Source organism: Prevotella communis (genome assembly GCF_022024115.1).
GTDB lineage: Bacteria > Bacteroidota > Bacteroidia > Bacteroidales > Bacteroidaceae > Prevotella > Prevotella communis.
The window spans coordinates 2,707,973-2,765,643 of the sequence record NZ_CP091792.1; the positions used below are offsets into that span (position 1 = coordinate 2,707,973).

Annotated in this window: 54 protein-coding genes and 1 pseudogene (2 of these 55 running past the window's edge); 9 read left to right on the plus strand and 46 right to left on the minus strand. The window is 49.9% G+C overall.

All coding sequences use genetic code 11. The annotated features are described in order from the left end of the window. Positions 1 to 93 carry the beginning of a GTPase HflX gene (hflX, locus tag L6468_RS11325; protein WP_237793316.1) on the minus strand. Its footprint begins 1,242 nt before the window's first position, so the window shows 93 of its 1,335 coding nt (coding positions 1-93); it begins with the start codon at positions 91 to 93; the stop codon falls past the left edge of the window. Between the two features lie 108 nt (positions 94 to 201). On the opposite strand from hflX, the gene L6468_RS11330 reads away from it, so the two are divergent. Then, positions 202 to 2,166: a rhamnogalacturonan lyase gene (locus L6468_RS11330; RefSeq protein WP_237793317.1), complete on the plus strand. Its 1,965-nt coding sequence runs from the start codon at positions 202 to 204 to the stop codon at positions 2,164 to 2,166. Between the two features lie 29 nt (positions 2,167 to 2,195). Here the strand turns inward: L6468_RS11330 and L6468_RS11335 are convergent, their stop codons facing one another. Next, positions 2,196 to 2,498, minus strand: coding sequence for a TIGR04076 family protein (locus L6468_RS11335; protein WP_091817177.1), 303 nt, complete (start codon positions 2,496 to 2,498; stop codon positions 2,196 to 2,198). Between the two features lie 128 nt (positions 2,499 to 2,626). Here L6468_RS11335 and L6468_RS11340 point away from each other — a divergent pair, with 128 nt between their 5' ends. Then, the gene (locus L6468_RS11340; RefSeq protein ID WP_237793318.1) at positions 2,627 to 3,124 is read left to right on the plus strand and encodes a nitroreductase family protein; all 498 of its coding nucleotides are present in this window, start codon (positions 2,627 to 2,629) and stop codon (positions 3,122 to 3,124) included. 279 nt (positions 3,125 to 3,403) lie between these two features. Here L6468_RS11340 and fldA read toward each other — a convergent pair whose 3' ends face one another. The 4 genes from fldA to L6468_RS11360 form a co-directional block, all read right to left on the minus strand. Next, positions 3,404 to 3,898 carry a flavodoxin FldA gene (fldA, locus tag L6468_RS11345; RefSeq protein WP_237793319.1) on the minus strand — a complete coding sequence of 165 codons (495 nt, stop codon included), beginning with the start codon at positions 3,896 to 3,898 and terminating at the stop codon, positions 3,404 to 3,406. A gap of 22 nt (positions 3,899 to 3,920) precedes the next feature. Continuing rightward, on the minus strand, positions 3,921 to 4,310 hold the full coding sequence (locus L6468_RS11350) for a DUF2023 family protein (protein ID WP_237793320.1): 390 nt from the start codon (positions 4,308 to 4,310) through the stop codon (positions 3,921 to 3,923). 126 nt (positions 4,311 to 4,436) lie between these two features. Next, positions 4,437 to 6,632, minus strand: a complete 2,196-nt coding sequence (locus L6468_RS11355) for a TonB-dependent receptor (RefSeq protein ID WP_237793321.1) — start codon at positions 6,630 to 6,632, stop codon at positions 4,437 to 4,439. A gap of 59 nt (positions 6,633 to 6,691) precedes the next feature. Then, on the minus strand, positions 6,692 to 7,024 hold the full coding sequence (locus tag L6468_RS11360) for a hypothetical protein (RefSeq protein WP_237793322.1): 333 nt from the start codon (positions 7,022 to 7,024) through the stop codon (positions 6,692 to 6,694). A gap of 404 nt (positions 7,025 to 7,428) precedes the next feature. Between L6468_RS11360 and L6468_RS11365 the strand changes: the two genes are divergently transcribed. After that, positions 7,429 to 8,634: an ATP-binding protein gene (locus L6468_RS11365; protein WP_237793323.1), complete on the plus strand. Its 1,206-nt coding sequence runs from the start codon at positions 7,429 to 7,431 to the stop codon at positions 8,632 to 8,634. A 111-nt stretch (positions 8,635 to 8,745) separates the two neighbouring features. Here L6468_RS11365 and L6468_RS11370 read toward each other — a convergent pair whose 3' ends face one another. Continuing rightward, complete coding sequence (locus L6468_RS11370; protein WP_237793324.1) at positions 8,746 to 9,822, minus strand: TlpA disulfide reductase family protein; 1,077 nt, start codon at positions 9,820 to 9,822, stop codon at positions 8,746 to 8,748. Positions 9,823 to 10,193: 371 nt separating this feature from the next. On the opposite strand from L6468_RS11370, the gene L6468_RS11375 reads away from it, so the two are divergent. Then, on the plus strand, positions 10,194 to 11,174 hold the full coding sequence (locus tag L6468_RS11375) for a leucine-rich repeat domain-containing protein (protein WP_237793325.1): 981 nt from the start codon (positions 10,194 to 10,196) through the stop codon (positions 11,172 to 11,174). A 634-nt stretch (positions 11,175 to 11,808) separates the two neighbouring features. Here L6468_RS11375 and L6468_RS11380 read toward each other — a convergent pair. From L6468_RS11380 to L6468_RS11430, 11 genes are all read right to left on the minus strand, one after another. Beyond that, entirely contained in the window at positions 11,809 to 12,225 is a 417-nt protein-coding gene (locus L6468_RS11380; RefSeq protein WP_237793326.1) for a hypothetical protein, read from the minus strand. A 34-nt stretch (positions 12,226 to 12,259) separates the two neighbouring features. Beyond that, positions 12,260 to 14,656, minus strand: coding sequence for a BT4734/BF3469 family protein (locus tag L6468_RS11385; RefSeq protein WP_237793327.1), 2,397 nt, complete (start codon positions 14,654 to 14,656; stop codon positions 12,260 to 12,262). A gap of 1 nt (position 14,657) precedes the next feature. Next, positions 14,658 to 14,999 carry a hypothetical protein gene (locus L6468_RS11390; RefSeq protein WP_237793328.1) on the minus strand — a complete coding sequence of 114 codons (342 nt, stop codon included), beginning with the start codon at positions 14,997 to 14,999 and terminating at the stop codon, positions 14,658 to 14,660. 107 nt (positions 15,000 to 15,106) lie between these two features. After that, the gene (locus L6468_RS11395; protein WP_237793329.1) at positions 15,107 to 15,388 is read right to left on the minus strand and encodes a hypothetical protein; all 282 of its coding nucleotides are present in this window, start codon (positions 15,386 to 15,388) and stop codon (positions 15,107 to 15,109) included. 90 nt (positions 15,389 to 15,478) lie between these two features. Beyond that, on the minus strand, positions 15,479 to 16,036 hold the full coding sequence (locus L6468_RS11400; protein ID WP_237793330.1) for a hypothetical protein: 558 nt from the start codon (positions 16,034 to 16,036) through the stop codon (positions 15,479 to 15,481). A gap of 248 nt (positions 16,037 to 16,284) precedes the next feature. Then, positions 16,285 to 17,220, minus strand: coding sequence for a hypothetical protein (locus tag L6468_RS11405; RefSeq protein WP_237793331.1), 936 nt, complete (start codon positions 17,218 to 17,220; stop codon positions 16,285 to 16,287). Between the two features lie 325 nt (positions 17,221 to 17,545). After that, complete coding sequence (locus L6468_RS11410; protein ID WP_143005831.1) at positions 17,546 to 17,800, minus strand: hypothetical protein; 255 nt, start codon at positions 17,798 to 17,800, stop codon at positions 17,546 to 17,548. Positions 17,801 to 18,018: 218 nt separating this feature from the next. After that, positions 18,019 to 20,337, minus strand: a complete 2,319-nt coding sequence (hsdR, locus tag L6468_RS11415; RefSeq protein ID WP_237793332.1) for an EcoAI/FtnUII family type I restriction enzme subunit R — start codon at positions 20,335 to 20,337, stop codon at positions 18,019 to 18,021. Next, the gene (locus L6468_RS11420) at positions 20,334 to 20,972 is read right to left on the minus strand and encodes a putative polyvalent protein kinase domain-containing protein (protein WP_237793333.1); all 639 of its coding nucleotides are present in this window, start codon (positions 20,970 to 20,972) and stop codon (positions 20,334 to 20,336) included. The genes hsdR and L6468_RS11420 overlap by 4 nt, the downstream gene beginning before the upstream one ends. Before the next feature lie 99 nt (positions 20,973 to 21,071). After that, positions 21,072 to 22,229: a restriction endonuclease subunit S gene (locus tag L6468_RS11425; RefSeq protein ID WP_237793334.1), complete on the minus strand. Its 1,158-nt coding sequence runs from the start codon at positions 22,227 to 22,229 to the stop codon at positions 21,072 to 21,074. Next, positions 22,226 to 23,944 (minus strand): class I SAM-dependent DNA methyltransferase, encoded by a 1,719-nt coding sequence (locus L6468_RS11430; protein ID WP_237793335.1) that lies wholly within the window; start codon positions 23,942 to 23,944, stop codon positions 22,226 to 22,228. Before L6468_RS11430 ends, L6468_RS11425 begins: the two co-directional genes overlap by 4 nt. 566 nt (positions 23,945 to 24,510) lie before the next feature. Between L6468_RS11430 and L6468_RS11435 the strand changes: the two genes are divergently transcribed. Both L6468_RS11435 and L6468_RS11440 read left to right on the plus strand, forming a co-directional pair. Continuing rightward, complete coding sequence (locus L6468_RS11435; protein WP_237793336.1) at positions 24,511 to 25,059, plus strand: HU family DNA-binding protein; 549 nt, start codon at positions 24,511 to 24,513, stop codon at positions 25,057 to 25,059. A gap of 211 nt (positions 25,060 to 25,270) precedes the next feature. Next, entirely contained in the window at positions 25,271 to 25,369 is a 99-nt protein-coding gene (locus L6468_RS11440; RefSeq protein ID WP_176756895.1) for a smalltalk protein, read from the plus strand. Between the two features lie 60 nt (positions 25,370 to 25,429). On the opposite strand, the gene L6468_RS11445 is transcribed toward L6468_RS11440, so the two are convergent. The 15 genes from L6468_RS11445 to L6468_RS11515 form a co-directional block, all read right to left on the minus strand. After that, entirely contained in the window at positions 25,430 to 25,768 is a 339-nt protein-coding gene (locus L6468_RS11445; protein WP_091818846.1) for a DUF2149 domain-containing protein, read from the minus strand. Between the two features lie 19 nt (positions 25,769 to 25,787). After that, the gene (locus tag L6468_RS11450) at positions 25,788 to 26,390 is read right to left on the minus strand and encodes a MotA/TolQ/ExbB proton channel family protein (RefSeq protein ID WP_237793337.1); all 603 of its coding nucleotides are present in this window, start codon (positions 26,388 to 26,390) and stop codon (positions 25,788 to 25,790) included. A 20-nt stretch (positions 26,391 to 26,410) separates the two neighbouring features. Then, entirely contained in the window at positions 26,411 to 26,977 is a 567-nt protein-coding gene (locus L6468_RS11455) for a hypothetical protein (RefSeq protein ID WP_237793338.1), read from the minus strand. Positions 26,978 to 26,979: 2 nt separating this feature from the next. Continuing rightward, complete coding sequence (locus L6468_RS11460) at positions 26,980 to 31,263, minus strand: cobaltochelatase subunit CobN (protein ID WP_431356700.1); 4,284 nt, start codon at positions 31,261 to 31,263, stop codon at positions 26,980 to 26,982. Between the two features lie 11 nt (positions 31,264 to 31,274). Then, positions 31,275 to 33,215 (minus strand): TonB-dependent receptor plug domain-containing protein, encoded by a 1,941-nt coding sequence (locus L6468_RS11465; protein WP_237793340.1) that lies wholly within the window; start codon positions 33,213 to 33,215, stop codon positions 31,275 to 31,277. 58 nt (positions 33,216 to 33,273) lie between these two features. Further along, positions 33,274 to 33,939, minus strand: coding sequence for an HmuY family protein (locus tag L6468_RS11470; RefSeq protein WP_237793341.1), 666 nt, complete (start codon positions 33,937 to 33,939; stop codon positions 33,274 to 33,276). Next, positions 33,939 to 34,445 carry a calycin-like domain-containing protein gene (locus tag L6468_RS11475; RefSeq protein ID WP_237793342.1) on the minus strand — a complete coding sequence of 169 codons (507 nt, stop codon included), beginning with the start codon at positions 34,443 to 34,445 and terminating at the stop codon, positions 33,939 to 33,941. Before L6468_RS11475 ends, L6468_RS11470 begins: the two co-directional genes overlap by 1 nt. A 186-nt stretch (positions 34,446 to 34,631) precedes the next feature. Next, positions 34,632 to 35,192 (minus strand): MptD family putative ECF transporter S component, encoded by a 561-nt coding sequence (locus L6468_RS11480; protein WP_237793343.1) that lies wholly within the window; start codon positions 35,190 to 35,192, stop codon positions 34,632 to 34,634. A 1-nt stretch (position 35,193) separates the two neighbouring features. Next, positions 35,194 to 36,342 (minus strand): DUF1302 family protein, encoded by a 1,149-nt coding sequence (locus L6468_RS11485; RefSeq protein ID WP_237793344.1) that lies wholly within the window; start codon positions 36,340 to 36,342, stop codon positions 35,194 to 35,196. Then, a complete protein-coding gene (locus L6468_RS11490) occupies positions 36,339 to 37,124 on the minus strand; it encodes an outer membrane lipoprotein-sorting protein (protein ID WP_237793345.1) in 786 nt (261 codons plus the stop codon). Before L6468_RS11490 ends, L6468_RS11485 begins: the two co-directional genes overlap by 4 nt. Positions 37,125 to 37,215: 91 nt before the next feature. Further along, complete coding sequence (locus L6468_RS11495; RefSeq protein WP_237793346.1) at positions 37,216 to 39,597, minus strand: efflux RND transporter permease subunit; 2,382 nt, start codon at positions 39,595 to 39,597, stop codon at positions 37,216 to 37,218. Positions 39,598 to 39,709: 112 nt separating this feature from the next. Then, positions 39,710 to 40,942, minus strand: coding sequence for a DUF4374 domain-containing protein (locus tag L6468_RS11500; RefSeq protein ID WP_237793347.1), 1,233 nt, complete (start codon positions 40,940 to 40,942; stop codon positions 39,710 to 39,712). A 29-nt stretch (positions 40,943 to 40,971) separates the two neighbouring features. Then, positions 40,972 to 43,137: a TonB-dependent receptor gene (locus tag L6468_RS11505; RefSeq protein ID WP_237793348.1), complete on the minus strand. Its 2,166-nt coding sequence runs from the start codon at positions 43,135 to 43,137 to the stop codon at positions 40,972 to 40,974. A gap of 258 nt (positions 43,138 to 43,395) precedes the next feature. Beyond that, on the minus strand, positions 43,396 to 44,022 hold the full coding sequence (locus L6468_RS11510; RefSeq protein WP_091818859.1) for a TetR/AcrR family transcriptional regulator: 627 nt from the start codon (positions 44,020 to 44,022) through the stop codon (positions 43,396 to 43,398). 92 nt (positions 44,023 to 44,114) lie between these two features. Further along, the gene (locus L6468_RS11515) at positions 44,115 to 45,551 is read right to left on the minus strand and encodes a M6 family metalloprotease domain-containing protein (RefSeq protein ID WP_237793349.1); all 1,437 of its coding nucleotides are present in this window, start codon (positions 45,549 to 45,551) and stop codon (positions 44,115 to 44,117) included. 417 nt (positions 45,552 to 45,968) lie between these two features. On the opposite strand from L6468_RS11515, the gene L6468_RS11520 reads away from it, so the two are divergent. Genes L6468_RS11520 through L6468_RS11530 form a run of 3 tightly spaced genes read left to right on the plus strand, consistent with a single transcriptional unit; the run spans position 45,969 to position 47,699 of the window. Continuing rightward, entirely contained in the window at positions 45,969 to 46,514 is a 546-nt protein-coding gene (locus tag L6468_RS11520; protein WP_237793350.1) for a glutathione peroxidase, read from the plus strand. Between the two features lie 30 nt (positions 46,515 to 46,544). Beyond that, positions 46,545 to 46,994, plus strand: a complete 450-nt coding sequence (locus L6468_RS11525; protein ID WP_431356505.1) for a MarR family winged helix-turn-helix transcriptional regulator — start codon at positions 46,545 to 46,547, stop codon at positions 46,992 to 46,994. A gap of 3 nt (positions 46,995 to 46,997) precedes the next feature. Next, positions 46,998 to 47,699 (plus strand): 4Fe-4S binding protein, encoded by a 702-nt coding sequence (locus L6468_RS11530; protein WP_237793351.1) that lies wholly within the window; start codon positions 46,998 to 47,000, stop codon positions 47,697 to 47,699. Here L6468_RS11530 and L6468_RS11535 read toward each other — a convergent pair. The 13 genes and pseudogenes from L6468_RS11535 to L6468_RS11595 all read right to left on the minus strand — a co-directional run. Next, positions 47,688 to 48,146, minus strand: a complete 459-nt coding sequence (locus L6468_RS11535) for a low molecular weight protein-tyrosine-phosphatase (RefSeq protein WP_237793352.1) — start codon at positions 48,144 to 48,146, stop codon at positions 47,688 to 47,690. The genes L6468_RS11530 and L6468_RS11535 overlap by 12 nt on opposite strands. 23 nt (positions 48,147 to 48,169) lie before the next feature. After that, the gene (locus tag L6468_RS11540) at positions 48,170 to 48,961 is read right to left on the minus strand and encodes an SDR family NAD(P)-dependent oxidoreductase (RefSeq protein WP_091853815.1); all 792 of its coding nucleotides are present in this window, start codon (positions 48,959 to 48,961) and stop codon (positions 48,170 to 48,172) included. A gap of 90 nt (positions 48,962 to 49,051) precedes the next feature. Further along, entirely contained in the window at positions 49,052 to 49,906 is an 855-nt protein-coding gene (locus tag L6468_RS11545) for a DUF4249 family protein (RefSeq protein ID WP_237793353.1), read from the minus strand. A gap of 3 nt (positions 49,907 to 49,909) precedes the next feature. Then, positions 49,910 to 52,003, minus strand: a complete 2,094-nt coding sequence (locus L6468_RS11550; RefSeq protein ID WP_237793354.1) for a TonB-dependent receptor plug domain-containing protein — start codon at positions 52,001 to 52,003, stop codon at positions 49,910 to 49,912. A 1-nt stretch (position 52,004) separates the two neighbouring features. Beyond that, the gene (locus L6468_RS11555; RefSeq protein ID WP_237793355.1) at positions 52,005 to 52,541 is read right to left on the minus strand and encodes a flavodoxin family protein; all 537 of its coding nucleotides are present in this window, start codon (positions 52,539 to 52,541) and stop codon (positions 52,005 to 52,007) included. Between the two features lie 931 nt (positions 52,542 to 53,472). Then, positions 53,473 to 54,183: an alpha/beta hydrolase gene (locus tag L6468_RS11560; RefSeq protein WP_237793356.1), complete on the minus strand. Its 711-nt coding sequence runs from the start codon at positions 54,181 to 54,183 to the stop codon at positions 53,473 to 53,475. Next, positions 54,176 to 54,460 carry a putative quinol monooxygenase gene (locus L6468_RS11565; protein ID WP_237793357.1) on the minus strand — a complete coding sequence of 95 codons (285 nt, stop codon included), beginning with the start codon at positions 54,458 to 54,460 and terminating at the stop codon, positions 54,176 to 54,178. The genes L6468_RS11560 and L6468_RS11565 overlap by 8 nt, the downstream gene beginning before the upstream one ends. A gap of 119 nt (positions 54,461 to 54,579) precedes the next feature. After that, positions 54,580 to 55,152, minus strand: a complete 573-nt coding sequence (locus tag L6468_RS11570) for a flavodoxin family protein (RefSeq protein WP_237793358.1) — start codon at positions 55,150 to 55,152, stop codon at positions 54,580 to 54,582. Beyond that, positions 55,149 to 55,637, minus strand: a complete 489-nt coding sequence (locus L6468_RS11575) for a cysteine hydrolase family protein (RefSeq protein ID WP_237793359.1) — start codon at positions 55,635 to 55,637, stop codon at positions 55,149 to 55,151. The genes L6468_RS11570 and L6468_RS11575 overlap by 4 nt, the downstream gene beginning before the upstream one ends. 319 nt (positions 55,638 to 55,956) lie before the next feature. After that, positions 55,957 to 56,556 (minus strand): alpha/beta hydrolase family protein, encoded by a 600-nt coding sequence (locus L6468_RS11580; RefSeq protein WP_237793360.1) that lies wholly within the window; start codon positions 56,554 to 56,556, stop codon positions 55,957 to 55,959. Further along, positions 56,557 to 56,994, minus strand: a complete 438-nt coding sequence (locus tag L6468_RS11585) for a pyridoxamine 5'-phosphate oxidase family protein (protein ID WP_255779520.1) — start codon at positions 56,992 to 56,994, stop codon at positions 56,557 to 56,559. 90 nt (positions 56,995 to 57,084) lie between these two features. Then, positions 57,085 to 57,288, minus strand: a pseudogene (locus L6468_RS11590) (zinc ribbon domain-containing protein); the annotation flags it as partial. A 104-nt stretch (positions 57,289 to 57,392) separates the two neighbouring features. Beyond that, positions 57,393 to 57,671: the 3' portion of a hypothetical protein gene (locus tag L6468_RS11595; protein ID WP_237793361.1), read on the minus strand. 237 nt of this gene lie beyond the right edge of the window; only the last 279 of its 516 coding nucleotides appear in the window; the start codon falls outside the window, past its right edge — the gene reads right to left on this strand; the stop codon is at positions 57,393 to 57,395.

Sequence of the window (57,671 nt, forward strand, 5' to 3'; positions counted from 1 at the left end):
TTCGTTTGTCTTAGCTTCGTCCTGTTGTCCTGTAATCAGTCCTACTAATATGGCCGTCTCGGCCTTTGCTTCGGAGATGACAAATTCTTTCATTCAGTAAAATTATTATCGATAATCGCCGACAAAAGTAATAAATCTGTATGAAATATGCAAGGATTGAAATATTTTTCTTACCTTTGCAACCACAAAAACAACTACGATATGAAACGAATCCTACTATCTATCGCATCTGCAGCGCTATGTTTAGGCCTTACGGCACAACCCAAATATGATTATTCCAAGCTCAGTACGGAGCGTCTGGACCGCGGCGTGGTGGCCGTGCGTCAGGCGGACGGAAGTGCCTTCGTGTCGTGGCGCATCCTGCGTGACGACCGGAAAGGTGAGTCTTTCGATATTTATCGAAATGGCGTGAAGCTCAACCAAGCGCCTCTCACCAATGGCGGCTCTTTCTTCATTGACGAGAATCCCCTGGACGAGGATGCCACCTACGAGATTAAGGGAGGCACAGCCAAGGGACAGTTCACGCTTTGCCAGGATGCTCCCGTGGGCTATATCCCCATCAAGCTCAACAAGCCCGAGGGTGGCAAGGTGCCTACCATCCAACCTCAGCAGCGCCCAGGCAATAATGGCTGGCGATGGCGCGACACGGGCGAGTATGCCTATACCGCCAACGATGCCACCGTGGCCGATGTTGATGGCGACGGACAGTATGAGATTATCCTGAAATGGGACCCTACGAATGCACACGACAACAGTCACGACGGTTACACGGGGCCTACCCTCCTCGACTGCTACCGGCTGAACGGTGAACAGCTCTGGCGTATTGACTTAGGCCGTAATATCCGCTCTGGTGCCCACTATACGCCCTTCATCGTCTACGACTTTGATGGCGACGGGCGTGCCGAACTGATGGTAAAGACTGCCGACGGCACCCGCGATAGCGAGGGCCGCGTGATCGGCGATTCCGTCGTCGATCATAGAAACAAGGCAGGCCGCATCCTCTCTGGTCCTGAGTATATCAGCGTCTTCGACGGTCTCACGGGTCGCCTCCTCGACACCAAGCCCTATATCCCTGAGCGCGGCGAACTGAAAGCCTGGGGCGATGAAAAAGGCAACCGCTCCGAGCGCTATTTAGCAGGTCTCGCCTACCTTGGAGCGGTAGCCGCTCGGCCTTTGGACGCTTGCACGGCAAGAAATTCTTCACTTTTCACTATTCACTCTTCCCTTCCCTCCGCTGTTTTTTGTCGCGGCTACTACACCCGTTCCGTCATCGTGGCATGGGACTGGGACGGCAAGTCCCTGAAGGAGCGCTGGGTGTTTGACACCAATAATCCTGAGTGGCGCTCGTATGCCGGACAGGGTAATCACAACCTGCGCATTGCCGATGTCGACGGCGACGGCTACGACGAGATAACCTATGGCTCTATGGCCGTAGATCATGATGGCAAGGGACTCTACAATACCCGCATGGGCCACGGCGACGCCATCCATCTCATTGCCGACCCGAAGGACGACCGTCTCTACATCTGGGACTGCCACGAGAACAAGCGCGATGGTTCCGATCTGCGCGATGCCGCCACGGGCAAGGTCCTTTTCCAGATTAAGAGTACTGCTGACGTAGGCCGTTGTATGGCTGCCGACATCGACCCAACGAATCCCGGGGTGGAGATGTGGAGTGCAGATAGTCATGGTATCAGGAATATGAAGGGCGAGGTGGTCAACGCCGCCAAAGATTCCGACGACCCTCAACATAATAATTATCTGGTGATGGGAGGCCGCTGGCTCTCCATGAACTTCGGCATCTGGTGGGACGGCGACCTGCTGCGCGAGTTGCTCGACCGCGAGACGGTGTCGAAATACGACTGGCAGAACCGCAGGATTGTGGACCTGCAACGCTTTGACGGCCAGTTCAATAACGGCACGAAGTCCAACCCCTGTCTGGCCGCCGACATCCTGGGCGACTGGCGCGAAGAGGTACTGATTCGCAATCGTGAGAGCACAGAGCTGCGCCTCTACGTCTCCACGATTCCCACGTCCTACCGCATCAACTGTCTGATGCAGGACATCCCCTACCGTCTCTCCGTAGCCTATCAGAACGTGGGCTACAACCAGCCCTCAGAACCCGGCTACTACATTGGTCCTGATAAAACGGATTATCTGAAATAAAAGGAACAGGAATAAAAGAGTAAGAACCCCTACTCTACCACCTCGATATAGAAGGAAAAAGGACGGAACCCGTCGTTGCAACTGATCATCGCGCTCATCGGGTTCTTCATCCATCCGTCGTAAAAGTTGCCCTCACCACGAGCCAGCGACTCCACGAACTCACGCATAGAGTACCATGCCGACGGACACATGCCCTCAGGCTGCTGCCCATCGACGGAAATCCATTGCTGTCCCTCCCTGACATCGCAGGTATGCTCTATCGGGTTCTCGTATTTCGCCATCAGGTCCTCATAGACGGTTTGGCGCAGGGCTGTGATTCTTACCTTTTTCATCATTGTTGTCGTATCTGCTTGAAATGCAACTTCTGGGCTGCAAAGATAGCACTATTTTTCCATTTTATAGTCCATAATTCAGCTTTTATTTGTATATTTGCAACCAAAAGGTTAAATATTGAACTGCTATGACTTTTTTAGATTTAGTAAAACAGAGGTATAGCTGCAGAAGCTATCAGGAGAAGAGTGTGGAACAGGAAAAGCTGGACTACGTGATGGAGTGCGTCCGCCTGGCACCATCGGCCGTCAACAAGCAGCCGTGGATGTTCCGCGTAGTGAAGGACGAGGCCGAGAAGGCAAAACTGCGCGAGTGCTATAACCGCGACTGGTTCAATTCGGCACCGATGTATATCATCTGCAGCATCCTGCACGATCAGGAATGGGTGCGCAAGGACGGCAAGCATCATGGCGACATCGACATAGCCATTGCCGTGGAGCATCTGTGTCTGGCTGCTACGGAACAGGGCCTTGCCACCTGCTGGGTGTGCAACTTCAACGCAGAGAAATGCAAGGAGTTTTTCACCTTTGCCGACAACGAGGAGCCTGCCGTCTTAATCCCCATCGGCTATGCCGCCGACGAGCGTAAAGAGAAGATTCGCAAGGCAATAGAGGAAATTTACAAATAGAAAAAAGAATGAGACAAATCAATAAGCAAAGAAAGTTTTTGAAAAAAAATGATAAAATCCTTGGAGATATCAACAAGATTATGTATCTTTGCAATTGATTTTTAATGGTTAAGGTTTATGGTTGATTAACTTAGTATTCGAGGCCAGCAGTGATGCTCGCCTCGTTTTTTGTTTTTGAGTTTTCTAAAATCAGCATAGAAATGGTGACCGGTCATCACGATCAGTCACCATTTTTTCATACTAAACAAATACTATTTATGAATAAAAAATACCAGTTATTTAAAGTTCTGGACTGATGGCTGCTATCCAGGCGTCGATACGCACATCGGTCTTATCGTCCTCGTTGACATTATCGAGAGGCAGACCAATAAACTTACCGTCAATCACGGCCTCTGAGTCGTCGAAGGTATAGCCGTCGGTCTCTACGCTACCAATAAACTTGGCGCCGCTGCCCTTGATACCGTTGTAGAGTTCACCGATACCACCCACGAAGGTATCGCTATAGCATGAGCAGTCGCCACAGCCGAAAAGGGCGATAGTCTTGCCGCTCAGGTCACATGCCTTAAGCGTGTTCAGACCGTCGTACCAGTCGTCCTGCAGTTCGCCGGCACCCCACGTAGAAGTACCAAGAATCAGGTTCTGGTTGGCATTGACGATATCGGCCGTCAGGTCCTGTACATTCAGAGCCTCGCAGCCCAGTTTCGAGGCAATCTTCTCGGCGATAGCCTCGCATGTTCCTGTGGAGGAACCATAGATTACAATAGTTGCATTCATTTTTTTCATTCAATTTATATGGCTAATTATTCTTGATACACTTGCCGTCGCAATCTCCCTTGCATCCGTTCTTGCGTTTGCAGTAGCGCTCGCATTGGGCGCAAAGGTCGTAGCCCAACATCGTGCCAAGGATGAAATCCTCCTCAGGTGTCAGTTGGTTAAGCGGACGGGTGACGATGAGACGGATAGCCTCCAGGCACTCGCGGCGTCCGAAGTACACGTTGAGGTTTTTCTGACCGGCAGGCTGAAGCACATAAGGGATGCCCTGACTCTCCAGTCGCTCTATGGTCTGATCACCATATCTTTTATCGCAGGTAAACAGCACCATCTGGCGCACGCCCTTCTGCAGTTCGTAGATGTGGTTCATCAGTACTTTAATTTCCGTAGGAATAGTTGCCGTTCTCATCGTCATATTGCTTGTTATTTTCTGGGTGCAAAGTTACGGCGAAATATGAAAGTACGCAATACCTAAAAACGAGTGTTTTAAGCATTGCGCACTTATAAAGACCTGCAAAAGCAGATTAATCAAAAGTAGGTATTACAGCGTGATAGGTATCACCACCTTGAATGTGATATTGCGCCCCATGTTATATACGCCACGACGACCTGTAACCGCGTTCTCATCGGCATACTTCAAGCGACTCAGGTGGTTCTGATAGGCTTTGTCCAACAGGTTATCGGCTGTAAAATAGAATTCAGCCACCTTCTTTCCATGCAACTGAAGGTCTGTACCTGCCGAGAGCGAGAGCAAGGCATAGCCTGGCGTCTCCGTCTCAGTATCATCGGCACCATAGATGTGCGACTGCTTCAGGAAACAGTCTAGTCCGACTGCTACATAAAGATTGTTGAGGAGCGAACGATGAGCCGCATCCGTTGTATGATGATGGGCAATCGTTGGGTGTGAATGGTGCGACAGTTCCCACTTCAACTCCGACGACCATTTTGGAGCAGGCGTAAAAGGCAGATACTTGGTACCTGGCGCCGCATGCATCTGTTGTGCATCAACATACGAGAATGCGTTTGAGAAATGCAGGGAGTGGATGGGGTGAAAGTCCACACCAGCCTCGAAGCCCAGCAGTCGGGCATCGCCCTGGGTGTAGGCATAGACAGGGTATGTTGGCGCGTATACACTATAACCATATCCCGTTCCCTCAGTATAATCCCCCACATGGTGCAGAAAGACATAATTGTCAATACGGTTGGCAAAGAGGGCCAACTGGGCCGATACATAACGCGAGGTAAAATCAAGTCCCAGGTCGGCCTGCAGACTGTATTCCGGTTTGAGGCCTTTGTCGCCGATTTCATAGCGCAGCGACCCCTCATGTTTACCATTAGAGCCCAGTTCACTCAGATTAGGCGCACGGAACCCACGGGCAAGATTCATGCGCAGGTTAAAGTGCTCGTTGATGTTGCAGACAGCACCTACACTACCTGTGAAAGCGCCGAAATTGCGTGAGAAGTTATCCTCCTGTCCGTTCAACATAGAGAAACCAGGAAAGGCTTTCAGATGCCTATGATCATAACGCACACCACCATTCAGCGTCCAGCGATCGTCTAGCTGCTTCGTGGCTGTGGCATAGAGACCAAAGTCAAACAGACGATAGTCAGGTATCAGATACTCCTCACCCTCATTGCCTGATTTCTGATACATACCACCAATACCCGTAGAGAGTTTCCAGCCGTCAAACTCGTTGGTCACGTAGCGCAGGTCGTAGGTCAACGTATGCAGTTTAAAGAATGTCTCATACTCGTCTGGCGACTCCTCGAACTCCTGCCTACGGTTCTGCTGATAGCCTATGATAGCCTTTAGGTAGCCCGAAGAGAGATTCAGCGAGTTATCCCATACCAGTTTATAATGTTTCACCTGTTGGAAAGGCAGCGACCTGCCATAGGTTTTGAGGTCGTTTGACAAAGGCTCCAGTTCGCCTGTTTTTGGGTCGCGCTCGCCCTCGATGATGCTTGGCGTCAGGTGATAGATTGCCCACACAAGTCGTGAGTGTCCCCATCCTTTGTTCACCCCCAGCATCAGACGTCCTGCCCTTTCACGAAACTGCGAACCGGGCACGTAGCCATCATATTTATTCTTATAGGCATGAGCCATTTTGTCGCTGAAGCTGGCGTCCCATACAAAGCCTTTCTGATTGCCTGCCATCTGCAAATGATAGGCAAACAGTCCGTTATTGGTCTGATATTCTGAGGTTACGTTAGCCTTCATCTCGCCCTCGGCCAGCGTAGGCTGCTGGTGCAGAATCACCACACCCGCCATCGCGTCCGAGCCGTACATCAGCGAGGCCGGACCCTTCAGTATCTCCACACTGTTCACGCTGTTGCCGTCCACCTCTACGCCATGCTCGTCGCCCCATTGCTGACCCTCCTGGCGCACGCCATCACTCATCACCACCACGCGGTTGTATCCCAATCCGCGGATGATGGGTTTTGAGATGCTGCCGCCCGTGGTCAACTGACTCACGCCTGGCTGATGACTGATAGCATCGATCACGTTGGTCGAGGCCGTGGCCCTGAGAACCTGTGGCGACACGATGCTCACGGGTGCCGTCACGTGTTTCAGTTTCGTATCGCCCGTCACGCCCGTCACCGTCAGCTCGTTCAGTTGCAAATGGCGATAGAACACGTCCGTCGAGTCCTCTGCATGTTGATGTTTATTGTTATGATTCTGTGCTGCCATTGCCATACTTACACACAGCAATGGCAGAATGATGTATTTCGATTTCATTCTGTCTTTATGATAATAATGTATATAAAAAAATGTGCAAAACGGTCCTCCTTACTGCATCAGAAAGCAGGCGGCCCACGTGTCACGATGGCGCCACAGCAGGCAGCATCATGGCCGCACAAAAGCTGGGCGTAACATTTCTTATATACATGAATCAACAGCGTGACAGCCATCGCCGCAGCTGTCAGCATCGTCAGCGTGAGGAACTGGCACAGCACACAGTCGTCCATGTGTACCGTGGTCTGCGTCAGGTGACCGCCGCAATGGTTGTGCAGACAGTCCACGCATGTCACCTCGGCACTCTCGGCCGACTCGTGTACGTGAATCGACGACAACAGCAGTATTGGCAGAAATACCGCCAACATCACAAAAGCTGCTATCTGTCTCTTCATCACTTTCACGCCTGCAAAAGTACAAAGATTTCCGCAAACGCACCTATGCCGCCGCGGAAATCTCGTTCAATTTAACATTCTGTAAGAGAGTTGACAATACCTTAACAAGCTCATACAAAGCCTGTTTATTTAAAGAATTGCGTAAACGCCTTTACCGTATAAAGGTGTATTCTTAGCTGCCAGGAAGTCACCTTTAGCTTTGCATGTCTATTGCTAAAAACTATTAAATTTCCTACAGAAAAGGGAGAATTATTTCTTTATCTGTACGGTAATTTGTATATTTGCGCCCAGAATGTGTTTATCATGATTAACACATTACGGCAGTATGTGTTTGTTATGGTTAACATATCTACGTAAAAAGTGTTTATTAAAATCAACAAGGAAACTGTAAAATTGAAATAAAAATGGAGAGTCTGTTTAAACGTCATGATGCTTATCTATCAAAAGTACCGATGGAGTACGTCCGTGATTTCATGCAACACATCAACTGGAATTCGCGGCTTCTGGTAATCCGTGGGCCCAAAGGCGTGGGGAAGTCAACACTGATGCAACAATACATCAAGCAGCATTTTCCTGCAGGCGACCGTCATGTACTCTATTGTTCTGCTGATACAAACTATTTTTCTACCCATACCTTGCTCGATCTGGCAGAAAACTTCGTCATGATGGGTGGACAATGGCTTTTCATTGACGAGGTACACAAATACCCAGGATGGAGTCGGGAGATTAAAGAAATCTATGATCTCTATCATGAGTTACACATCGTATTGAGTGGCTCGTCCCTCATCCAGATAAACGACGGACAGGCCGATCTCTCACGCCGTCTCATGCCATATGACATGCCTGGTTTGTCGCTACGCGAATTCATACATCTTGACACGGGACTCGACATTAAGCCCGTTTCACTGGATCAATTGATAGACAACCCTTCAAAGGTCTGTATGGATATCATATCCAAGTGCCATCCTCTGGAACATTTTGCGCGCTACCGCCAGTTTGGGTATTATCCTTTCTATTTCGAAGAGAAGCAGGATTATTACGACAAATTGGAAAACACGGTCAACTACATCGTTGATGTGGAACTGACAAAATATCGCAGTCTGGATGTAGGGTACACCCGTCAAGTCAAGGCACTGCTTCATGTGATATCTCAAATGACACCATACGAGGTGGACATCTCAAAACTTTCAAAGGCATCAGGTATCAGCAGACAATCTACTCTCAAATACCTCACAAATATGGAGGAGGCCAATCTTATTCGTAGAGTCTTTACCAACTTGATGACTGTCACAGACTTACAGAAGCCAGACAAGATATACCTTGACAATCCTAATCTGCTTTACACACTCAGTCTGGAGAAGCCAGAGATAGGAACTGTGCGTGAGACATTCTTTGCCAACCAGTTGGCATCTGCTGGTCACAAAGTGGAATATGCAGGCTATAAGAAGGGCGACTTCCGTATTGATGGTGACATCGTCATTGAGGTTGGCGGACAAGATAAAGGCTTCAGCCAAGTAGCCGATCAAGAGAATGCCTATGTCGCAGCCGATGATATAGAATCTGCCTACATGAGGAAGATTCCTCTCTGGGCCTTTGGTTTTCTTTATTAACGCAAAGATATCACTTTCGGCAAGGATTATTCTTTTGCCACCAGCAATCATTTTACCAGTGCAATAGATGCCAGGGGACAGGCACCTGCCATCCATTATCAAGAATTTGTCTTATTCTGCAAAAATCTCTGCGAGTTTCTGCTCAATATCTTCGCCTCTTAAATCACGGGCAAGGATAGTTCCGTCTGGTGAGAAAAGCATAATTTGAGGAATACCACTAATACCATAAACATCGGTATCGGTCTTTTTGAAGTTTATAATCGAAGGGTATGGAATGTTTTCCTCCTTGATGGCCTTCATTGTTTTTATGGGGTCATCCCATGTAGCAATACCAAGAACAACCAGTCCCTTGTCTTTGTACTTGTTATAGATGGCGATGAGGTTGGGAATCTCACGGCGACAGGGTAAACACCAGGAAGCCCAGAAATCTGCAAGTACATATTTACCACGACCTACATAATCGGAAAGGCGTTGCTGCTTGCCGTTGTACTCAGTAACGATATCGATAAACTTCATACCCTCGCCAGTACTTACCTTTGCTTGCAAATCTCTTCGCAACATTTGCAGCCTCGGCTCCTTTTCCACCCAAGAGGGAACAAGCATGTTGATGAGTTCCAAACCTCGACGGGGAGAAAGAGCACTGACATCGGATGCGTAATCATTGGCAACAAGGCTACCAATGGGGTCGCTGGGGTGCGCCGATATTACACTTACAACAAAGCTGTCCTCAAGGGCAATCAACCCCATCGTGTCTATAGGCTCACCGCTACTGAAAGCACGTCGGAATTCATTCATTAGCAACTGATGCTCTTCCTCCATCTGGTTCATAGCATCAACGAGCGGAGTGCCCGACTGGCGGACTATAGAGCCATCGATGGTACCATCAATTTTCGTTGTACCATTATCCAAGATAATGTGCAGTAGCAATATCTGTTTACCTTTTGCCCTTGCCATCATCGGCTCAGACAGACGGCCTTCTATCGGCTGGATTTCGCCTTTCACGATGTATAGAGTATCGAGGACTCCTGTAGCGATGAAGCCATCCACGATTTCTCCTCGCTCTTCTTTCAAAATGAGCGTGTCGGTTATTTCCGGTCTGCCAATGTTTCCTTCCAACCGATAATTGATTTGTCCCTGAATGGTTACTGTTAAGAAGACAAATAGTAGGGTTGTGATTATTTTCTTCATATTTGGTTTATCTAAGTTGTAGTACCTTTATTTGTATATACGCTCAAATTGGGTAAAAGATTGCACCTATGGTTGTTAATTGTTGCAAAAACAAAAATAAAGGCACAAAGAATTGACCAATCAGAGGGCACCTGCCATCTCGACTCTTCCTTACCCATAAGGTAATGATTCAGAAGCAAGACACTCGTCTGTCCCTGTTGTCCTCCAAGGTTAGACCCTATTGTGTTAGACAATTTAGGTTATGGTACCCAAGGACTCCAGTTCCAGTCATATAAAAACGCTAAAAAAAGGGTGATTTCTTGTAGATGTAGAGAAATTTATATATCTTTGCCACACATTACTATAAACCCCACGCTTATGACGCACGGAATATGAAAAAACAATTACTTTTACTTGCAATGATTTTGCTACCATTGGTAGCAAGTGCCCACGACATTGAAGTTAAGAATGCCGATGGTGTTACCATTTATTACAACTACATTAATGATGGCACGGAACTGCAGGTTACTTTCTGTGGTGGCAATTATCAATATCAAGGCAATGTCGCTATACCTGAGGAAGTAACCTACATGAACAGGACACGCAAGGTGACGAGCATTGAAAGTAGTGCGTTCGCTGGTTGCTCTGGCCTTACCTCCGTCACCATCGGCAATAGTGTGACGAGCATTGGAGATTATGCGTTCGAGGGTTGCTATGGCCTTACCTCCATCACCATCCCCAATAGCGTGACGAGCATTGGAGGTTTTGCGTTCTCTGGTTGCTTTGGCCTTACCTCCGTCACCATAGGCAGTGGTGTGACGAGCATTGGAGATAATGCGTTCGATGGTTGCTATGGCCTTACCTCCATCACCATTCCCAATAGTGTGACAACCATTGGAAATTATGTGTTCTATTGTTGCTTTGGCCTTACCTCTATCACCATTCCCAATAGTGTGACAACCATTGGAAATTATGCGTTCTATTGTTGCTTTGGCCTTACCTCTATCACCATTCCCAATAGTGTGACGAGTATTGGAAATTATGCGTTCGACAGAGTGGATTTGACAACAGTTGTTTCGCTTATTGAGAATCCTTTTGTGATAGAAGGCAAATCATCGTCCTATAGTGCCTTTAACGTAAACACATTCAATAATGCAACGCTGTATGTGCCAGTAGGAACTATTGATAAATACAAAGCTACAAATGGCTGGAAGGATTTTGCTTACATAGTTGAAGGTACACCTACAGGAATTAAAGTTATTGAGAACACTCAAAAAAAGAATGCCACTGTTTACGACCTGAATGGTGTTCGCCTGTCAGAGCCCAAGAAAGGTATTAATATCATAAACGGCCAAAAGGTCGTGATGAAATAGTTTTTATTATCACTTAGGAGCATCCCTGCCCGTTTCTATTTCGAGCAGGGATGCTTTGTTATCAAGATGCCTAGGGGACAGGCATCTGCCATCTCGACTCTTCCATACCCATAAGGAAATGATTCAGGAATAAGACACTCGTCTGTCCCTAGTGTTCTACACTAAAAAAGGCTGCCTTGAAAGACAGCCTCATTAGTTCCTTTTATAGTGCAGTATGAAAGTCGAAACTATCAAGTGCACTTTACTGGGTGCAAAGTTATGAAGTTTTTCCGAAACTTCCAAATATTTTAGCTACTTTTTATAGCATCGAAAGCTGGAAGCCTGAATTTTGCAGGATTATCTGCTTTACAATGTCGTCAGGCATCTTGTCAAACAGAGCCTTTACTTCTTGTTTCAGGTCCTCCACTCGGTTCAATGCCTAGGGGACAGGCACCTGCCATCTCGACTCTTCCTTACCCATAAGGAAATGATTCAGGAGTAAGCACTTGCCTGTCCCTAGTGTCCTCTGATTACCATTACTTGCGCAGCCACAATCATTTGCATTGGTATGCTAGTAGCATCTGTATGCGCTTAAAAATGGCAAAGGACATCAGGAACAAGACGCTTGTCTGATCCTGATGTCCTTTTAAGTTCCCTACTCTCTCGCCAAGGCCCAGCCATCGAGCAAGGCTATCCAATCCAGTCCTTCTGCGCCGCATTCCTGGACGCACATTGCGGCACCCAACTTCATCCAGCGGGATGGCTTATCCGAGGGGATGCCCAAGGGCTCGTCAGGTCCGATGCCCGTGAACCTGCAGACATTCTCAATGTACCGCTTCGTGTTGTTCTCATTTGGCGGCGCCCAACGATTGATTATCGCCCTGATGGTATAGAGCCTGTAATCATGATAGTATGTACGCGTCAACATCTTAAACGCTGCACGCCAGCCATACGGCATTGTTTCAAACTGACAGAACTGAGGGTCTGTCTGCAAGGCCTTCATGCCCTGCCACTTATCCTTTGAACGTCTTATATTCAGCGGATTATTATTACGAATTCCTCTTGCAATCATTTCTCAAAATTTTAATGTTTAATCTTTAATGAGTCTACACCATTATTTCTTTTAATAGTTTCCGGTACTTACCTTTTTTTATCCTCTCTACAAAACCGTGAATCATCCATCTTTGGCATTGCTTCGCAGCAGGATTCTCTTCAATATCAAGTACATCCATCACCTCTCGAGTCGTGAATGTCTCCGGCAAATCCCTGTAGGCATCGGCATTCTTCGAGTTCTTTCGGCGGGGCACATACTCGCGGGCGGCATTGTCCCAAGAGTCCTGCAGCATCTGACCGAAGAAGTGGTCCTGGAAATAGATCACGGCATCATAGATCAGCGTGGAGAACTTCAAGTCGTCATCATTGATTTCCAGCTGACCCGTTTTCTTAAACTGCTCATACTGGCGCCCGATGATGCGGGGCACGGTGAGCCAGGTGGCATAGAACACGGCACGCTTTCGCAGGTAGTCCAGCACATGGTCATCAGCGGCCTCGGCCTCCTGAGCCGACAGTTCACAGAGCTCATACACATGGTCTGTGAGGCGTTCCAGGGGCAGTTCACCGTGCAGTTGTTCAAAGCGGAAGCCCCACTGCTTCAGGGCTTCATTGGCCTGCCAGTCCACCATCTTCTTCTTCACCATCTGATAGCGGGCTACCTCCATCTGGAAAATGGCTACACGACTACAGAGACCGTCGTTGATATTACGCATGGTGAACTTCTTATAGAGGCTGATTTGCGTACCCGTGGTGACGCTGTTCCAGTACACGGGCAGGATGTCGTTGATGGAGTCGCCATTGGCATAGTCCACACCCGACAGCTCGTTATGGAAGGCTTTCAGCTCCAGGTCGTGCTTACCTATCCATGCTCCCCCACTCTGTGCAGAAATCGATGAATCGAGCTCTGAGTCAAACATATACAGGTGCATGGGCAGTACCTCGCCATCTACTATTTCCTTGGCGCGTTTCAGGCGTCGGAAGAAGATGTTGTTTGAGGTCTTCGTGGGCAGATAGCGAATCATGCCCTCGGGCTCCACCAATGCGTCCTGCTTCTGGGCTTTACTCGAAGTTCCGCGCTTCTTCTGCTCCTGCTTGTAGCGGGTTTCCTGCGCACGCACCTCCTCGTCCTGCGCCCTCATGGCACACATAATCTGGTCGTCCAGGTCCTTCGCAAAACTCTTACCGCTGGCAGGGTCACCGATTATCAGCACCTGCGGGTTCATACGCTGGCGGGCACCGTTGAAGTGCTTGTACCAGCAGCGTGTCATCAGCGTGCAGTACATGGCTCCAGAGGCCATCACAGCGCCAAGCCAGTTGTGCCTGCTCACTCCCTTGCAGGCTTCTGCATAAGGGGCGCAAAGGAGAGGCTCCAGCCTTTCAGCGAACTGCTCATAAGGCACTTCAACTGCTCCCACAGACTTTGCAGCTCCGTCGGGCTTGCTGGCGTGAATACCCACACTTTCAAGCACCCCTTGCATCCTCTTGGGGATGTCCTTGTAAAGCTTTCGCTCACAAGCCGTATGAGCAATGTCCGTGACTTCCTTGTCGCCTCGTTCCCGGATGACGTCCTGCACAAATCCACACATTCTAAGCACCCTATCGACCATCTCGGGTTGGTTGTCGCAGATATATCTAAGGTCGAGAGCCAGCTGCAGCATTGTGCGGTGGCGGTCTCCAGTGGCAGGTGCGCCGCCTTGTGCGGTCTGCCACGCTTCGCAAATTTCTTTGTATTCAATTCCATGATAACGCAAATTTTCTTCATTATTTTCTTCTGAACACGGATTGCTCGGATTTGACGGATTATCCGTACCATCCGCTAGATTCGTGGTCGTTTTAGTTTCTTGGGAGTGTCCGTCGCGATACTCAGCATCATATCGCTCGCCATACGCTTTGTTCTCGTACGTAAACAACTCCTTGTCAATAAATAAAATATCGCTCTCCTTGCAGATGAAGCTCATGCGGCTGGCATCCTTGCAACTCTCGTCAACCTCTACGCCAAGCACTTTCGCCATAGCGTGCTGATTGTCTATGAGATTACCCCAGTCCAGACGAGCCTTAAACACAATTTTCAAGCCCTCGCCCGATGGTGTGACATAAACCAAGAGAATGCCCAACTCAGCAGCTTTCTGCTTAAAGTCAGCGGAAGCAAACTCTCCACTCTTCACTCTAAACTCTTCACTTGGAATGTGGTCAACGTCCATTACCACGAGTCCCGTCAGACGAGTTGCAGACTGCTTTCGCCACTGCCCCAGTTTCCCAGCCTTCGACGTGGTCTCATCAAACGTGGCCTGGAAGATGAACGCAGGCAATTTTCGTTTGAGTGCCGCATCGTGCGTCTCACGATACTTGTCGATATTCTCGTTCCATTTGCTTGCCCTGACAAGCGCCCAAAACTGGGCCTCGTCCACAGGTAGCGTCGGATTACTAAAATTCTTCTGATAGCAAAACATATTAGCAGAATTCAATTAAGTCCAACTCCCTGTCTATCAGCGCATCTTTCGCCTGTTTGTTGCCTGCGTCCATCTGCATCATGATACGTGGCACACCCAGCCGTTTCTGGAAAGCCTCGCGCCGTACCACCAGCGTCTTTGTCTCATAAAGCTTTCCGTTGTCAAGCTCAGCAATGGTCCTGCTTGTGGACACACTGCTTGTCTCTTTGGATTTCTGCACATAGGCTGTGAATGATTTTACACCAGTCTTTTTCACTAAGCGCAGCGAACCCTTCACACACTCGCCCTTTCGCATCCGGGCGATTACTTTCTTATCAACTTTAATCTTGATTATTACTTCCATTTCTTTTGAGTTTTTGCGAGCAGAAGTTTCAGAAATCCGATGGCCATCTTCACGTGAAGACTTCTTTCGCCTCAACTCAAGTTTTACTTTTTTACCTTTTTACTTTTTTACCTTTTTACCTTTATCAGGTCCGTTGCCAGAATCTCTTGGAATGTCTGTCCCTGATATTCATGCGTAGAGAATCGAAGGGTTGCTACTACCACATCACCTTCGCAGAACCTGCACGTCGCCAGATTACCCAGCATGGCGCACACATACTCATTTTCAAACTTGCCGCCCAGCTCCTTCAGCACAATGTTGCACTTCTGAATACTGCCCGACTCCTGTTTTGCACTCTGTACGCTGAAGGCCTCGCCCTGGCGTACCACTTTCAAAATCTTTGCTTCCATTTTCGTTTATTTGTTAATAAAAATCTGTTATTAAAAATATGTTATTGTGTTACTGTGTCTTTAAATTCTTACTGTGTCTTTGAAACCCAGTTAATCTGCCATGCACTTATTCATGAACCACGCCTCCAGGTACATCCCGTTCAAATCCAGCGAGCCCCCGTCGTACGTCAGGTGAATTCCATATTTCTCTGTCATCGGGATGACGACACCCATGAATTCCCGCACCAGATTCTCACGTTCAACTTTTGACATTTTCTTCTTTTTCTTCGAAAGAATCTCGCCAGCCGTTATCTTCACCATACGCGAGCACTCTACCAACTTCTTATCCACCTTAAAGCCGATATGTCCCATCAGCATCTTCGCTATCAGCGGAGGCTCAACCTCAAAGGTCTTAAAATGCTTCTCGAATGCCTCTTCTTGTGCAACAGCATCATTGATGGCATTGCCAGCATTATGAAGGAATTCCAGACAATCCTTGACGTCATTTCGATTTCTCATGACAGAAAATTCTGCTGCTGCCCAGTGATCCTGCATCACATCATCATTGCCCACGACCTTTTCCAACTCCATTCTTATGCAGCAATCCAAATACATTGCAAGATTGCATACAGAGCTGTCATAGAGCTTTTTCAATTCTAGTACATCCATTCTTTTATTTTTGTTTTACGTCGCATCCTTTAATGCGACCTTTAAATGTTTAATTTGTTATTATTGATATGTTAATGTGTTACTGTGTCTTTAAACCCAGTTACTCTGTATCATCATGTCAAAGAGCACCGTCAAATCAGGTATTTTGTCCTGTTGACGATGCAAAGGTAGAAACAAAAAAATCACAGTGCAACCACGAAAGTCGCACTGTGAATAAGTGTGGGAATAATGGAATAAATGTGGGAATACTAGTGGGAATTATTCCCACTTCTCACCAGATTCAGGAAGCGTTTTCCTACATTATTGCGTCTTTTAGCCTCATCGCCATCAGCATCATCAAACGTCCAATTAGGAAATTCCCCTCGTGCCTTATCATAGTATTTTGTGATATTTGAACGGGAAGACATAATCTCCACTCCACATTGTCCCATATAGTCGACAAATGATGTCGGCGTGTCAAAACTGGGCAACCATTTTGTCTCATTCATCAGCATCATCACCCACGTATAATCATATAGATGTTTCAGCGTACCCTCTGCCCTCATTGTTCGCGCCGCCTGGACTATCTTCATTTCCATTTCCCCCTCTGTATCCATCTGCGCCTCATCATCCTCAATCGCAGGCATCACCTTCGCCATATCCTTATTAATCAGATCCAACATGATATCCAGTTCGAAGAATGCCCGGCGCTCCTCTTCCGTCATTTTGTGATAGTTAAACAGCAGATATTTGCCATAGCGGTTGTAGTCCAGCTTCAGGATGTCACCCTCCCACCAGTTAAATCTACGAAAGCAGGCACACATCTCCTTGAAGTCCTCGCAATACGCAAAAACATTAGACAGGCGATTCTGCACCAGGTCCAGTTGCACTTCTGCGATTTCCCGTAACGTTGGTCTGCGCGAGAATCGCAGAGGACGCTTCGTCAGGAACTCAGCAACAACCATTGTCTGCAGGTCTTTCAGGCTTTCAAAGGTCTCATCCCACTCCTGCGTCTTCCATCTTTCATACTTCATAGTGACACGGCTCGCATCGTACTTAGCCCTCTCTTGCAGATAGTACTGCCCATACAGGTGCTTCGGGATCCTTTTCATTTGTTCATAAATCTCGTTCATGGTCTCTGCCATCTCCCTGATGGCATCGAGCGTAAATGACGCTTCATTGACGTCTTTAAAATTTGTGTTCATAATTGTTTTTGGTTATGATTTTAAAAAAAAGAGCGTGCTGCATCAATGATACAACACGCTATGATTAGGGAATGCGAAGGTAATGATTAAAAAGCACTAAAAAGGAGCGTTTTTAGGGAAAAACTACAAAAAACTTGGCGTTTCTTTTGGAACTTTCAGAAATAATACTTATCTTTGCAGCGTCAGAATTTATGTTCTGGCTATCCGGTAAACATGTGAGGCCCTAGGGGCTGAGAATGCCGAGAGGAGTAAGCCTTCATCGACCCTGCTCCATTTAAAAAGTCACCTTTGGGTGACTTTTTATTTTTCATACAATTTCTTGAAATCAGCATAGAATCGTGATGATAGGGCAAATCTTCTGAGGAGTCTTTACGCCATGAGGATTAGGCAAAATATAAACACGATAACCATGTTCTACAGCTTTGCGTGCCGCCATGAGGAGCGAAGGATAATCATCATCCTGCTCGCCTCCAACCGTATAGATGAATGGATTATCAAGCAAAGCGTGAAATTCTTTCCTTCCAGCAATCTCTTTCAACTTAGCACCGAAGGCAGCACCTTCCAGTGTTTTCAACAACATTAGTTCTGCGGTTATATCGCCTTTACTGCTTGTTTTCATACGAAATGCAAAGGTACAAAGAACTCTCCACAAAAAAGAATAATCTGTCAAAAAAAATATAAATTATTATGAAGACAGGTGGAAAATCATGGTGACAAATCTGCGATTCACATCGCACTTTTCAGAATATAGAATAATTTAGTTCGCAAATGGATGAATGGAGGTGACTCTGGGATAGATTAACCATACAGCCTTTGCTGGAACTCCTTAAACGTCTGACGTGCCTGAGAAACTCCGCCCAGCGAAGAGATGCCCTCTGGCACAGAACCGAACTTCAATTCAAGCTGTGTTTTCAGTTTATCCATTCTCAGTTCGTCAACACCCGAACGGATATAGGCATTGACAAGATATTCGACGAATTGTTTCTGCGACGCTGACAACGTGTCGTAGTAGTCCTTGATTCGCTCTGCACGCTCCTGACGCTCAATGGGTGTGGTAGCATAGGCAATATACTCCAGCACATCCATCAGGTCACTCTTCTCGGCATCAATGATTCTGCGAATATCTTTCAAGACTTCCTTGCCATATCCAGCTTCATCGAGCTTCTCAAGTAATGCCTCGCGCGTATCGGGGTCGGCCCATTTCTGATGCAGGTCTTCACTCGAAGAGAAGAAATCTGGCAGTCGGCCAAACATCTCCTCGATGAACTTCTGCGAACTGACGGGCTTGCCATCGGCACCCCAGAACATGATATCATTGATAAACCTTATCCTGCGGGCTCGACCATCAGACAGTCTAACTTCCAGAATCGTAGGCACGTCTGGTTCGGGCTCTGGCGTGTCATCACGCGCCACCACAGGTTTTTCTTCTGGTATCTCGTAAACCACCTCTCTATGCTTCTTGACGCATGTACACGGATTATTGCCACACTTGGGACATACGGGCTCACCGTCCCATCCGGGGTCTGAGTATTTCAGATAGGCCTTCACGAAATCCCAAATGGTGAAGTAATACTTTCCGTCATAGATACGTGTGCCACGGCCTACAATCTGCTTGTATTCTATCATCGAGTTCACAGGACGCATCAGCACGATATGCCTGACGTTGCGCGCATCCACGCCTGTAGATAATTTCTCAGAGGTAGTCAGGATGGTGGGAATGGTCTTTTCGTTGTTCTTGAATTCTTCCAAGAAAGCCTCGCCAATCTCACCATCATTGGCTGTCACTCTTTCGCAATAGCCTTTCTTCTTCCTGTAGGCATTAATCATATCCCTGACCTCAGCCGCATGGGCTTGGGTGGCACAGAATACGATAGCTTTCTCTGTTTCGTCTATCTTGCTCAGGAACTCCTTTACGCGGGCTTCATCCCTCTGACGAATCTTGATATTCCCCTTGTAGAAGTCCTCTTCGGTATAGACCTTTCCCTGTTCCACATCGCCACTGATCACCTCATCATCGGGAGAGTAGATATAGTTATCGATGTTGCTCATCATGTTGATATGACGGAAAGGCGTCAGGAAGCCATCTTCGATACCCTGTTTCAGGGAGTACTCATAGGCATGATACGTGAAATACTGATAGGTATTCACGTTCTGGTCTACGCGAGGTGTTGCTGTCAGTCCCAGTTGCACGGCAGGCTTGAAATAATCCAGGATGCTGCGCCAGTTGCTCTCGTCGTTGGCACCACCTCGGTGACACTCGTCGATAATCACCAGGTCGAAGAAATCCTCGGGGTACTGTCCGAAATAAGGCGAGTCATCAGGGCCACACATAAAGGTCTGGAAAATGGTGAAGAAGATGCTGCCATTGGTAGGCACGCCACCGTTCTTAGCTACGGTGCCGGGCTTGATTCTCACCAGCGCATCTTTCTTAAATCCACCAAAGTCTATCATGGCCTGCTTAGCCAGCGTGTTTCTGTCGGCAAGGAAGAGGATCCTTGGGCGTGTGCCTGTATGCTTCAGGTTCCAGCGTGCCTCAAACAGTTTCCAAGCTATCTGGAAGGCAATAAACGTCTTTCCCGTTCCAGTGGCAAGAGTCAGCAAGATGCGCTTCTCACCTTTTGCAATGCCTTCAAGCACGCGTCTTACAGCCAGTTCCTGATAGTATCGGGGTTGCTTCACACCATCACTATAATAAGGTATGGTGTTGAGCTTATCGCGCAAATCATTCGATGAGCCATACACGCGTTGCCACAGCTCCTCGGGCGATGGATACAACGTTACGAAATGCTCTTCGTAGCTCTGTCTATCCATTTCCCAGATATCGTTGCCATTGGTGGCGTATGTATATCGGATACCCAGCATGTCGGCATACTCCTTGGCCTGAGCCACGCCTTCGCTGTAGCTCAGCTCGTCGCTCTTTGCCTCGACGATAGCCAACTTCACGCCTTTGTATATCAGCACATAGTCAGCACGCTTGGGCTTGCCCTTCTGACTCCTACTGATCTTACCTCTCGTAAAGGTATACTCGGTGGTGATGCGACTGCCTTCTGTCACACCCCATCCTGCAGCTTTCAGCTTTGGGTCTATCTTGTGTAGACGGGTATCCGATTCGTTCATATCTTTGCTATTTCTGCATCTATAACATACATATCACCATCTTGGTCAACTAACACGTTTCGTGGAACAACATCCCAAACCATAAAATCATTGTTCGAGAAACGCCCTGGTTCACCATTTTTATCAAACCCGAGAGCCGACATATAAGTATCAATCATTATCTGTGTAGCAGGTTTTGCTTCACAAATACGTTCCTGTTCTAATACAGGCATAATGGTTCTTCCATCATATCCTGTAAAGCCATGTAATCTATATGCTGTATTAGGAAATATCAGATTATGAAGTAAAATCTTATCAAACAATTTGCATATTCCACCACTATTTAGCAGGTTATTTACTTTGAAAATAGTAGTTTCCGAGACATACGTATCATTTTCATTGCCACTAGGACCGGGGGTTCCTAAATCGAATACATCGTCCATAGGAATCCATATACCTGCGTCCTTAGCCAACTGCTCGGCAGCACGCTGTTCTATTTCGAAGCGAGTTCCATTTGCTTTGCCATTTCCAGATTTCTCCTCATGTATTCGGCAAAGTCTTTGGAGTTCATTGGAGACTTCTTGAATTCTACGATTTTCTTCATCGTACGCTCCATTGCTTCCTTGTGAAACTGATTCAAATATGTCATCATTCATTCTGTTTTTTCTGCAAAAATACAATTATATTTTAAAATTACAACATTTTTAGGCCAAAATCTGCAATTAATTGCAGTTATTTCACCTTTAAATATTTCATCATTCAAACACTTGTCGTAATAATGCTTGTTTCAGGGCATCGCACTCGGCGATGGTCTTCTGCAGTACCTCCTCCAACTCACGGACATGAGCGGAGAGAGAATCGAGACGAGTGACAATACGCTGTTGCTCGGAGAGAGGGGGGATTGTGAGAGGCATTTCCTCAACAATACCAGCATTAATATTTAGCATGGTTGCTCCAGATGCGCTTTTCAACAAATAGTTCTTACATACTTCTGATTGAAACAACATCTGCATGAAAGCATTATCTACCTTAGCTTTAAACCTTACAAAAAGAGACCCCGTTCCGCAAAGGAAACCATCTTCATTTGATGAAACTATTGCACATCGTCCAATCTCACCTCGTCTGGCAAAGATAACATCATTTGTTCTCAATAAATAAGCTGATAGTTCTTTTGCTTTTTCCTCGGAGATAGTATAATCATTATTTGCAACTATCTTACCTTCAATCATGTGAATAGGATTAACCAAGGGAATGCCATCACTAATATAGTCCTTTTTATGTAGTAAGCTACCAAATGGCCCTATTCTTACCTGTGCTATTTCCTTCAGCTTCTTCTCCTCCCATCCCTCTTTTGGTTCCATAGCCTTAGCGAGTGCTTTTTGGAAGAGGGCACGGGCTTCGCTCAGCTTCTTTTCCGCATTCGCTTTCAGTTCTTCGATATGAGCAAAGGCTGAATCAAGGCGAGAAACAATACGCTGTTGTTCAGAGAATATGGGATATGATATTGAAATATCCATAATCTCTTTCCTGTTTATGGAAGGGAATACAGCTCCTTCCTTACCTTTAATATTATTCTTTTCTGACAAAAGGAAATAAAAAAGATAATCTTTATCGATAAGAGTATTAGGCCTAACAGCAGCTAAGCCACGACCTATACATACTCTTTGAGTTGCAAAGTTTATGTCCCCAACAGGAGCTCTTACAGACATCAAGATGTCATCTTTCATTGCGATTTTTGTTTCTTCTGATGTCCATGTTGTTGGATTACCAATATACTTTATAGTGAACTCCTTTTTCCCTTGATAAAAAGGAGTACCTTTACCCTCATTATTATAAGATTTACCATCAGGTGATTGTCCTGAAATAACTTCACAAACTTCCCCTAACTTCTTATATGTCCACCCTTCTTTCATGCCTCGTCCTCCTCGGAATTATCATCTTTCTGGTATCTATCGGTGATGTCCTCCATCTTTGCAAACAATTCCATGATTGCAGGTCTCAGACGATTTTGTTCCTCTTCACTGGCTCCAACCCTTTTATTTTCGAGTTCAATTACCTGTTTCTCCAAATCGTCATATTCACGCCTCTCTTCTTCTGTCAGACGATATTTTACGATATAGTCAATACTATCCTCGTCCTCGTCCTCCTCAGACAAATATTCTCCAAAGAGACCGTCGTCTTCGTCCTCTGGCCAAAGTGTCTCACCCAGCTTCTCAAAGAGTTCTTCAGCTTTGTGTTCCAACTTTATCAGCGAGTTGAATATCTCTCCTGGCGTGCGCTCGTCCACTTCCTCTACCTTGTGCGGATTCTTCACGCTGAGATCATAGTCCTCACCCAGCGTCGAGACATCCAGCGTCCATGAGTTCTCGCTGTCAGCCTTAGCCTGCTGCAGGTTCAGGAAGTCGGCAAGGTCATTCTCTGTCAGGGGCTGCGTCTTGGTGAAATGCTTATCCAGCTGGTAATACCAAATCTTTTCCGTTGGCTCACCCTTGGTGAAGAAGAGCACCACGGTCTTCACGCCAGCACCCGTAAACACACCACTGGGTAGGTCGAGGATGGTATGCAGGTTACACTCCTCAAGTAGCTTCTTGCGCAACAGCTTGGCGTCACCATTGCTCAGGAAGGTGTTTTTGATAACGATACCGGCACGGCCTCCTGCTTTCAGCATGCGCATAAAGTGCTGCATAAACATATAGGCGGTCTCGCTGCTCTTGATGGGGAAGTTCTGCTGCACCTCCTCGCGCTCACTACCTCCAAAGGGCGGATTGGCCAGGATAACGTTCTTCTGCTCCGATGGGGTGATGTTTGAGAGGTTCTCCGTCAGCGTGTTGGTACGGATGATATTGGGCGACTGCACGCCATGCAGAATCATGTTCATCATGGCGATGATATAAGCCAATCCCTTCAGCTCTTTGCCATAGAAGGTCTTTGTCTGAAGCGTCTCTTCCTCCGAGGCATTCGTCACTTTCTCGTGCATATAGGTATAGGCCTCACACAGGAAGCCAGCACTACCACAGGCGCCATCATAGACGGCCTCACCAATCTGAGGGTTAATGCTCTTTACGATAGTACGAATCAAGGGGCGAGGCGTATAATACTCGCCACCATTACGTCCTGCATTACCCATCTGTTTCAGACGGTCTTCATAGATCTGCGTCATCTCGTGGCGATTCTCTGCTGTCTGGAACTTCAGCTCGTCCACGCGCTCAATCACGTCGCGCAGGTTGTAGCCACTCGATATCTTATTCTTGATATTGGTAAAAATGATGCCTACCTTGTATTCTATGCTATCAACATTGTATTTTTCGGTGAAGTTCTGCAAATAAGGGAACAGCTTCTGGTTCACAAAGTCTATCAGGTCGTCGCCCACCAAGGCTCGCTTTACGTCGTAGTTGCCCTTTTCGTCAAGGGGCATGGCCCACTCGTTCCACTGGTATTCACCAGCGATAATGCGCTCATAGGTCTTCTCTTCCAGTTCTGCAGCCTGTTCGCGCGTTTTCTCCAAATCATCGAAATATTTCAAGAAGAGCACCCAACTCGACTGCTCTACATAATCCAGTGCTGTGCTGCATCCGTCATCATGATGCAGCGTGTTGTCTATTGCCTTAAATGTTGACTCAAATGCCATTATAATGTTTCTAAGTGTATAAAGTGATGCAAAGATAACCATAAAATCTAACATAACCAAATAATTCTTTAGCAAAAAGCCAAAAACATGACGTTATGACTTATGACTTATGACTTTTTGCTAAAAAATAACTGGTAAAGAGGAAGTCTAGATAAAATTGATATTTATATAATATATTATTCATATTATTATATATATTATAATATATATAATAATATGTTTTTAGTACTATCATTTTTAAAAACACCAAAAAGTCATAAGTCATAAAGCATAACGGCATAATCGAACCATCATTACACGCTCTCCTACCCTTTTTATTTTTTGCATTTTTAGCCCGAAAAATACCCCTCAAAAATGGCTGTTTTTTGGATATTTTTTTGACAGTCTCAGATATTTTTCGTACCTTTGCATTGTCAATACGAAGGGGAAAAATAACGCTCTAGTTAGCGAGAAAAATTTTCCTAGTGCACGAGGAAGTTTGGAAGCACGAAGGCGTATTTGAACCGGAAATTGACGCAAAAGAAAATATTTAACAATTTACAATCCATTTAAAACACATTTAGATTATGTCAATGAAAGTAAAAGCAAAAGAACAGTTGCAGAAGGTAGGCACCTACGCTGGTAAGTATCGCTACGTGATGATGCCTGAGTTGTACACCGCCCTCACACAGGACAAGGTAATTAAGGAGGCTGCCCTTCGCAGTGGTGTGAGCCGAGGCGTGATGCAGGCATGCTGGGATGCAGCCGGCGATGTCATCAAGGCATGGGCAACGGAAGGTCACTCGGTGGCACTGCCTGGACTGGGTACCATGCGCTTCGGTCTGCGTGCCAAGAGCGTAGAGACCGTGAACGAGGTAAAGGCAGAGCTGATCACCAGTCGCCGCATCATCTTCACGCCCGACACAGACCTGAAGGAGGAGCTGGCAAAGACCGCCATCCAGATCACCTGTTTCGACCGAGACGGTAACGAGGTGAAGCGCGTCACCTCAACATCGGGCGAAGTGGAAGACCCGGATAGCGGAAACACGGAGTCAGGGAACAACGGAAACACGGAGAACGGCGGCGGCAGTTCTAGCTCCGAATCTGGCAACGGCGGCGGTCCCGTCAATCCTTAAGCCTCGCGCAGAGTTTTAGGTCGCACAGATTTCACAGATTTCACAGATTTTAATTCGCTGAAGCGAATTGTTTATACCAGTGTCATTCTTGTAGTCATAGCCTAAAGTTTTTCTTTAGAAAAATATCTGTGTCATCTGTGTTATCTGTGCGACAATAAAAAATCAGCGTGAAATTAATAATCTATCAGAGTGAAATCAAAACATTATTACCATGAAGAACAAGACATTTTGGAAATTCGCGATTCAGACAGCCATTAGTGTGCTGTCGGCCATCGCAACGGCACTGGGAGTGACCTCGTGCATGGCGTGAAGAAAAGGTAAAAAGGTAAAAACGAAGAGGACTGACATTCTACGTCAGCCCTCTTTTTTGTTACTCCGGCACATAGATAATCTCGCCGTTGTCAAGTTCGTAGGCCACACCCACGCGCTTGCCCTTGGTGCCGTCGGCATTCGACTGGTCATCGCTGGGCGTGTAGCGATTGATTTTCTGTCCCTCCTTGGTGATAATCTCCATGTTGTCCTTGCCTGGGTTCTTCACCATGGTAAAGTCCTCCTGCGAGAACATCTCGGTCATGTTGTAACGGCTGACGAGGGCCACCATCAGGGCGAGGGCAAAGACCATCGCCACATCAAACAGGTTGCTGACCACCGACATGGGGTCGTCGTCCTCGGCCTCCGCAAGCATCGATTTATTTCTTCTTTTCAGCATAATGTTTAATGTTTAATCTTTAATGTTTAATGTTTAATGTACCAAAAAGATCCGCCAGGAACTGCAAATTCACGCTATCGTGGCGATACCAGCGCGTCTTGACCTGCCCTGTGATAAAGCCGATGGCAGCAGAGAAGAGTCCCACGACGGTGGTAGCGAAGGCCACTTGCATGTTGTAGGCCATCGAGGCAATGTCGCCCGTAGAGAGTCCCACGAGGGCAGGACCCATAGGAATGAGCGTACCCATGAGGCCAAGCATAGGTCCCATCTTGGCCAGGGTCTTACTCGTGGCCAGGTCGGCAGCGGCGGCAAGGTCGAAATCAGAGAGCAACTTCTGCAGATGTGCCTCGCTGTCACGATGGTCCATCATCAGGCGGATATAGCGCACCACCAGCGACTTGTCACTCTTGGGCAGACGGTCGGCCAGGGTGGCAAGGTTGTCCTGACTGAGCGCGTCGAACTCGCCCTTGAGCAGGGCCTCGGTCTTACGCACGGCCACATACTGGCCAAAGAAGGTGCCGATGAGCAGCAGGGCACGACAGAAAAGCAGGATGAGCAACACGATGACAGGCACCAAAAGGCCTGTGGAAATCCAATAAAGAATGTCGGTAATGTAATTCATATCGTTTTGTTTGTATTTGTTTATCTTCCGTTGACGGTGGCAATGATGCCAAGGATGGCGATGAGCGCATTAGAGAGGAAAAAGACCTCGAGGCGCAACTCTTTCTCGGGGACGAGCCATCGGACGCCCCAGGTGAGCACAGGAACAAGGATGAAGACGCAGGCGGCCAGCCCGTAGGCTACCACCTGGAAATCGGCACCCGTGAAGAGGAACATGCCTTGTGTCTCGATGTAGAACAGCACGGGAAAGATGAGCAAGCCAGGAAACCAGCGCAGCAGGCGATAGAGCCAGACGGTGCGGCGGCGCACCCTACCCGTATAGGCCAGGTGGACAGCCAGGATGCAGTATGCCATCTGGATAATCACCTCAATGCTGAGGACGACGGCCGTATCGAGCATCAGCTTGGGATTGTTGAGCCAGTCGTGCAACTGACTCTTGCTCTGCTCGATGGCCCACGGCCACGCCACGACCACGAACAGGGCGCACACCACGGCGCTGGCCAGCACATACCACGGTTTGCGGTAGGTCTGCTTCAGCACGAAGTTGAAGCAGACCAGGAATATCATGATGAGAAGTACTGCCTCCATGCCTATTCACTCATGTTTTGACGACGGCGACGCACCAGCAGCGCTATCAGGATGATAAAGACTACGGCGATGGCAACCACAGCCACGCTGTTGACAATCGTAGTAGTGGTGCTGGCAGAGGACATTTCCTCCTTCTTCAGCACCTGACTGTTCTGATTGCTCACCTGCTCGTGGCGCACCTCGCTGATCTGTTGCTGATAGGCTTTTGCTGTTGTGGCATCCACCTTATGGGCGATGAAGTCCTGCAACTTCTGATTGTCGCTCACCATCTGCGAACCGCTGGCGCCATATTTCTTCACCAACTCGGTATGCAGTTGGGCTATATCCTTGAGTTGGGCGTCGCTGGCCTTCCAGTAGCCCTTGCGGGCCGACTCCATCATCACGGCCGTCATCTCCTGCAGGGCGGCAGGGTTCTTCTGTTCGAAGAAGGCGCGCGTGCCCAGGTTGTACTGGTCCTTGACGTAGGTATCATAGATGCCGTCCCACATCTCGTTGTCGATAGCCTCGGGCTTCATCACGTTCCATCCGTAGGTATTCTGAACCAACTCGGCAAAGGTGTTGGCATCGCTGGCGCCACCCTGCATCTTCTCCTTGATATAGGTGGGGTTGAACAGTGTGGTGCGACTCTCGACGCCGATGGCCTCCTTCACCTCCTGCATCCTGGCATGATTGCGGTTGCGATAGTCGGAGAGGTAGGCATCGGGCTCCTTACCCGTGACGTTGCGTACGGCCATGTTCATGCCGCCCATAAACTCATAGACGTGGTCGAGCGACAGGGCGCCCCAGGTGTTAGACTGGCGCGGCTGGATGACGGCATCGGTATTGGCCAGGGCAGCCTCGAAGGCATACTGGCGCATGTCCTCCCACTGGTCTTCCTTACCATAGTAGGCACCCATATTGTTGAGGTAGACCTCAGCCAGTTCCGACTCGTTTTCCCAACGGTCGCTGGCCATCGTCATGCCCTGGATGCCTGTGCCGTAGTTGCCGTTGACACCACCAAACACACGATGGGTACTCACCTCACGGGCTTCCTTGGGCGACAGACCTTTTTCCACCAGCACACGCTCGGCTTCCTTCACGCCCTGTGCCACCATGTTGGGATGCTCCTTATCCTCAGCCTGTGCAGCCATCTCGACGGCACGGGTGATGAGGAACAGACGCGAGGCAGCCAGGTCGCGCAACTGTCCTGAGGTCTGCACCACCACATCGATACGTGGGCGACCCAGTTCCTTAGAGGGAATCAGTCGGATGTCCGTGACACGACCAAAGGCGTCGCGGATGGGTTCTACACCAAGCAGATAGAGACACTGGGCGATGGTAGCGCCACCCGTCTCGATGAACTCGCTGGACCACAGCGTGTAACTCACCTTACGGGGGATGCTGTCGTGATGGCGCTCACGATACAGGCGGATGGTATTCTCGGCCAGTTCCTTACCCTTTTCCCAGGCCTGTTCCGTAGGACAGGTCTCGGCATTGATGCCGTAGAGGTTGCGCCCCGTAGGCACGGCATTGGGGTTACTGATCACGTCGCCACCAGGTGAGGGCGCCGTATAGCCGCCACGCAGGGCGTTGAGCATACTCGTTATCTCGATAGCAGGCGACGTAAGCAGAGCTGTGCGGTAGTTGCCCACATTGCGAATGGTGCGCTCCACCTCGAGTACGGCACGGGAAAAGTCCTTATCCTGCTTGGAGAGCATACCAGCCTCAGCCACCTTGTCGACGATGGCCTGCATGGCGGGCGACATATGCTGCATCTTGCTGTCGGTATGCTTGTCCGTTGTGCCTTTCTTGCCCATCATGGCCTCCTTCATCTTCTTCAACTGTTCAGGGGTGGCACCCATCATCTTGGCCATGGCCAGGGCTTTCTTGGGACTCATAGAAGACCCTCCCCCTGCCCTCCCTGCAGGGAGGGAGTGGTTACCTGGCATCTTGTTTTTCTTCATAGCAGGACTATTTTTCCCTCCCTTCAGGGAGGGTGAAGGGTGGGTCTTTGTTCCCATCGTCATCATCATCGACATCATCTGCTGGGGAGCCGCAAGAATAGAGTCGATATGGTGGGCGCGATGCAGGTCGGATGTGGTGATATGGGCTATCTGACAGACCTCGGTCTCCGTCACCTCACCCTGACGACTGAGCAGTCTGGCTACCAGCGCCTTGGCGGGATTCAGATAGCGGGCGGTGAAGAGCGAGGGATGCTTCTCGGTATCGGCTGCGGCACGATGCTGCATCTTGTCGAGTGCCAGGAGGCTATAGGCGATGGGCTCTGTGGCCATGGCGAAGACGGACGACTGGATGCGGTCCTGCTCGTAGGGCACGCCCAGGGTATAGAACTTACTCGTGATCTTCTCGTTCATCAACTCCTCAGCAAAGGCCTCGATGCGGGCTACCTCAGCCTCGGTATAGGGTTTGGTCTTAATGCTGTCGAGGTGCAATTCGCGATGAATGCCCATCTGGATAGTGAGGGCTTTCACGGCCAGCGATGCCTTGTCGCTGGGAGCCTTGTCGTAGGCCTCGATGGCAGCACTCAACTGACCATACAGTCCGCGCAGGTTGCTCTCCATGAAGGGCGGCGTGAGATACGACACCAGCGAGGCATAGGTGCGACGCTTGGCTATCATGGCCTCGCCCACATTACTGATGGTATAGAGATAGAAATGCGGCAAGGTGCCCACGAGGCGGTCGCTCCAGCAGTTCTGCGACAGCGCCACCTGTTTGCCAGGGGTATATTCCAATGAGCCGTGGGTACCGAAATGGATGAGGGCATCGGCCTTGAAACCCTCCTGCAGCCACAGGTACTGGGCGATATAGGGATATGGCGGAACCGTCTCCGTGCCGTGCACCATCTTGAACGAGTCGCTACCCGTTCCGGCAGGCATCTGCGGCATCAGTACGATATTTCCCAGACGAATAACGGGCAGGCCCAGCGTCTCGGCATCCTTCGCCAGGTAATGACCAGGATACTGTCCGTTGACACGCAGCATCTCGTCGTGCATCTCCTTGGTGAAGAGCGCCTTGGTCCACGTGTTGAAGTCGTGCTTGGTGATGAGCTGCGGCTGTCCCTCGTTGAGGAACTTGGCCTGAGCACCCTCGGCATAGGTGCCAAACACGCTGCCAGAGCGCTGGATAAGGGCGTCGAGTGCCTCGGCCGATGAGGGCAGGTCTTTTACAGTATAGCCATCCTCTCGCATCCTGACCAAGAGATTATAGAGCGAGGGAACCACCTCGAGTCCTGAAGCCGTGAGAGCGTTAGAACCAGGACCCTTGAAATAGACGATGGCCACCTTCTTGTCCTTGTTACTGATGGTCTTCAGCGCCAGGTGCTTGTTCACGGCCTTCACAAACATCGTGAGTCGTTCAGGGATGGTATAGGCCTCAGGCAGTCCGTCCTTGCCCTCGCGGATGGCGAAGAGTACGAAGGGACGAATCATGCCGTCTATCTCAGGGGTGATGATGCTCTGCGACAGGAAGCCGCCCTGCATGCCCTGCTTGTCATTCTCCCACTCTTCCGTCATGCGGTTCACGTTGACGGTAGAGAACAGGGGGATATTCTGCGCTTTCAGATAGTCGACCGCCGCATCACCCAGTCGTCCGTGCGCCATGTTGATGATGGCAGATGGCTGGATGCTGTCGATGGCGTGGGTCTTGATGAGCGTGTTCAGGTCGCGGGTGGCATACACCACATCGCCTGATGCCTCGAGGGCCGCAATCAGGTCGGTAGCATCGCCCATCAACCCCGTAATAAGGATACGTGGGGCATTGCCCTGATGGGGCGCACCCAGGTGATAGAAGAGTTCAGCCTCCTGTTCCTCCACGGGCTCCACCTCGTCGAGGAAGAAGAGTTTGCCGTCCACCTCATTGCGCAGGTAGTTCAGAAAACTGCGGTAGTTCTTCGCTCCACCCGCCGAGAGGTACTGCTTCAGCGAGTCAGCATCCCACTCGTCCATGCTCACGATATTATTCGCAGGGTTCGTCACGGCGGTGGTCAGGATGGGCAATCCCTTATCGGCCAGCGTCTGGATCTGCTGGCGCTGTTCCTCCGTAATGCGCAGTCCCATACCATTAATCACAACGGCATCGTAGTCGCTCCACGAGTCGATATCGTCGAGGGGTGCCACATGCAGGCGGATAAAACTATTGTCGTTGGCCTTCGAAATCTCGCCCAGCGTGATGACCTGGTAGTTGACAAAGGCCACATCCGTCCTACTGCACATGGTGCGCCAACAGGCCGTCAGGATGAAGACGAGGACAGCGGCGAGGAGGCCTAAAAAGATGTATTTCTTCTTGATTTTGATTCTGTTCATAGCATTTTATTGATATCAATAGAAAGGCCAAGCGTCAGCGTCGTACCCAACGTGACAGGCGAGTTGGCGGCATAGGTCTTGGGCTGATAGTTAAACAGGTTGTCGACGGCACAGTTGAGCGTGATGCCTTTCATGAAGCGCTGCGAGAGCGAGAACTTCCAGATGGCATAGCCGTCGTAATGGGTCTTGGTCATCTCGTCGAGCGTGCTGGAAGTGTATTCCGTCACGTTGACAGCCGAGAGAAACCGGCCTGAGAGCGACACGTAGAGTCCGTAGTTCTTCGTAAACTGATGGTCGTAGTCGGCACGCCACGTGAGCGAGTGCGGACGGGCAGCAGTAAGGTCGGGCTGTCCCTTCTTCACGATATTCCTGGTGAAGGCATACGACACCCTGGCGCCAAAGCCGTTGTGATGATGAAGCTGTGCGTTGACGTCGGCCCCAGCTATCTGCTGGTTGGCAATGTTGGTATACATCTGTCCACTCTTCCCGTCGCGCACCACCGTTGCCGTGGTGATATAGTTGCTGAAGAAGTTGTAATAGCCGGTGGCCGTCAGGCAGTATTTCAGGTTGCTGGTAATCGAACCATAGTTGGTCCACGAGAGCGACAGGTTATGGTTGGTCTCGCATTTCAGGTCAGGATTACCATAGATCATGAAGATGCCTCCCATGAAGAAGTCCATATAGAGTTCCTTGAGCGAGGGGGCACGGAAGCCAGAGGCGTAGGAGGCACGCAGACTGTTGTGTCCGCTCTTCCACATGCCCGCCAGTTTCCACGTGGGCATACCCTTCGCGGCAGCCGAGAAGTAGTCGTAACGCAGTCCGCCGATAACCTCCCATTGCTCCGTGGGGGCATAGTCCCATTGCACAAAGGCGTCGTAGCTGTTTTGCGACTGGTGGTTATTATCGGCGGCAAACTGATAGGTCATCAGGTAGTCGTTCATGAAGTCGGCACCCAGAGTTAATTGAGAATTCATAATTGACAATTGACAATTATAGACGGCGCGTGCCACGTTTTGACGATTGGAGTAGTCGCGCAGGTCCTTTTGCGTCAGAAGGTTCAGGTCCGACTTGTCATACTGGTCAAAGCTGTAGCCCACCTCTAGGTGCTGCTGGGGCGTGATACTCCAGTTCATCTTCAACCCGTCGCTGAGGTCGCGATAGCGCTCATGACTCACCTCGCCCGACTCCCTCTCGCGGAAGAAATAACCCAGTCGGCCCGTCAGCGACAGGTCGTGGCGCAGTTGCCAGACAAGGCGTTCCTTCACGTTGTACGAGCGTCCGCCATACGTGGGCAGCGACGAGTCCTCACCCAGATCCAGCGCCTTTGCACGGGTCATCTGGAAGGTAGTGAGCGAGTTCAGTTTACCCATGTTGAAATCGGCACTTCCGCCGTGGCGCCACTCCTTGGTAGCACCCTCGTAACGGGTGTTGAGGTTGGCGCTCCACGTGTCCGACGGACCCTTGGTGATGATATTGATGACGCCACCCATCGCCGACGAGCCGTAGAGCGTAGAGGCGGCACCCTTGACAATCTCAATGCGCTCGATACTGTTGAGGTTGAGACGCGAGAAATCGATGTTATCCATCGACTCGCCCGCCATGCGTTCGCCATCCACCAGGAACAGGATGTTATTGCCGTCGTAGCCACCCATGTTCAGCACCTGCTGCCCCATAGAATAGGTAAACTCCAGTCCTGGCAACTCCTGTTGCAGCATGTCCTTGATATTGGTGGCATCGGCCTTACGGATGTCCTCGCCCGTGATGACGCGCGTCACCACAGGGATGTCCTTCAGCGACTTGGGTGTACGGGTGGCGGTGACCACAACGGTCTGCAACTTCAACGGGTCATCGTTCCACAGCACGCTGTCAGCAGGATCGGTTGCGGCCTGCATCGTGCTACATAGGCACAAGGCCATCATCATGATTTCACTTTTCATTATTTTTGAGTGCGGTAGTATTTTTCACTTTTACCTTTTTAAAGCGGAAGCAAATTTTTCACTTTTCACTATTCCCTTTACCCTCAATTACGGGGTATTTATAGTTCACCGTCATCCAGCCTTTCACCTGATAGCTGTCGGTACTCATAAAGTTGGCCAACTGTATGGCGGCGTAGGTGCCGTCGGCAAAGCGCAGCAACATCACGTTGTCGTGCATGGTGTAGTTGGGCGGCATGTTACTCGTGTCCACCTCCACCCATTGTCCTATCACCGTGTTCTTATGACCAGGGGCATACACCAGGTAGCCCTCCATCATGTGCGACATATCCACGGTGATGCATTGCTCACTCTCTTCATCGGCTGTCCACTCACCCTCGCTGGGTAGTCCGGCCTGCTCCAGGGCTTCAATCGAGTGATAGGGCGTCATCATCACGCTGGCACCGTTGGTCTTCACGTCGTAGCGGTGGTGGGCGATGTCCCACTCCTGGGGCGCACCCGTCTCCGTGAGGTCGTCCAGACTGATGGTCGAGGTGGTGATGGTGGGCACAGGCGTGTGGAGGTTGATGTACACCCACTGGGCATAGTCGGTGGCGTCCACATAGTACTGTCCCTCCTGCTTCTCCACCGCGGGGTCGTCATACACGTTCTCCAACAAATCGCAAGCTGAGAATAGTCCCACGATAGAGGCTATTCCCAGCAAGCGTAATGGTGTTTTGATACTCATTATTTATCTTTGTTCTGAGCAGCTTCGAATACTTCCTTGAAATCGGCAGGGTTGAACAGTACGGTAGTGCCACCCATCACGGCAGGCACGTCGAACGTAGCCACCAGTTTGCCGTCATTGACGGTGCCCTCGAAGGTAGCGGCATACTCCTTAGGCTCACCCTTCATACTGGGCATCAGGGTCTTACCCTCACCAGCGAGTGTAAACGAACCGTCGTTCTGCTTGGTCACCTTGACAGCCTCGAAGGTAAACTCGCCCCAGGTTGCTGAGGTGTAGCTCAGCGTAGCAACATCAGCTGTCTGAGTAGCCTTCACAAATACGGTATCGTTCTCTGTGGGCTGATAGTTCTGGAAGTACTTGCAGTTGGCATAGGTGCCACCTGCATAGTTTGCTTCTACACTCTGAGCAGCGGTCTTCTCAGGTTTGTTGTCGTCATCGTTAGAACACGAGGTGAACACGGGGAGCAGCGCCAAAGCTGCTACCATAGAAATCAGAATCTTTTTCATTTTTATTATTATTTAATTGGTTTGTTATTCCAAAAACATCTGCTTTGTTTACAGGGTGCAAAGGTACGGCAAAACAGAAAGGTGCGCAATACCTAAAACTAAGGGTTTTAAGCATCGCGCACCAGCACGTACCTATAATTATTTAATAGTATTAATCAAAAGTAGGTATTGATGAACATTTCGTGTTCATTTCTTCCCCATCCTCGACGCAAGACTGATGGCTAGGGAGCCGGCGGCGAGGACGAGGATGATGACAAGGAAGAGGGCCCAGGACGATGAGAGCGTTTTGAGGCCCTCGGCATAGTCGGCACCAATCTCTTCGGCAGCGCCCTGATAGTACCATTCGGAGGCAGTCCAGAGCTTCATGAGCCACACGAGGATACCCAAGGGCAGGATGGGATAGGCCAACAGGATACTGCGCTTGTAGGTAGTGCCGATTGATTGGCGTACTATATCTGAAAAGATACCCACAACCACCATCAGGAGGGTCTGCGTGAAGTCAATCTCGCCCATCACGAGCAAGACGACGGCGAGGACCAGCGCAAAGAGGGTGGCCACACCTAAACGCTGCCAGCGGCGAGTTGCCCAGAAATACGAGGGTGCACCCAGCATGGCGGCCAGAACGGGGAATACGACGATCCAGCACCAAGGACTCAGGAAGCCTAGGAAGGCGCAGGCGAAAGATGTTACGGCATAGAGGACGGCACATCCGAGGATGCCAAGAAAGTTGTTGTTTGATTTTTCCATTTTAAAAACTGTATTTTAGTTTGACGAATAATTCTGAGTTCTTTTTGTAGACGGTAAACATGCCGCTGTCGGCATGGAAATAGTCGTAGCCCACGATGGCGTGCAACTGGTCGTTGAGGGCGTAGTCGGCACTCAGGCGATTGAACACGCCACCATTGGTCACGTCGATATAGGCGAAGGTCTGCAGCGAGAGCGTGTTGTGCAGCAGATCCTTCGAGATGCGGAGGGTCGAGAGACCCGTGTTTCTGTGCTCGCCCAGCGCCACGTACTTATGCGAATACTGCGCCGAGAGCGTCCAGTCGTTGCCGGCATACCAGTCGAGGCCAAGCAAGGCGTTCGTCGAGGCTGCACGCGCTCCCCCACTCTGCAGTTCGTCGAGATACTCAGCCACCTCGCCTCTTATCACGAATTTCCCCACAGGCACGGACACATCGCCGCCCAACATCGTCATGCGACGATATTCGCCCACGCCGTTGCAGACGACAGGCTGCTTGTTCCACGTATGCAGGGCCGAGAACGAGAAGTCGATGCCGCTGAGGAAGAACGACAGTCGGCCGCCATACTCCATATTACACAAACGACGCTTGGGCTCTTCGCCGATAGGAACGGGTCCCACCGACCACGGGTTCTCCACATCCGTAGGCAGGTCAAAGAACGAGCTCACGGGTATCACCACCGCCTCAGTGCTCCATTTCTCACGCGAGTAGCGCAGTCGCAAACCACCCACAGGGATGCGGATGTCGTCGTAGTCCTGCGCCAAAAACTCCGTATAGTCCATCGGCGAGATGATGTCCGTCAGTCTTAAAGCATCCGCCACGCCCCAGGTGATGATCTGCCGTCCTGCCCGCACGTCCCAATGGTCATCCGAATAGTAGGCATAGGCCTCGCGCAACTGGAAGCCCGAGCGGTCCTTCAGGATGGCGTTGTGAATCAGGTTGGCCGACACGAACGCACCCGCATTTCCCTTTTCCAGCGTCACCTCGCCACGCACACGGCTACGTGACGACATCCAGTCGTTGGGCGCCTCCGTGCGTACCGCATGATACGTATCCACGAAGCCCTTCACGCCCACGCGGAGAGAATCCTCATCCTGCGCGCCGACGGCAACGGGTACCACCCACAACAAAGCATTCAAAAACAGCCGTCTCATAAGCCTTTCTCCAATTTAGCCACCGTAAACAGCGCCTTGTCCACCTTCACGTCATACTGTGTGTTCTTCACCACGATGGTGGTACTGTGCTCCGTCTGCACGTTCTTCATCTCCATCTTCAGTACGGTCCAGAAGCCCTGAATCTTCTTCACCTCCTGGATGGTGAGCACACGGTGCAGTTTGTTGAGCTTGTCGTAGTACTCCACATGGTCGGCTATCAGACAATCCTGACGAATCCACGACACCTTACGACTGTAGATCTCGTGCTTGTCGACAGGTACCGACTCCACCACCCAGCACTTATGACCGTTTCTTGTCTCCTCGCGCAGCAACTTATGTGTGTCCTCATCCACGTGGCGCTGCCCCATGTCGTCGTACGTAAAGTCCGTACCCATAAAATAGTCCGTCTTCGACGATGAGCCACTGATGCGGCGCGTTTTCTTCATCGCTGGCAAGTAGAGCCATTTCGCATCCTCCTTACCAATCTCGTCGTAGTCCCAGGTGAGGAATCCCGTGCCCTTCACGTCGCCCGGATAGGTAAAGAACATCATCTTCTTCGTGTCCTTACCCTCGTCCATCGCCCACGACGTCACCTTCCTCTGGCGCGTGCTGCCGTTCTTCTTTTTGAGCGTCAGTTCCATCTCGCCGTAGCGTGTGTCGCCGTCGGCACGGTCCTTCACTTTCTGAATCACATCGCGGCCCGAAAGCTGCTGCGCAGCGCAAATTGAGAATTGAAGATTGATAATTGAAATCAATACTGCAATAATAAATATCTTTTTCATAATTTCTGAAATTTAATCTTTCGCTCGGCTTTGCCGCTTGGCTCCGCCAAGAATGTTTAATGTTTAATCTTTAATCTTTAATGTTTAATGTTTAATCTTTAATCTTCCCAAACACCTTGCACTTACTCACCAGTATCGGCGTGACGAGCAGGTCAGCAGCCAATGCCGAGAGGATGCCGATGATAGCCATCAGACCGAAGTTGATACACATGGTGCAGGCCGAGGTGCAGAAGCCGGCGAAGACGGCAGAGGTGATGATAGAGGTGATGACAATGGCGACGCCCACCACGCGGAACGTGCGACGGATAGCCTCACGATAGTGGTGCGAGCGGTCGAACTCGAGCTTCGAGTGATTGATAAAATGGATGGTATCGTCCACGGCCATACCCAGCATCATGGGCAACAGCGTGGCGGTCATCATGTCGAGCGGCACACCCATCCATCCCATATAGCCACCCACGAAGACGGCAGGCATCATGTTGGGCACCAGTCCGATAAGTCCCACGCGGATGCTCTGGAAGGCAATCATGAGGATGATGCCGATAATGAGGATGGAGATGACGAACGAGAGCATCTGGCCGCGCACCAGATACTGCATCATGGTGACGTACTGTGGGATGTTGCCTACTGTTGTAATCTTCGCCCCGGGGAACAGCTTCTGGGCGTCCTGCTGGATGCGCGCCAGTTCGCGCTCCACCTGTGCCGAATTGAAGTCGGATATCTCAACCATCAGCCTGAGGCGACGGTAGTCATAGTCCACCCAATACTCAGACTCCGTACCGCCAGCATTCTCGTAGAGCAGAATCTCCTGCGCCACTTCCTCCTCTGTATCAGGGATGCAGAAGCGAGCCGTGTCGCCATCGTTGAGCGTCTGGTTCAGGTCCTTCAGGATGTCGAGAATAGACGTGGTGCGCTTGGTCAGGTCGTAGGTATTCACCTGCTGCTGCAACTGGTCCAGTCGGCGCAGGTTCTCAGGCTCCTTGGCCTCGTCGTCGTGGGGCAGTTCCACGATGAGGTCGTAGGAATAGAGCGAACCGAGTTCTGAGCGGCCCACGTCCATTACCTCCTTCACGTATGGCACATCCTCGCCCATGGTACGCTCGATGTCGAACGCCGCCTCAATCTTCCACAGGCCCACGCACAGCACCAGACATACCACGAGGAACGACCAGCCAATCTTCTTGGGATTGCGCAATACGATGTCGCTCAGGCGCACCATGGCCGCCGTCCAGCGGGTATCAGGCGGGAGGGCTGATGTCTGATGGCTGATGTCTGATGTTTGGGTGACGTCAGCCTTGACGCGCTTATTTTTACCAAAGGACAGCAATACAGGCGAGATAATCAGCGAGGTGAGGAGCACGAACAGCACGCTCATCGAACTGATGACGCCCACGCAATGCATGGGGCGGATGGGGATGACGAGGAACGACAGGAGCGATACCAGCGTGGTGAAGCCACAGAAGAACACCGACCAGCCTATCTCCCTGAGCGTCTCGATGACAGCCTTACGCCTTTCGCCGTGGATGCGCATGCGTCCGCGGAAATACGAGAAGATGTGGATGTTGTAGGCAATGGCCACGGCGAAGGCCAGGATGGTGGGTATCATCAGTACGGTAGAATCCACGTACATCTTCGTCCAACCCGCAATGCCGTAGGTGATAAAGAGTCCGCCAACAACCGAGATAATCGGCGCCAGCACACCACGCAGCGAGCGCGTCATGCAGAGCATCACCAGCATGCAGACAATGGTGGCAATCATCATCAGGCGACTCATCTCCTGACCGATATACACGGTCTTACAGTTGGTCACGTAGGGCATGCCCGTACCTTTGGGATGCAGCGAGGCGTAGGCAGGTTTCTTGATGATGCGCTCCACCTCCTGACCCGTGATGATATCGGGAGCCACCGTGCCCTGCTGCTTCCACACGCTATCCTTGGGGAAGGTGCGCAGTTTCACCATGATCCACGACAAGCGGCCGTCCTGCGAGATGAGTTTGCGCGCCACGTGGGGTTTGCTGAAAGCACGCTTACGGACGCTGTCCATCGCCGCCGAACCATCCTCAGGAATCTCATCGGGCACAATCTGCTCGATGGTCATGCCCTCGTCGCTGCCCACCATAAACTCGATATCCGTCAGCGACGTCACCTTGTCGGCATACGACAGACTGTCCAGCAGTTCGTTGGAGAGGGCCCTCAGCGTCGCCAAGTTCTCCTTCGTGAAATGGTTGTCGCATTGCGTCAGCACGCCCACGTAGTAGTCGTTACCGAAGTGCGACTTAAACTCGTCGGTCATCACCAGCATAGGGTCGTCCTCGATAAAATAGTCATCGAACGACGTCTCCTTCACCATCCGCTTCATGCCGATAACCGACACGATCATCACTAATGCGAAGATGCCCAATGTCAGCCAGCGCATCTTCAGCAGTTGCGCGGCAAACCGCGCGAACATCTCGTTAATCTTTTCAATCTTCATATCTTTCAATTATTTAATAACGAACAATGTTTCAAAATGTTCACCAAAAAGAGAGGACCCGCATCTCTGCGAGTCCCCTTCATGAAACCTATCATTTGATTCTTACCCATATTTACTTGGCAAAACTATGGAAGAAGCAAGGATTGCCCTGGACGCTGAGCACAGGTCCTTCGACCTTCTGCGTCTTGGGGTCGTAAGTATAGAAGCCGTTGGCCTTGGTGTTGGCGCTGCCAAAAACCACAAGTCCCTTGTGCAGACCGATGGCCATGGTGTGAGGATTACTGATCTCCATGCCCTTGATGACCTTGATAGTCTTGGTCTTCAAGTCAACGATAACGGGCATGTTGGTCATGCTCAGATAAGGGTTTGACATGGCGTTGGGGTCGAGCGCGTTCGAGTTGGCATAGGCATAGAGCTTGCCGTCGCCGCCATAGCACACAGCAGCCAGGAAGTCGGCATACTGCGTAGAGAGACCCTCCACCACCGTCTGGTCGAAGGCAATCGCATAGTCAGGATCGATATCCGTCTGTCCCTTCTTGATGCGTACGATACCGCCGCGGAAGCCAGGGATATAGCCAAACGATCCGATACAGTTGACGTAGATATCCTCGTTCTCGTCCACGAAGATAGAGTTGGGCTCAATAGGACGGGTAGCGAAGCAGAAGCCTATGGACTCGTTGACGATATGCTTCTCCAACTTATCAGTCTGGGTGTCAATCATGGCCAGTTCGATGGTGTTCTTCTCTGGCATCCACTGGGCATTCATCTGGTTCAGGCCTACAAAGAGCTTGCCGTCGCGAATCACCATGGCACCAGGCGACACGTTGGTATTGGGCTGACTCAGCGCGTTGAGGTCGATATCAGCAATCTTGGTCATCGTGGTGGGGTTGAACGCCATCACAATACCAATACCCTGCATACTGACATAAGCCTTCTCGCTGTTGAGCTCCACGATATTGGCAGCAGCCGAACCGGCAGGGATTGCCAGCGCGCCCTTCTTCACCCAGTTGCCTTTAGCGTCGAGGTTATAGCGCAGAATCTCGGCCTTCGAGTTGCCCATATAGTCGGGGAAGGTATAGATATTGCCTGAAGGAGCCACGATAGGTGTGCCACCAAAGCCGAAGGGGATGGCGTTGCTGTTGTCGTAGGTACCAGGCGTCATATCCCCAAGGCTCTGCAGATAGGCGCTGCCGCTACTGCCGTCAGGATTGGTGATGCTGGTGGCAAAAATCACACCGGTGAAGTCGCCCTCGTTGTTGTTGTCCTGAGTTGTGGTTGAGTCATCGTTGCTGCAAGCGCAGGCGAGCGCCATCATGGCAGCCAATGCAAAAATGTTTTTTTTCATTTGATTAAAATGTGTGTTTGATTAAATAATTATTTGAAAACATATCTCACTTTAAAGCCTACATAGCGACCTGGCAGGGGACGGTTGAACTCAGACACCACGTGGCGGTCGGTCAGGTTCTTGACCCTCAGGGTCAGCGTCAGACGGTTGTCCATAAAACTATGCTCCAGGGCAGCATCCATCGTGAAAGAGGTGGGAATCTTACGCTCCTGATACTTGCTCACCTCAAAGTCGTAGAAATACTCGTGGATATACGAGGCATCGTAGAGCAGACGCGTGTTCTGACCCTTGCCGCCAAAGAGGTTCTCCCTGTGGAGCTCGGCACCGAAATTACCCATCAGATAGGGCACGTTAGGGATGCGCAGGTCCTTGGTGGGATTGGCCACGTTGGTGCCAGGCACCGTCTCGCGCACGTCACGCAGGTCCTGCCAGGTGCCGTTGGCATAGAGATAGAGCAAGGGACATACATCGCCCTTCAGTTCCAGTTCCACGCCTTTGGTGCGTACCGTGCCGAAGTTGCGATAGCGCGCCATCGTGGGGATAATGTCGGGCGTAAAGCGAATCATGTCGTCCAGCTCGTTCAGATAGCCCGAGAGTTCCATTTCCAACAGTCCGCCGTCGTCCTTCACGTGGCGGTACATCACGCCCAGGTTTACGCCTCTGGTACGCTCTGGCTGCAGGGCTGGCGATGCCAGGATAGAAAAACCGTTACCTATGAGTTCCTCGCTAGTGGGGATGCGCACCTCAGAGTTGAACGAGGCCTTCACCATCCAGTCGTCGGAGAGCCGGTAGCGCAGGGCATCGCTGAAGCCGAAGTAGTTCTTCGAGATATCCACGGCCTCAGGTTCGCTGACGCTGAAGGTGTTGATACTGCGCGAGGACGAAGAGAAATAGAAATGCTTCAGGGTGAAGGCGTTCTGGAAGCGTCCGCCAAAGAGACTCAGGTCGTACGACAGGCCCGTGGTCAGGGTGTTCATCTTACTGGGGAAGTTGGCACAGAAGCCCAGCGCCTTATCCATCAGCGAATCGCCTGGGTGCATTGACGTATGGTCGCCATATAGGTTCAGGTTGACGGCGTGGTGCAGGTCTATGGTGTAGCCCAGGTTCAGTTTCAACGTTGCCTCGTTGGTGCGTGTGCGTCCGTCGCTGGGATATTTGTTCTGCTCACCGCCAAAGACCGAAGTAGGTGGCATCTCGTTGCCGTCCCAGTCGTAGCGGTGCATGGCGGTATCCTTCATGCCCGAATAGCCCAGCACATAACCGGCATCCATGTCAAGATCCAGTCCGTCGAGGAAGAAGTTGTCCTTCTTCAGGTTCAGCGCAGCCACATAGCTGGACGAGAAGTTATAGGCCTCGCGGATGTCGATGTCGATGCCCTGAATCTCCTGTTTGGTATGCATGCCGATGAGTTCGAGTTTCACCTCGTCGAACCACCATTTGGTGGCTTTCACCGAACCGCCATAGATAATCTTGTTGTACTGGTCGTGGTCGCGCTCCACCCAGCGCCCGTCGATATTGTCGAGCCGCATTTTGTAGTTGTTCTTCGAGAACGAATAGGTGCCTCCCAGGCCAAACTGCAGACCGCTCTTCTTGTCGGTGCGCTTGATGACGCCATTGAGCTGGTGGGTGTTGAATGAACCTATCTCGTACGAGAAGTCGAGGTAGAGGGGCGGATACTCCTTGGTCACCACGTTGACGGCACCACCCAATGCCGAACCGCCAAAGCGATAGGGCACCAGGCCCTTGTACACCTCGATGCGCTCAATCATGTCGGTGGGCACGTCGTTGAGGGCCACGAAATTGCTAAGCTGCGACATAGGAGCCTCGTCGATATACATACCGATACGCTTACCCTCCAGGCCACGGACAGAGATACGCGAGGCGCTGCCCAGTCCACCCGTGTTTCTGATGGTGACGCCCACGGTACGAGCCAGCACATCGTTCAGGTTGTTGGCAGAGCCCTGCAACTGCCGTTCGCCAATCACGGAAACAGGCATGGCCGACTCCTTGAGCATCCTAAGTTTGGTGCGACCTGTCACCTGCACCTCGTGCAACTTGATAGGGTCTTCATTTCTTAATGTGCTGTCGGGGGCGCTCTCGTCCACTCGTTTCTCATTGTAAGCCAGTTCCTGCGCTCCAGTTGTCAGGGCTGCAAACAGGCCGCTCACCAAAAATAAAACAATCTTTTTCATCATTCACCTATATTTATATATATGCTCGTTTCGTATGGGGGGAAAACCGCTTTCCACTCGCCTAAAGTTGAGACTACGCACAAAAGCGAACAAAACTCTAAATTGTTCACACAAAAAAGAGAGGACCCACATTTCTGTGAGTCCTCCCTCTGTCGGGATGCCAAAGCATCGCTATGTGTAATTTTTCTTTTCATCCGTCGATACGTTTTTCCGGCTGCAAAGGTATGGAAAATTTCTGGCACATGCAATACCTAAAACTGACTATTTCATATTCATCAGCGTGCGCCATCCGCCATACTCAAACTGGATATAGTCCTTGAGAGCCTTGTGTATCTCATCGGCAGACAGGTTGTGCTTGATAACTTCAGAGATAAAACTGAACATCCACACCGTATGCACATGATAGGTGAAGGGGGTATGGATGGCACTACACGTGGGGTATTTGCATTTCAGCTCGTCCATAAACGACAGGACAATGCGTGTGCACTCGTCCGTATAGGTGTCGATATAGTTTTCGAGCGAGGAGCCTTGCGACTGGTAGAGCAGCAGTTTCAACTCGTCGCGATGGTTGTTGATAAGCAACATATACTCCTTCACGTTGTCGCCCAGCATCATATTGCTCTGACCTGTGGCATAGTTAAGGAAGTCCTCCTGACTGTCCATGTTATGATGATCGTGCATCATACGTTCCAGTTCGGCAATGAGCGGCGTCACTATATAGCGAAACAGTTCGTCCTTGCTCTTGAAATAGTTGTAGATATTGCTCACACCAATGCCCACCCCCGCTGCAATATCGCGCATCGAGGTCTTGGCATAGCCCTTTTTCAAGAATATCCCTCGGGCCACCACTACAATCTGCTCGCGTGTATAGTCTTTCTTAATCTGCATCACATCTGTTTTTACTAACGGCCTACAAAGGTACGACGAAAAACAGATGTGTACAATACCTAAAAATAGGTGTTTTCACGAACTGAAAGGGACTATCGCCTAGCGCTGATTTTCTTTCGTACATGTCCCTGGGCATCGCGTACAACGTCCACCATACCCAAGCGGCAGAGCACCTCGGGAGCCGTTTCAGCAATCAACTCACCCACCCCTGTGGTTGAAGACATGCTGAAGGAAAAAGATGCCAGTCCACCTGTGACAGTCATATCCGTAATCGGCTTAGACATCAGTCTGCTGCCATCAATATTCAAATTATTCAGTTTGGCGGCAGGCGTCGATGTGTTGGTCAACTGGTTTGTATCGCCATAAGGATAGGCCCAGTCACTGAACAGACTGGCACTATTGTTAGCGTAGAACAGTTCGTAGCGTCTGACGAAATAACTATTGGGACTTGCTGTCGTACTGGTCCACAAGGAGGGGTCATAGTCTATGTGGAACACGAGGATACCACTACCCGGAATTTCAGCATCCCAGCCAATGGGCTGACGATTCTCTATGATGTAGTACTCATTCTCACAACCTTCGTTGCGAACAAGATAGGCTCTGCCCTCTTCTGCCAATGCCGGAATGTCGTTAATGGCCGCGGGCTCCGTCAGTTCTATAGGCGTGACCCATCCCATCAGCCAGCGCTCGTGAGCAGAAAAGCCTGCAGGCACATAACCCTTGCCATTATAGTTGCCACTGCCCATCAGGTCCCAATTACCTACCAGTCCCTTTACAGAACCACTATAGAAATCGGGCATACCAAAGCAATGGGTATATTCATGACAGATAGTACCAAAAGGACTGTACCCCTCTCTGGCACTAAGTTCGTTGAGTGCACAGTAGCAGTCAATCTGGTAGTTCTTGTCACCAGCCGAGACAGTCAGAGCATTGCGATAGCTGCCTCTCTTGCCATCCTTCAGATGTTCGCTCATCCACCACTGGTGAGGCCATATCAAGTTTGAATCTTTCGACTCGTTCATGCCGTAACCAGGATAGATGATGAGCAGTTGGTTGATATAGCCATCGTCATTCCAGTCGTACTTTGCCCAGTCAATGTCGCGCTTCTTCAACTCGTCCACGATATCGTCGACCAAAAACTGCGAGTTCTCGTCGTCGTACGCATTACTGGCATAGCGCTCGGCATTGCCGCTAACCTGAATATACTCCAAGTCGAAAGTCAGGTTGAACTTGCCGTAGCTCTGATCCATGAAATAATCGTGTACAGAACCTACGAAAGAGCCTTCATGGTAGTTCTCCGCATTGAAAATCTTGTTCCATTTCTCTAGCGCTGCCGACTGACCATCCTGAAACTGACGGTCGTTGAAATTCACTAAGATAGTCAACTGATGGCGCTCGCCGTGATAGTAATCTCCACCTGGAATCCTTTGCTTGTCATCTGTTCTCCGAAAAAGACTACTCTGCTCACGCGGAGTGCCCCGCCGACATACCCGGGAGGAAACAATCTCTTGTGCTACTGCTGTTATCATACACAATAGCATCATACATAATAATAACAATCTAATGTGTTTCATTGTGATTAGTTTTATAGAATATAGTTAGAACAATAAGATAATGTAGTGAGTGCAAAAGTAACAAAAAAGATAAGAATCATGCGTAATCTTTTCTTAAAAATATTTAAATTGCATCATTACGGAATTAGAAATCAATACTTCGTCCATAAAATACAGGAAAAATCATCATTGTCATAGATCATAATTACAGCGAATAGAAGAGACTCTCTATCGTATTATCTTATAGAAATATCGCAGGCGACATATTGTTAAACTACCTTAAAGTTTAAGGTAAATCGCTTGCGATATAACTTTTTATTCATACCTTTGCATCGTGAACGATATAAATCACATAAATAACAGTTGATTTTCCAACACAAAACATTATTATATATGGCAAAGATTTATGATTTCAAGGCTCAGACGAGCAAAGGCAAGGAACTGGATTTCGCTCAGTTCGAGGGTAAGGTGCTGCTGATAGTCAACACAGCCAGCAAGTGCGGATTCACACCCCAGTTTGCAGGACTGGAGGAGATGAACCAGAAGTACAAGGACAAGGGACTGGTGATTATCGGTTTTCCCTGCAACCAGTTCAAGGAGCAGGATCCTGAGGGCGACGACAAGATTGAGGAGTTCTGCCAACTGAACTACGGCGTGACCTTCCAGATTATGAAAAAGGGCGACGTCAACGGTCCTGATGCCCAGCCCATCTTTGAGTATCTGAAAGCGCAGGCTCCCACCGAGGAGTACAAAGGTCTGAAGGCCAAAGCCGCCAAGACCCTCTTCAAGGCTATCAGCAAGAGCGTGGAGAAGGACAGCGACATCAAGTGGAACTTCACCAAGTTCCTCATCTCTAAGGACGGCGAGACCATCAAGCGCTATGCGCCTACCACAGAGCCCAAGGACTTTGAGAAGGACGTGGAAGCCATGTTGGCTTAATTGACAATTGACAATTGAGAATTGAAAATTATGCACGCAGAATTACAGCTTGACAAACAGATATGCTTCCGTCTCTATACGGCGGCACGTCTGATTACCCAGGCCTACACGCCGTTGCTGAACGAGTTGGGTATCACCTATCCGCAGTACCTGGTGCTGATGGTGCTCTGGGAACAGGATTCGCAACCCGTGAACGACATCGCCCACCGGCTGTTGCTCGAGACGAACACCGTCACTCCCCTACTCCAGCGCATGGAGAAACTGGGCATTGTGGTTCGTAAGCGCGGCAAGGAGGACAAGCGCCAGCAGATAGTATCGCTGACGGAAAAAGGCAAGGCGATGGAAGAACAGGCATATGCCATCATCCCTGCTGGCATGGGTAAAGAGTTGCGCGCCTGCCCCTTCCAACTGGACGACTATGTCAAGTTTGCCAGCGAACTCGACACTATTATTGAAACACTAAAGAATAAAGAGAAATAAATTTTGGCACAAAAACGATTCCATAGATATTTCAAGACACCAGGACTGCCGCTCTACTGGATCATCATCGCCTACATCATCATTGGGTGGTTCTTTCCCGTGATAGGTCTGTTGGCACTCATCTGTATGATTGGTCCCGTGGTGACGAGCATCTACAAGGGACGCTGGTGGTGCGGACACGTATGTCCCCGCGGTAATATGTACGACCGGCTGCTGTCAAAGTACTCACCCCATCGCGAGATACCCAGATTCGTGCGCACCTTCGGATTCCGCTTGTTTATGGTGTTCTTCATCTTCGGCATGTTCGGCATCCAACTGACATTCACCGTGCCCTGGAGTGAGGGCGGACTGGCCATGTGGAGCGGCATAGGACGCGTATTCTGGACGATTATCGTGATGACCACCATCGTAGGCATTATCCTGTCGTTCATCTACGCCCCACGCACCTGGTGCTCGTTCTGTCCCATGGGAACCATCTCCAACTGGGTAGCACCCAAGAAGGCGCCGATGCCCAAGGCATTCACCAATATCCACGTGTCGAGTGCCTGTCAGATGAAATGCAAGAGTTGTGCGCGCGTCTGTCCGATGCAACTCACCCCCTACGATTCCCGCGGACAGGAAGCCGGCTATCTGCATCCCGACTGTATCAAGTGCAGCAAGTGTACACTAGCCTGTCCCTCGAAGATTATGACATTAAGACATTAATTGTGAGAGCAACGCCTCACAACCTTCAAGTACATCGCGCCAGGTGGCTTCGAAGTCGCCCGTATACCACGGGTCGGCTACGTCACCTGGCCGATTTGTATAATCCATCAGCATACGGATTTTTCCCTCAGGGTCGCCCCCGCTGATGGCACGCATATTACGGATATTCCAACTGTCCATACCTATCAGCAGGTCGTAGCGGCCGTAGTCCAGACGCGTCATCTGTCGGGCCGTCTTGCCCTGACAACTGATACCGTGCTCAGCCAGTTTTCTGCGGGCAGGCGGATAGACGCTGTTGCCTATCTCCTCGGTCGAGGTGGCAGCCGACTCAATCAGGAAATGATCCTGAACGCCAGCCTTACATACGAGGTCCTTCATCACGAACTCAGCCATCGGACTGCGACAGATGTTGCCGTGACAAACAAAGAGTATTCTGTATTTCTCCATCGTATTCTTTCCTGAGGTCTCGCTTACTTCCTCACAATCACGCTACCGCTGGCCTGATGGGTGGCCAGAATCAGCACCTCGGCAATCTGCACGTGCTCAGGCGCATTGGCAGCATAGACAGCCACGTCGGCAATATCATCGCCCGTAAGGGGTTTGATGCCTTTATAGACATTGGCAGCACGGTCGCTGTCGCCGTGGAAACGGATATTACTGAAGTTGGTCTCTACCAGTCCGGGCTTCAGGTTGGTCACGCGCACGGCAGTATTGGCCACATCGATGCGCAGTCCGTCGGAGAGCGCTTTCACGGCAGCCTTCGTAGCGCAATACACGTTGCCACCAGCATAGGCAGCATCGCCAGCCACCGAACCGATATTGATGATGTGTCCGCTATTGCGTGCCACCATACCAGGCACCACCAGACGCGTCATCGTGAGCAGCCCCTTGATATTGGTGTCGATCATCGTCTCCCAGTCGTCGGGGTTGCCCTCATACTCAGGTTCCAGTCCCAGCGCCAGTCCGGCATTATTCACCAGCACGTCAATCTGCTGCCACTCTGCTGGCAGTTCCTGGATATACTTAGCAGCCTTCTCGCGGTCTCTCACGTCGAAAGCAAGCGTCAGCACTTCCGTATGCTTTGCATCCGTTTCCTCATTTATATTGCCGCAGGCGCTTTCCGTCAAAGCCTTTCGGATTTCATTCAGACGGTGTTCGTTTCTTCCCGTCAGAATCAGTCTGTCACCATTTGCAGCGAACTTCTTTGCACAGGCGAGTCCTATTCCGCTTGTCGCACCTGTTATCAATACTACCTTATTCATAAAAAGCGATTATAGTTTTTGTTTCGGAGTACAAAAATACGAAAAAAATGAGTGACAGCATCATTCCTGTCGATTTTTTTGCATTTTTTTTCATTCGCTGACGGCGGCGCGGTTGAACACGATGGTATCCGAACGGGTGATGGAACCAGCGGCAAAGTAGCCCATACAGCCACCCGTGATATTGCTGCGCGGATTGGCGCCGTGATGCTGTCCCCTGCCCAACTGATACAGATAGTCGTACACCTTGGGATCTACGGTCATCAACGTCACGCACACGCTGTCGCCATCGTAGAGGATACGCTTCCAGTTCTCCTCCTTGTCATCATCCATATCCTTTTCGCTGACGAGCATCCAGTCCAGGAAAATCTGGCCCGGCGGACAGCCGCGGTCGTCCATCAGGTCCCAACTGTAGGGAGCCGTCTGGCGTGTGTTCTCCAGATGCGGATGGTGCGAGATACGATGCATCCTGATCCAGAAATAATTACGCACGTCGGGTTCCGGGTCCACGCCCCACAATTCGAAGCAGAGCATACGCTGCCCCATCATCGTGACCCACGAGAACTCTGACGATGTGACAGGGGCGGCGGCAGGCATCGTGGCCGAAGCCTCGTAGTGCTGTCCCTCGAAATCAACCTGCATCTGATAGGTCTTCCCTACCTCGCCAGCGACAGGCGAATAGTAGCAGTCGGCCGCAGCGTCGTAGGTCAGTGGCGTCGACGTGACGCCATCAGTCATCACGACATCAGCACCAGGCAGACAATGCGCATGAACAGAGTCAGTCACGGCGCGGGTGCGACTGATAACGACCGTACGGCCCTCGTTGGTCACCTTACCCTCAATCACCACCACAGGCGCCTCATCACGGAATTCAAAGTCAATCTCCTTGGTGCAGGCCGTCAGGGCCGCTACACAAATAATGATGATGATATATATTGCTTTTTTCATCTCTTAATATTTTAGGGTGAACGATACAGAGGGCACAATACCAAAGAGCGAGGTCTGCTCTACCTTGGTGCCCGAGGCCTTCTTGTCATCGTTGGTAAAGCGGATGACATAGGGATTGTAGCGGTTGTAGGCATTGTATACGCCAAACGACCAGATATGGGTCGCCTTACCGTGCTTACGGGTGTAGCTGGCGCTGAGGTCCAGGCGGTGGCAGGCAGGCGCGCGATAGCCGTTGCGCTCGCTATAGGAGAAGAACGTAGAGCCGTCCATATCATACTTAGCCGACGGGGCGCTCAGGGCCTGACCCGTGTTGTAATGCCAGGTAGCAGCCAGGTCCCACGCAGGCGACAGCTGGTACATGCCCACGATGGAGAGGTCGTGGCGACGGTCGTTGGACGCCGTGTACCAGCGTCCGCCGTTGATACCCTCAATCTTGTTTTCCGACCACGCCAGCGTGTAGGATATCCATCCCGTCAAAGGACCGTTGTTCTTATGGGCACAGAGCTCCAGTCCGTAGGCGCGTCCCTTACCGCCCAGGATGAGTCGTTCCACCTCTATCTCCGAGTAGAAGAGTTTGCCGTCGCGATAGTCATACACATTGCGTATGGTCTTATAATAGGTCTCGGCCGAGAAGTCGTAGGCGCCATCCCTGGTCACACCCGTCCAGCCCAGCGACACCTGGTCGGCCTGCTCGGGCTTCACGATATTACTCGACATGAGGTAGCGACTGAACGGCATCGACATCGACCCGTTGTTCAGGGCATGCACATCCTGCGACGTGCGACTGTAGCCTATCTTCAGATTGTGCTGGTCATTAAGACTGATCTTGGCGCTGAGGCGCGGCTCTATGTCGGCATAGGTCTTCACGATATGCGTGCTGCCAGGGTTGGTGGTTTCGGTGATGTTGCCGTCGGCATCAATCTGATAGTAAGGCGCGCCACCCAGGGCCGAGAAGAGGTGCAGACGGGCACCGGCCTGCAACTGCAGGGCTGGACTGATTTTCCAGTCGTCGCCAATCCACAGGGCTCCCGTCAGGGCATTACGCTTCTCGCACTCGTGGAGCAGCACCATATCCCATTCGGCCGACTTCACCTGCAGGTAGGTAGCCTCCAGTCCGTAGTTCACGTGATGGCGGTCGCTGAGCATCCACGTCTGCTGATGGTTCAGCGTGGCATGACGGATAAAGCCCTTCGACGTATAGTCCATGCTCATCACGTTCATACCGATATTGCTACTGAAGTCGCTGTATATCAAGCGGGTATTGGCATAATGACCGTCGTGGAACGTATGCAGCCAGTTGGCCGCAGCGGCCGTATTACCCCATTTCATGTACATCATATCCTCCAGTCCCATATTGTCGAAACCATGGAAGAACGAGAGTGACAGCACATCTTTCTGCGTCAGGTGGAAATTCAGGCGCACGTTGGCATCATAGAAATGCATCGTGTTGTTCTTGTAATCATCGGAAGCCTTCAGAAACAGGTCCAGATACGAGCGTCGGCCAGAGACGAGGAATGACGACTTGCCATCCTGCATGGGGCCCTCGGCCATCACCTTTGCCGACAACAGACCGATGGTGCCGCCAAAATGATAGTCGTGCATGTCGCCCGAGCGCGTGCTGATGTCGAAGACGGATGAAGAGCCGCCACCAAACTGTGCCGGCACCATACCTTTATATAATGCGCCACTCATCAGGGCGTCATCGTTGAACGTAGAGAAGAGGCCCATCAGGTGACCGGCATTATAGACCGTGGCACCATCAAGGAGTATCAGGTTCTGGGCAGCCGTACCGCCGCGTACCTGATAACCGCCCGAGCCTTCGCTCTCGCTCTTCACGCCGGGCAACAGTTGCAGACTTTTGATGATATCTTTTTCGCCAAAGAGCTGGGGCACCTTGGCCAGCGTGGCTATCTCCACTTTCTCCACGCCAATCTGTACCTCGTCCACGCGTTTCTGCGCCGAACGTGAGGTAACGGTCACTTCCTGCAGCGTCTTCTCTCGCGCTATATCGGGCTCTTCCTGACCCATGCAGGGAAGTGGTGCCACGGCCACCGCCGCAGCTGCTATCCTAAAAACCAACTTTCTTACCTTTTTCATCCTATTGTAATGATTTTCCTAATTCAAATGCCTCGTTCAAGGCATCGGTATTTTTAATGTCGCCTTTATCCTTAGCGCCACGAACCAACACGCGACCGGCATCCTCCAGCTTGAAGAAGTTCAGGCAGAGCTGGTATTGCGCGAGGATGCTGTCAAAGAGTTCGGGAAGCGTGGCGGCACCAACAAGCAGCAGCGCCATCTTCTTGATGGGGAACGTATCCCTGATGGGGTTATGACAGCGGTCGATGACGGCCTTCAGCTGTGCACTCAATCCGTAGAAATATACAGGCGATGCTATCACGAGCATATCGGCATGAGTCATCTTATCGTAGATAGTCTGCATATCGTCCTTCTGCACACAAGTATTATCTTTGCTCTTGAAACAGGCGTTGCACCCCATGCAGGGATTGACCTTGTAATCGTGAACAGAGACAATCTCTACATGGTGCTTCTGCGAGGCACCTTTGACGAATGCCTCAACCAGCAAATCCGTATTGCCGCCCTTCCGGGGGCTTCCTGAGAGAATCAGTATATTCATATTCAAAACATTTTTCTGTTTGACGCTGCAAAGTTACATATTGTTACGGGGATTACCAAACATTTGGGATAAACAGCACGAATTTGTGACGAATGGACGGATATTGAGATAACTAATGGCGTAATGAAGCGAGTATACATTGTTCATCGTTTTGAAATGCGTTTCAATTTGAGTATAGACGAACGGTAGTTTGCGTATAGGCACACAATCATTTGGGTATAGGCCAACGATAGAAAGGTGCCGTTTTTCTCCCTGTTACCCTTAGGCTTTCTCCCTGCGAACCATAATGTTTCCCCTGCGAGGCCTAATATCCGACAGCAAAAGCGGTTACGGTTACAACTGTAACCATGTAACCGCAGAGGTAAAAAGAACAACTACAAAAATGTCATATTATACTGATATTTAGCTGCTTACAATAACGCATAATAGTCAAAACAACAAAACTGGTTACATGGTTACAGCTGTAACCATGTAACCAGTTTCCATTGTCCTAACTCGAACGCCTCGTTCAAAGCTTTGTTATTCTGAAAGTACAGCGGTCGCTTCCCTTGAGAATCGTATTCTCAATCCGAACCTCGAAATGGCTATCTGGTTCAAGTTGCGACAAGATATATAGGATGCTCTGTCGTGAGCACTCACATTGCTGCGGATGGTTTCTCAGCCCACATTTTACTTTAGGGCACGTACATTCCAGATAACTCAGTTCATAAATCTTTCCTGGCTCAATCACCCTACCCGTATAGGACTTGCTGTTGTACCCTTCCGTATAGATCCTGTCAAAATCCCCATTATACTTGGCATATATTTGCTTATGTATCTGGAGAACATGATCCTTTACACATTCGATGGCTTCTTCTCTATAGCATGCAATCATTTCATTCATATAGTGTTTATTGTCTTTTATTGTTCCAGCATTACTCATAATCTACTTTTATTTAGCATAAAACATAAGATATTCCTCCAAATGGGCTTTGATATAATCAATGGTATGATGTCCTTCGTTTAAATGATTCTGAACCTGAGCGCCACGGGCTGCCAATCTTTCTGCCAGTTGCGCACATCCTCGATAGAAACCACCTTCATCTTCGTTGCCCGCATCAAGATAAAACTCGATTTTAGTTGGCAGAGAGTGTTTTTCGGCCAAAAAGAGCGGATTGTTTGCCGCCCATTGTTCGCGTGTGCCGAAATAATGCAGGTCTTCATCATCCAGTTGCTCGTCTATGGCAGGCATATGACCACCCACACGCTCAAACATCGTAGGATGTCGCAATGCGTAATTCAGGGCGATGTAACCGCCTGCCGAGCAACCGCCAATATAGCGTTTACGTGTTTTGTACTGCTGCTCTACATGTGACAAAACTTCATCAAAGAAATAATCCTCGTAGGCGTTTAGCCCCAAAGCATCTTCCATTCTCGGACAGGCAATTAGTATCGGGTGCATTCTCCCGTCGGCAATCATCTTGTCAGCGACAGCCTGTATATCAAGTGCATGGATAATATTCTCGTCACCGTTACGTCCGTGCATGAAATAAAGCGTAGGCAACCCCTCCGTAAAGTCAGCAGGCACATAGACCTTCATTGCCATCGCTTTCCCAAGTACCTTGCTTTGTATTTCTATCGTGTCTATTTTTGAATTATTCATACTCAAATATCTTAAGATCTTTATTGCCAACGATGAGCTGCTTGATTCTTGGCATAATGGTGGTGTAGTGCTGGCTGGCGACATGAGCCTTGAAGGCATCATTATCAAGCCAAGTCTCGCAAAACAACAGGCATGTTGGAGTACTACCCTGAAAAAGGTCGTAAGAGAGGTTGCCCTCTTCTAAACGCGATTGCTCAATAAGTTGCCGTGCCATCTGCTTTACCAGCTGGGCATCAGCCTCATCCTTTACATTAAACATACTATTAATTCTTACCATCGCAGTATTTTTTTTACTATTTCTTTTTCATCATACCTTCAAAAATACCATTCACGGTCTTGACGAATGCTTCGGCAGGGATTGATGTTGAGACCAATGGTTGTTCAAACACTTTCATTTTAACTAAGTCTTTCAATTGCCTTGCGGCATTTTTGTTTGTCTTTGTCTGTGAGTTCAGGATGCATTGCTGTGCCACCGCGCTCGATGGTGCCTACAATCTTAAATCCCGCATAGCGGGCGATTTCACGCATGGCGCGGATGGCGCCGCGCGATTGCTTGAACAGGATGTTCCAAGGCCAGGGCGTGGTGCAGGTGCTGATGAGGATACACTTCTTGCCTTTCATCAGCGGCTCTGGAAAGCGTGGGGTGTCGCGCATCATTCCATAGACTTGACGGTCGAACATCAGCTTCATCTGTCCTGGGATGTTGCCCCAGTAGCAGGGCGCACCCATGATGATGGCATCGGCCTGCTGCATCATCTGCAGCACCCGCTGCGAATCGTCCTCAGCAAGTACACATTTCTCCTTCGTGCGGCAGGCCATACAGCCGATACAGGGCTTCACGGTCAGGTCGTTGGTATACACCATCTCCACCGTGTCGCCTCGTTTTTCCGCTTCCTCGCGCATGATGCCAAGCATCTGCGATATCAGTCCCTTCTTACGAGGACTTCCGTTTATGATTAGGATATTCATTTGTATTCTACAAGTTTCTTCACCTCACAGCCTTTGCTTTCGTAATAGGCGAGCATCTCTGGGAGCTTCTTCAGGTCATAACTGGTGACGCAGTCTGAGAGGACATGCACCGTGAAGCCTGCCTTGGCCATATTGAAACACGTCGATTTCACGCAGCCTGTAGCATCCGCGCCAGCTACGTAGAACTCATTGATGCCGTTCGCAGCGATGAAAGCAGAAAACGCCTCGCTTGTAAGGGCGTTGCTTTTCGTCTTTACGAAGATATTGTCTGACACGACCTTCATCTCAGGTACCAGTTCTTCGCCCTTGCTACCTGGCTTGAACGTTCTCGTAGCAGCGGTGATGTTATTGTGTTTGATATATACCACGTGCATATCCTCTGCCGTAGCCCATTCGATGGCGGCATTGATGTTATCGATAATGTCACGATAGTGTTTGGTGATATCATTCTGAATGTCGATAACGACAAGTGCTTTGTTGTTCATCTTATTATTCTTTTTTGTTTTCAATTATAAAATTACGATTACTCAATGACGAAACTTCTTGATTTGACGTATTAAGTTTGACGCCACAAAAGTACACATTGTTGCAGATAGCACCAAATTTCTGGGATAAACAGCATCAATTTGTGACGAATGGGGTGCAGGTTTCGCCTGTGGGAACGAAACCACACTTTTCCATTACTCTACCAGAAGCAGGATTATCTACAAAGTGGCCGCTAATGAGCGATTTGATGTCTGTTGTTTCTCCGCATCCGATTCGCGCCAAGGGCGCAATATGATACGATTTGTTTCCATTGTAATTCTATTCATTTGATATTATCGTTTTCTCTTCCCATGCTTTCAGGAAAGCAAGCTGTTCTGGCGTATGAAACCAATGTTCGCCATCAGGCATGATGGTGACCTGGCACTGATGCTGACTGATGAAGTCGTGTCCCACTTCGTCGCTGACAATCAAGTCCACTTCTGGGCGAAGGATGTAGGTAGGTGCAACCCAACTTGTAATTGGGTTATTAACAACCCACTCGTAATAGTCGTCCTCACGCTGTGGCATCAGTTCAATAAACCGCTTCATGTCAAGAATTGGTGAAACAAGCAACGCTTGCTCCACTTTCTTGCTCTGGAATGCCAGCAACGTAAACCACGAGCCTATGCTATTAGCACGAACAGATACCGATTGCCAATTATCATATAGATAATCACAAATATCGTTCAGCAAAGGCAGTACCTCCCAAGGCTTGCGCTCTACAGGCAGGTCGATACCCAAAACTTGATAACCTTTAGGCACAGCCACCTCTGCAAAGGCCAATGCCTCTTCCTTGCGTCCATGCAATCCATGCACATAAAGGAATACTTTGTCACTCTTTTCGCCAACGAGTATGACCGGTGCTTTATTGTTCATCATTTACTCAATTACAAAACTACGTGGATAAAAATCGCTATAGAAACGGCCATCGGTGGCGGTGAATTTCAAGACGCAGTAATTTGGATCGGTGACGCCACCTGGATAGTACTCTGTGTCGCCATCGCGCCAGATCATCTCTTTCGAGGCGGCATCCGTCAGTACCTCCATCGTACCTCTGAGCATCATGCCCTTAAATCCTTCGGCATCACAGAAATAGATGCTTGCCTTGGGGTTGGCCTTGTATTGAGCCACACGTATTGAGAATGTGTTGGTTGTAAAGTAGAAGGTTTTGATACCCTCACGTTTGCGTGGTTTCAACATGGCCTTGGTCCAAGGAAAGCCTTCCTGGTCTACTGACGAGATATAAGCGATGGGCAGAGTGTCGGCCATTTGTGCAATGAGTTCTTTAACACCGGCTAAAGCGGGATTTGCATTCATCGTTTCATCGTTATTCACATCCAGCGTTTGGCGCCAACGCTTCAGCTGGGGGAAATACGTTTTCATCATGCCGATATACTCCTCTTTGGTGATGGGCTTCTCCAGCCCCTCGTTTACTGCACCAACAAACTGCGCACAATGTTCAATCATCTCTTCCATCGTGCAGTCCTGCAGGAACTGGCCATCCTTGTAGCAGTACATGCAGTAATCTTCATTCTTACTTCCATCGGCATTCGTACCGAGGACATCTTCCGTGAGCGGCATTCCGCAGCTCTGGCAAAATTTCTGTTTCATATTATTATCGTTTTATACGTTTCGATGCTGCAAAAGTATAGATATATGACGAAATAACCAAAGATCTGGGATAAACTGCACGGATTTGTGATGGATGGTAAATACTATCGGAACTTACCGCTGAGAATCCTCTTGCGCAGACATTTTACGGCGGGCTTGTAGTAGTCAATCTCCATCGCTTCGAGGGTGCGTTTCAGTTCGTCCATCAGTTCCGGATAGAAGCTGCACATGCGAAAAGCGAGTTTCATGCAGAGCGTTTGGGTGCCAGGAAACTCCTCAATATTGACCATGTGCTCGAAACAGAAGTCAAGGAAGTCGGTCCGCAAATCATCTTCGTCCATTTTCAAACGCTCGATGATGTTCAGCGTCAGTCGCCTCACGGA

Excerpts from the sequence above, each read along its gene's own strand:
- L6468_RS11500 (WP_237793347.1), bottom strand. The coding sequence starts at position 40,942 with ATGAAAAAAAACATTTTTGCATTGGCTGCCATGATGGCGCTCGCCTGC.
- L6468_RS11515 (WP_237793349.1), bottom strand. The coding sequence starts at position 45,551 with ATGATAACAGCAGTAGCACAAGAGATTGTTTCCTCCCGGGTATGTCGG.
- L6468_RS11360 (WP_237793322.1), bottom strand. The coding sequence starts at position 7,024 with ATGAAGAGACAGATAGCAGCTTTTGTGATGTTGGCGGTATTTCTGCCA.
- L6468_RS11475 (WP_237793342.1), bottom strand. The coding sequence starts at position 34,445 with ATGAAAAAGATTCTGATTTCTATGGTAGCAGCTTTGGCGCTGCTCCCC.
- L6468_RS11425 (WP_237793334.1), bottom strand. The coding sequence starts at position 22,229 with ATGAAAGAAGGGTGGACATATAAGAAGTTAGGGGAAGTTTGTGAAGTT.
- L6468_RS11550 (WP_237793354.1), bottom strand. The coding sequence starts at position 52,003 with ATGAAAAAGGTAAGAAAGTTGGTTTTTAGGATAGCAGCTGCGGCGGTG.
- L6468_RS11505 (WP_237793348.1), bottom strand. The coding sequence starts at position 43,137 with ATGATGAAAAAGATTGTTTTATTTTTGGTGAGCGGCCTGTTTGCAGCC.
- L6468_RS11430 (WP_237793335.1), bottom strand. The coding sequence starts at position 23,944 with ATGGCATTTGAGTCAACATTTAAGGCAATAGACAACACGCTGCATCAT.
- L6468_RS11585 (WP_255779520.1), bottom strand. The coding sequence starts at position 56,994 with ATGAATGCAAATCCCGCTTTAGCCGGTGTTAAAGAACTCATTGCACAA.
- L6468_RS11575 (WP_237793359.1), bottom strand. The coding sequence starts at position 55,637 with ATGAACAACAAAGCACTTGTCGTTATCGACATTCAGAATGATATCACC.
- fldA (WP_237793319.1), bottom strand. The coding sequence starts at position 3,898 with ATGAATGCAACTATTGTAATCTATGGTTCCTCCACAGGAACATGCGAG.
- L6468_RS11555 (WP_237793355.1), bottom strand. The coding sequence starts at position 52,541 with ATGAATATACTGATTCTCTCAGGAAGCCCCCGGAAGGGCGGCAATACG.
- L6468_RS11560 (WP_237793356.1), bottom strand. The coding sequence starts at position 54,183 with ATGAATAATTCAAAAATAGACACGATAGAAATACAAAGCAAGGTACTT.
- L6468_RS11525 (WP_431356505.1), top strand. The coding sequence starts at position 46,545 with ATGCACGCAGAATTACAGCTTGACAAACAGATATGCTTCCGTCTCTAT.
- L6468_RS11465 (WP_237793340.1), bottom strand. The coding sequence starts at position 33,215 with ATGAAAAGTGAAATCATGATGATGGCCTTGTGCCTATGTAGCACGATG.
- L6468_RS11580 (WP_237793360.1), bottom strand. The coding sequence starts at position 56,556 with ATGATGAACAATAAAGCACCGGTCATACTCGTTGGCGAAAAGAGTGAC.
- L6468_RS11350 (WP_237793320.1), bottom strand. The coding sequence starts at position 4,310 with ATGACGATGAGAACGGCAACTATTCCTACGGAAATTAAAGTACTGATG.
- L6468_RS11535 (WP_237793352.1), bottom strand. The coding sequence starts at position 48,146 with ATGGAGAAATACAGAATACTCTTTGTTTGTCACGGCAACATCTGTCGC.
- L6468_RS11510 (WP_091818859.1), bottom strand. The coding sequence starts at position 44,022 with ATGCAGATTAAGAAAGACTATACACGCGAGCAGATTGTAGTGGTGGCC.
- L6468_RS11390 (WP_237793328.1), bottom strand. The coding sequence starts at position 14,999 with ATGGAAGTAATAATCAAGATTAAAGTTGATAAGAAAGTAATCGCCCGG.
- L6468_RS11570 (WP_237793358.1), bottom strand. The coding sequence starts at position 55,152 with ATGAATATCCTAATCATAAACGGAAGTCCTCGTAAGAAGGGACTGATA.
- L6468_RS11470 (WP_237793341.1), bottom strand. The coding sequence starts at position 33,939 with ATGAGTATCAAAACACCATTACGCTTGCTGGGAATAGCCTCTATCGTG.
- L6468_RS11435 (WP_237793336.1), top strand. The coding sequence starts at position 24,511 with ATGTCAATGAAAGTAAAAGCAAAAGAACAGTTGCAGAAGGTAGGCACC.
- L6468_RS11485 (WP_237793344.1), bottom strand. The coding sequence starts at position 36,342 with ATGAGACGGCTGTTTTTGAATGCTTTGTTGTGGGTGGTACCCGTTGCC.
- L6468_RS11490 (WP_237793345.1), bottom strand. The coding sequence starts at position 37,124 with ATGAAAAAGATATTTATTATTGCAGTATTGATTTCAATTATCAATCTT.
- L6468_RS11380 (WP_237793326.1), bottom strand. The coding sequence starts at position 12,225 with ATGATTGCAAGAGGAATTCGTAATAATAATCCGCTGAATATAAGACGT.
- L6468_RS11375 (WP_237793325.1), top strand. The coding sequence starts at position 10,194 with ATGAAAAAACAATTACTTTTACTTGCAATGATTTTGCTACCATTGGTA.
- L6468_RS11365 (WP_237793323.1), top strand. The coding sequence starts at position 7,429 with ATGGAGAGTCTGTTTAAACGTCATGATGCTTATCTATCAAAAGTACCG.
- L6468_RS11385 (WP_237793327.1), bottom strand. The coding sequence starts at position 14,656 with ATGTTTTGCTATCAGAAGAATTTTAGTAATCCGACGCTACCTGTGGAC.
- L6468_RS11480 (WP_237793343.1), bottom strand. The coding sequence starts at position 35,192 with ATGGAAAAATCAAACAACAACTTTCTTGGCATCCTCGGATGTGCCGTC.
- L6468_RS11420 (WP_237793333.1), bottom strand. The coding sequence starts at position 20,972 with ATGAATGATGACATATTTGAATCAGTTTCACAAGGAAGCAATGGAGCG.
- L6468_RS11445 (WP_091818846.1), bottom strand. The coding sequence starts at position 25,768 with ATGCTGAAAAGAAGAAATAAATCGATGCTTGCGGAGGCCGAGGACGAC.
- L6468_RS11335 (WP_091817177.1), bottom strand. The coding sequence starts at position 2,498 with ATGAAAAAGGTAAGAATCACAGCCCTGCGCCAAACCGTCTATGAGGAC.
- L6468_RS11355 (WP_237793321.1), bottom strand. The coding sequence starts at position 6,632 with ATGAAATCGAAATACATCATTCTGCCATTGCTGTGTGTAAGTATGGCA.
- L6468_RS11330 (WP_237793317.1), top strand. The coding sequence starts at position 202 with ATGAAACGAATCCTACTATCTATCGCATCTGCAGCGCTATGTTTAGGC.
- hsdR (WP_237793332.1), bottom strand. The coding sequence starts at position 20,337 with ATGAACGAATCGGATACCCGTCTACACAAGATAGACCCAAAGCTGAAA.
- L6468_RS11450 (WP_237793337.1), bottom strand. The coding sequence starts at position 26,390 with ATGAATTACATTACCGACATTCTTTATTGGATTTCCACAGGCCTTTTG.
- L6468_RS11405 (WP_237793331.1), bottom strand. The coding sequence starts at position 17,220 with ATGAACACAAATTTTAAAGACGTCAATGAAGCGTCATTTACGCTCGAT.
- L6468_RS11520 (WP_237793350.1), top strand. The coding sequence starts at position 45,969 with ATGGCAAAGATTTATGATTTCAAGGCTCAGACGAGCAAAGGCAAGGAA.
- L6468_RS11545 (WP_237793353.1), bottom strand. The coding sequence starts at position 49,906 with ATGAAAAAAGCAATATATATCATCATCATTATTTGTGTAGCGGCCCTG.
- L6468_RS11455 (WP_237793338.1), bottom strand. The coding sequence starts at position 26,977 with ATGGAGGCAGTACTTCTCATCATGATATTCCTGGTCTGCTTCAACTTC.
- L6468_RS11370 (WP_237793324.1), bottom strand. The coding sequence starts at position 9,822 with ATGAAGAAAATAATCACAACCCTACTATTTGTCTTCTTAACAGTAACC.
- L6468_RS11565 (WP_237793357.1), bottom strand. The coding sequence starts at position 54,460 with ATGGTAAGAATTAATAGTATGTTTAATGTAAAGGATGAGGCTGATGCC.
- L6468_RS11400 (WP_237793330.1), bottom strand. The coding sequence starts at position 16,036 with ATGGATGTACTAGAATTGAAAAAGCTCTATGACAGCTCTGTATGCAAT.
- L6468_RS11440 (WP_176756895.1), top strand. The coding sequence starts at position 25,271 with ATGAAGAACAAGACATTTTGGAAATTCGCGATTCAGACAGCCATTAGT.
- L6468_RS11340 (WP_237793318.1), top strand. The coding sequence starts at position 2,627 with ATGACTTTTTTAGATTTAGTAAAACAGAGGTATAGCTGCAGAAGCTAT.
- L6468_RS11410 (WP_143005831.1), bottom strand. The coding sequence starts at position 17,800 with ATGTTGTTGAAAACACTGGAAGGTGCTGCCTTCGGTGCTAAGTTGAAA.
- L6468_RS11395 (WP_237793329.1), bottom strand. The coding sequence starts at position 15,388 with ATGGAAGCAAAGATTTTGAAAGTGGTACGCCAGGGCGAGGCCTTCAGC.
- L6468_RS11495 (WP_237793346.1), bottom strand. The coding sequence starts at position 39,597 with ATGAAGATTGAAAAGATTAACGAGATGTTCGCGCGGTTTGCCGCGCAA.
- L6468_RS11540 (WP_091853815.1), bottom strand. The coding sequence starts at position 48,961 with ATGAATAAGGTAGTATTGATAACAGGTGCGACAAGCGGAATAGGACTC.